Annotated in this window: 53 protein-coding genes, 1 tRNA gene and 1 pseudogene (2 of these 55 only partly in view); 23 read left to right on the forward strand and 32 right to left on the reverse strand. The window is 65.5% G+C overall.

Features of this window, described 5'->3' with window-relative positions; translation table 11 throughout:
- A protein-coding gene (locus ACQPYR_RS35450) for a hypothetical protein (RefSeq protein WP_433623371.1) crosses the window boundary here: on the forward strand, window positions 1-112 show its final stretch. Its footprint begins 5,468 nt before the window's first position; the window shows 112 of its 5,580 coding nt (coding positions 5,469-5,580); the start codon falls outside the window, past its left edge; the stop codon is at window positions 110-112.
- A gap of 24 nt (window positions 113-136) precedes the next feature.
- On the opposite strand, the gene ACQPYR_RS35455 is transcribed toward ACQPYR_RS35450, so the two are convergent.
- From ACQPYR_RS35455 to ACQPYR_RS35465, 3 genes are all read right to left on the reverse strand, one after another.
- Window positions 137-952 (reverse strand): Fpg/Nei family DNA glycosylase, encoded by an 816-nt coding sequence (locus ACQPYR_RS35455; protein WP_433623373.1) that lies wholly within the window; start codon window positions 950-952, stop codon window positions 137-139.
- A complete protein-coding gene (locus tag ACQPYR_RS35460) occupies window positions 945-1,097 on the reverse strand; it encodes a hypothetical protein (protein ID WP_433623375.1) in 153 nt (50 codons plus the stop codon). Before ACQPYR_RS35460 ends, ACQPYR_RS35455 begins: the two co-directional genes overlap by 8 nt.
- A 78-nt stretch (window positions 1,098-1,175) precedes the next feature.
- Complete coding sequence (locus tag ACQPYR_RS35465) at window positions 1,176-1,649, reverse strand: ribose-5-phosphate isomerase (protein ID WP_420770241.1); 474 nt, start codon at window positions 1,647-1,649, stop codon at window positions 1,176-1,178.
- Window positions 1,650-1,958: 309 nt separating this feature from the next.
- Here ACQPYR_RS35465 and ACQPYR_RS35470 point away from each other — a divergent pair, with 309 nt between their 5' ends.
- Window positions 1,959-3,101, forward strand: coding sequence for a M48 family metallopeptidase (locus ACQPYR_RS35470; RefSeq protein ID WP_433623377.1), 1,143 nt, complete (start codon window positions 1,959-1,961; stop codon window positions 3,099-3,101).
- An 8-nt stretch (window positions 3,102-3,109) separates the two neighbouring features.
- On the opposite strand, the gene ACQPYR_RS35475 is transcribed toward ACQPYR_RS35470, so the two are convergent.
- A complete protein-coding gene (locus ACQPYR_RS35475) occupies window positions 3,110-3,772 on the reverse strand; it encodes a mycothiol-dependent nitroreductase Rv2466c family protein (protein ID WP_433623379.1) in 663 nt (220 codons plus the stop codon).
- 163 nt (window positions 3,773-3,935) lie between these two features.
- Between ACQPYR_RS35475 and ACQPYR_RS35480 the strand changes: the two genes are divergently transcribed.
- From ACQPYR_RS35480 to ACQPYR_RS35490, 3 genes are all read left to right on the forward strand, one after another.
- On the forward strand, window positions 3,936-5,183 hold the full coding sequence (locus ACQPYR_RS35480; protein WP_433623381.1) for an NAD(P)/FAD-dependent oxidoreductase: 1,248 nt from the start codon (window positions 3,936-3,938) through the stop codon (window positions 5,181-5,183).
- 97 nt (window positions 5,184-5,280) lie between these two features.
- Entirely contained in the window at window positions 5,281-5,679 is a 399-nt protein-coding gene (locus ACQPYR_RS35485) for a YciI family protein (RefSeq protein WP_433623383.1), read from the forward strand.
- 9 nt (window positions 5,680-5,688) lie between these two features.
- A complete protein-coding gene (locus ACQPYR_RS35490; RefSeq protein WP_433623385.1) occupies window positions 5,689-6,906 on the forward strand; it encodes an RNA polymerase sigma factor in 1,218 nt (405 codons plus the stop codon).
- 302 nt (window positions 6,907-7,208) lie between these two features.
- On the opposite strand, the gene ACQPYR_RS35495 is transcribed toward ACQPYR_RS35490, so the two are convergent.
- On the reverse strand, window positions 7,209-7,769 hold the full coding sequence (locus ACQPYR_RS35495; protein WP_433623387.1) for a nuclear transport factor 2 family protein: 561 nt from the start codon (window positions 7,767-7,769) through the stop codon (window positions 7,209-7,211).
- A gap of 516 nt (window positions 7,770-8,285) precedes the next feature.
- Between ACQPYR_RS35495 and ACQPYR_RS35500 the strand changes: the two genes are divergently transcribed.
- Window positions 8,286-8,792 (forward strand): NUDIX domain-containing protein, encoded by a 507-nt coding sequence (locus tag ACQPYR_RS35500; RefSeq protein WP_433623389.1) that lies wholly within the window; start codon window positions 8,286-8,288, stop codon window positions 8,790-8,792.
- A gap of 77 nt (window positions 8,793-8,869) precedes the next feature.
- Here ACQPYR_RS35500 and ACQPYR_RS35505 read toward each other — a convergent pair.
- Window positions 8,870-9,061: pseudogene (locus tag ACQPYR_RS35505) on the reverse strand (dihydrofolate reductase family protein); the annotation flags it as partial.
- Between the two features lie 48 nt (window positions 9,062-9,109).
- Window positions 9,110-9,946: a phosphoribosylaminoimidazolesuccinocarboxamide synthase gene (locus tag ACQPYR_RS35510; protein ID WP_433623391.1), complete on the reverse strand. Its 837-nt coding sequence runs from the start codon at window positions 9,944-9,946 to the stop codon at window positions 9,110-9,112.
- Between the two features lie 140 nt (window positions 9,947-10,086).
- Between ACQPYR_RS35510 and pepN the strand changes: the two genes are divergently transcribed.
- Complete coding sequence (gene pepN, locus ACQPYR_RS35515) at window positions 10,087-12,669, forward strand: aminopeptidase N (RefSeq protein ID WP_433623393.1); 2,583 nt, start codon at window positions 10,087-10,089, stop codon at window positions 12,667-12,669.
- Window positions 12,670-12,807: 138 nt separating this feature from the next.
- On the opposite strand, the gene ACQPYR_RS35520 is transcribed toward pepN, so the two are convergent.
- The 4 genes from ACQPYR_RS35520 to ACQPYR_RS35535 all read right to left on the reverse strand — a co-directional run bounded on the left by ACQPYR_RS35520 (window position 12,808) and on the right by ACQPYR_RS35535 (window position 15,812).
- Complete coding sequence (locus ACQPYR_RS35520; RefSeq protein WP_433623395.1) at window positions 12,808-13,272, reverse strand: DUF5130 domain-containing protein; 465 nt, start codon at window positions 13,270-13,272, stop codon at window positions 12,808-12,810.
- Window positions 13,259-13,534, reverse strand: coding sequence for an aa3-type cytochrome oxidase subunit CtaJ (ctaJ, locus tag ACQPYR_RS35525; RefSeq protein ID WP_063044630.1), 276 nt, complete (start codon window positions 13,532-13,534; stop codon window positions 13,259-13,261). Before ctaJ ends, ACQPYR_RS35520 begins: the two co-directional genes overlap by 14 nt.
- Before the next feature lie 134 nt (window positions 13,535-13,668).
- Entirely contained in the window at window positions 13,669-15,273 is a 1,605-nt protein-coding gene (locus ACQPYR_RS35530) for a glycoside hydrolase family 13 protein (protein ID WP_433623397.1), read from the reverse strand.
- 134 nt (window positions 15,274-15,407) lie between these two features.
- The gene (locus ACQPYR_RS35535) at window positions 15,408-15,812 is read right to left on the reverse strand and encodes a globin (protein ID WP_040687594.1); all 405 of its coding nucleotides are present in this window, start codon (window positions 15,810-15,812) and stop codon (window positions 15,408-15,410) included.
- Between the two features lie 189 nt (window positions 15,813-16,001).
- Here ACQPYR_RS35535 and ACQPYR_RS35540 point away from each other — a divergent pair, with 189 nt between their 5' ends.
- Window positions 16,002-16,709 (forward strand): HNH endonuclease, encoded by a 708-nt coding sequence (locus ACQPYR_RS35540; protein WP_433635328.1) that lies wholly within the window; start codon window positions 16,002-16,004, stop codon window positions 16,707-16,709.
- A 189-nt stretch (window positions 16,710-16,898) separates the two neighbouring features.
- Here the strand turns inward: ACQPYR_RS35540 and ACQPYR_RS35545 are convergent, their stop codons facing one another.
- Window positions 16,899-17,459 (reverse strand): helix-turn-helix domain-containing protein, encoded by a 561-nt coding sequence (locus ACQPYR_RS35545; RefSeq protein ID WP_433623399.1) that lies wholly within the window; start codon window positions 17,457-17,459, stop codon window positions 16,899-16,901.
- 79 nt (window positions 17,460-17,538) lie between these two features.
- Between ACQPYR_RS35545 and ACQPYR_RS35550 the strand changes: the two genes are divergently transcribed.
- Both ACQPYR_RS35550 and ACQPYR_RS35555 read left to right on the forward strand, forming a co-directional pair.
- Window positions 17,539-18,237 carry an AzlC family ABC transporter permease gene (locus ACQPYR_RS35550; RefSeq protein ID WP_433623401.1) on the forward strand — a complete coding sequence of 233 codons (699 nt, stop codon included), beginning with the start codon at window positions 17,539-17,541 and terminating at the stop codon, window positions 18,235-18,237.
- Window positions 18,238-18,301: 64 nt separating this feature from the next.
- Window positions 18,302-18,622 (forward strand): AzlD domain-containing protein, encoded by a 321-nt coding sequence (locus tag ACQPYR_RS35555; protein ID WP_433623403.1) that lies wholly within the window; start codon window positions 18,302-18,304, stop codon window positions 18,620-18,622.
- 138 nt (window positions 18,623-18,760) lie between these two features.
- Here the strand turns inward: ACQPYR_RS35555 and ACQPYR_RS35560 are convergent, their stop codons facing one another.
- From ACQPYR_RS35560 to ACQPYR_RS35590, 7 genes are all read right to left on the reverse strand, one after another.
- Entirely contained in the window at window positions 18,761-19,426 is a 666-nt protein-coding gene (locus ACQPYR_RS35560; RefSeq protein WP_433623405.1) for a hypothetical protein, read from the reverse strand.
- Between the two features lie 183 nt (window positions 19,427-19,609).
- Window positions 19,610-20,032, reverse strand: a complete 423-nt coding sequence (locus ACQPYR_RS35565) for an acyl-CoA thioesterase (protein WP_433603585.1) — start codon at window positions 20,030-20,032, stop codon at window positions 19,610-19,612.
- A gap of 41 nt (window positions 20,033-20,073) precedes the next feature.
- Window positions 20,074-25,011: an NAD-glutamate dehydrogenase gene (locus tag ACQPYR_RS35570; protein WP_433623407.1), complete on the reverse strand. Its 4,938-nt coding sequence runs from the start codon at window positions 25,009-25,011 to the stop codon at window positions 20,074-20,076.
- Window positions 25,012-25,986: 975 nt separating this feature from the next.
- Window positions 25,987-27,663: an energy-dependent translational throttle protein EttA gene (ettA, locus tag ACQPYR_RS35575; protein ID WP_433623409.1), complete on the reverse strand. Its 1,677-nt coding sequence runs from the start codon at window positions 27,661-27,663 to the stop codon at window positions 25,987-25,989.
- Between the two features lie 77 nt (window positions 27,664-27,740).
- On the reverse strand, window positions 27,741-28,253 hold the full coding sequence (locus ACQPYR_RS35580) for a single-stranded DNA-binding protein (RefSeq protein WP_433623411.1): 513 nt from the start codon (window positions 28,251-28,253) through the stop codon (window positions 27,741-27,743).
- Window positions 28,254-28,425: 172 nt separating this feature from the next.
- Window positions 28,426-29,394 carry a threonine/serine dehydratase gene (locus tag ACQPYR_RS35585; RefSeq protein WP_433623413.1) on the reverse strand — a complete coding sequence of 323 codons (969 nt, stop codon included), beginning with the start codon at window positions 29,392-29,394 and terminating at the stop codon, window positions 28,426-28,428.
- Window positions 29,395-29,414: 20 nt separating this feature from the next.
- Window positions 29,415-31,454, reverse strand: coding sequence for a cytochrome c oxidase assembly protein (locus tag ACQPYR_RS35590; RefSeq protein WP_433623415.1), 2,040 nt, complete (start codon window positions 31,452-31,454; stop codon window positions 29,415-29,417).
- A 218-nt stretch (window positions 31,455-31,672) separates the two neighbouring features.
- Here ACQPYR_RS35590 and ACQPYR_RS35595 point away from each other — a divergent pair.
- A tRNA-Arg gene (locus tag ACQPYR_RS35595) sits at window positions 31,673-31,749 on the forward strand.
- 421 nt (window positions 31,750-32,170) lie between these two features.
- Here ACQPYR_RS35595 and ACQPYR_RS35600 read toward each other — a convergent pair.
- Together ACQPYR_RS35600 and ACQPYR_RS35605 are read right to left on the reverse strand one after the other, a co-directional pair.
- Window positions 32,171-33,367, reverse strand: a complete 1,197-nt coding sequence (locus tag ACQPYR_RS35600; protein ID WP_433623417.1) for a helix-turn-helix domain-containing protein — start codon at window positions 33,365-33,367, stop codon at window positions 32,171-32,173.
- 1,240 nt (window positions 33,368-34,607) lie between these two features.
- Window positions 34,608-36,035 (reverse strand): amino acid permease, encoded by a 1,428-nt coding sequence (locus ACQPYR_RS35605; RefSeq protein WP_433623419.1) that lies wholly within the window; start codon window positions 36,033-36,035, stop codon window positions 34,608-34,610.
- Window positions 36,036-36,120: 85 nt separating this feature from the next.
- On the opposite strand from ACQPYR_RS35605, the gene ACQPYR_RS35610 reads away from it, so the two are divergent.
- Together ACQPYR_RS35610 and ACQPYR_RS35615 are read left to right on the forward strand one after the other, a co-directional pair.
- Window positions 36,121-37,071 carry an FAD-dependent oxidoreductase gene (locus tag ACQPYR_RS35610; RefSeq protein WP_433623421.1) on the forward strand — a complete coding sequence of 317 codons (951 nt, stop codon included), beginning with the start codon at window positions 36,121-36,123 and terminating at the stop codon, window positions 37,069-37,071.
- A gap of 211 nt (window positions 37,072-37,282) precedes the next feature.
- A complete protein-coding gene (locus ACQPYR_RS35615; RefSeq protein WP_433623423.1) occupies window positions 37,283-37,876 on the forward strand; it encodes a hypothetical protein in 594 nt (197 codons plus the stop codon).
- Window positions 37,877-37,913: 37 nt separating this feature from the next.
- Here the strand turns inward: ACQPYR_RS35615 and ACQPYR_RS35620 are convergent, their stop codons facing one another.
- The 3 genes from ACQPYR_RS35620 to ACQPYR_RS35630 all read right to left on the reverse strand — a co-directional run bounded on the left by ACQPYR_RS35620 (window position 37,914) and on the right by ACQPYR_RS35630 (window position 39,677).
- The gene (locus tag ACQPYR_RS35620) at window positions 37,914-38,483 is read right to left on the reverse strand and encodes an Rv1733c family protein (protein WP_433623425.1); all 570 of its coding nucleotides are present in this window, start codon (window positions 38,481-38,483) and stop codon (window positions 37,914-37,916) included.
- 189 nt (window positions 38,484-38,672) lie between these two features.
- A complete protein-coding gene (locus ACQPYR_RS35625; protein ID WP_433599148.1) occupies window positions 38,673-39,152 on the reverse strand; it encodes a DUF4383 domain-containing protein in 480 nt (159 codons plus the stop codon).
- A gap of 150 nt (window positions 39,153-39,302) precedes the next feature.
- Window positions 39,303-39,677 (reverse strand): VOC family protein, encoded by a 375-nt coding sequence (locus ACQPYR_RS35630; RefSeq protein WP_433623427.1) that lies wholly within the window; start codon window positions 39,675-39,677, stop codon window positions 39,303-39,305.
- A gap of 113 nt (window positions 39,678-39,790) precedes the next feature.
- Between ACQPYR_RS35630 and ACQPYR_RS35635 the strand changes: the two genes are divergently transcribed.
- Entirely contained in the window at window positions 39,791-40,450 is a 660-nt protein-coding gene (locus ACQPYR_RS35635; protein WP_433623429.1) for a L,D-transpeptidase family protein, read from the forward strand.
- Here ACQPYR_RS35635 and ectB read toward each other — a convergent pair whose 3' ends face one another.
- On the reverse strand, window positions 40,451-41,692 hold the full coding sequence (gene ectB, locus ACQPYR_RS35640; protein ID WP_433623431.1) for a diaminobutyrate--2-oxoglutarate transaminase: 1,242 nt from the start codon (window positions 41,690-41,692) through the stop codon (window positions 40,451-40,453). It lies immediately after the preceding gene.
- Window positions 41,693-42,090: 398 nt separating this feature from the next.
- On the opposite strand from ectB, the gene ACQPYR_RS35645 reads away from it, so the two are divergent.
- From ACQPYR_RS35645 to ACQPYR_RS35655, 3 genes are all read left to right on the forward strand, one after another.
- Entirely contained in the window at window positions 42,091-42,822 is a 732-nt protein-coding gene (locus tag ACQPYR_RS35645) for an ABC transporter permease (protein WP_433623433.1), read from the forward strand.
- Window positions 42,815-43,648: an ABC transporter permease gene (locus ACQPYR_RS35650; RefSeq protein ID WP_433623435.1), complete on the forward strand. Its 834-nt coding sequence runs from the start codon at window positions 42,815-42,817 to the stop codon at window positions 43,646-43,648. Before ACQPYR_RS35645 ends, ACQPYR_RS35650 begins: the two co-directional genes overlap by 8 nt.
- A 128-nt stretch (window positions 43,649-43,776) precedes the next feature.
- Window positions 43,777-44,640 (forward strand): ABC transporter ATP-binding protein, encoded by an 864-nt coding sequence (locus ACQPYR_RS35655; protein WP_433635329.1) that lies wholly within the window; start codon window positions 43,777-43,779, stop codon window positions 44,638-44,640.
- A gap of 38 nt (window positions 44,641-44,678) precedes the next feature.
- Here ACQPYR_RS35655 and ACQPYR_RS35660 read toward each other — a convergent pair whose 3' ends face one another.
- Both ACQPYR_RS35660 and ACQPYR_RS35665 read right to left on the reverse strand, forming a co-directional pair.
- Complete coding sequence (locus ACQPYR_RS35660; RefSeq protein ID WP_433623438.1) at window positions 44,679-45,347, reverse strand: DUF4389 domain-containing protein; 669 nt, start codon at window positions 45,345-45,347, stop codon at window positions 44,679-44,681.
- A gap of 167 nt (window positions 45,348-45,514) precedes the next feature.
- The gene (locus ACQPYR_RS35665; protein WP_387291246.1) at window positions 45,515-45,901 is read right to left on the reverse strand and encodes a hypothetical protein; all 387 of its coding nucleotides are present in this window, start codon (window positions 45,899-45,901) and stop codon (window positions 45,515-45,517) included.
- Between the two features lie 332 nt (window positions 45,902-46,233).
- On the opposite strand from ACQPYR_RS35665, the gene ACQPYR_RS35670 reads away from it, so the two are divergent.
- A complete protein-coding gene (locus tag ACQPYR_RS35670) occupies window positions 46,234-46,770 on the forward strand; it encodes a DUF4254 domain-containing protein (RefSeq protein WP_433623440.1) in 537 nt (178 codons plus the stop codon).
- On the opposite strand, the gene ACQPYR_RS35675 is transcribed toward ACQPYR_RS35670, so the two are convergent.
- The 3 genes from ACQPYR_RS35675 to ACQPYR_RS35685 are packed head-to-tail and all read right to left on the reverse strand — an operon-like array spanning window position 46,771 to window position 49,309.
- On the reverse strand, window positions 46,771-47,037 hold the full coding sequence (locus ACQPYR_RS35675) for a hypothetical protein (protein WP_433623442.1): 267 nt from the start codon (window positions 47,035-47,037) through the stop codon (window positions 46,771-46,773).
- A 42-nt stretch (window positions 47,038-47,079) separates the two neighbouring features.
- Window positions 47,080-48,228, reverse strand: a complete 1,149-nt coding sequence (locus ACQPYR_RS35680; protein ID WP_433623444.1) for a fatty acid desaturase family protein — start codon at window positions 48,226-48,228, stop codon at window positions 47,080-47,082.
- Window positions 48,229-48,250: 22 nt separating this feature from the next.
- Window positions 48,251-49,309, reverse strand: a complete 1,059-nt coding sequence (locus ACQPYR_RS35685) for a ferredoxin reductase (protein WP_433623446.1) — start codon at window positions 49,307-49,309, stop codon at window positions 48,251-48,253.
- Between the two features lie 183 nt (window positions 49,310-49,492).
- Between ACQPYR_RS35685 and ACQPYR_RS35690 the strand changes: the two genes are divergently transcribed.
- Window positions 49,493-50,113: a TetR family transcriptional regulator gene (locus tag ACQPYR_RS35690; RefSeq protein WP_433623448.1), complete on the forward strand. Its 621-nt coding sequence runs from the start codon at window positions 49,493-49,495 to the stop codon at window positions 50,111-50,113.
- Between the two features lie 15 nt (window positions 50,114-50,128).
- Here ACQPYR_RS35690 and ACQPYR_RS35695 read toward each other — a convergent pair whose 3' ends face one another.
- The gene (locus tag ACQPYR_RS35695) at window positions 50,129-51,520 is read right to left on the reverse strand and encodes an MFS transporter (protein ID WP_433623450.1); all 1,392 of its coding nucleotides are present in this window, start codon (window positions 51,518-51,520) and stop codon (window positions 50,129-50,131) included.
- 105 nt (window positions 51,521-51,625) lie between these two features.
- On the opposite strand from ACQPYR_RS35695, the gene ACQPYR_RS35700 reads away from it, so the two are divergent.
- The 4 genes from ACQPYR_RS35700 (at window position 51,626) to lysA (ending at window position 56,766) form a co-directional block, all read left to right on the forward strand.
- Complete coding sequence (locus tag ACQPYR_RS35700) at window positions 51,626-52,207, forward strand: PadR family transcriptional regulator (RefSeq protein WP_433599161.1); 582 nt, start codon at window positions 51,626-51,628, stop codon at window positions 52,205-52,207.
- A complete protein-coding gene (locus ACQPYR_RS35705) occupies window positions 52,204-54,234 on the forward strand; it encodes an FAD-dependent oxidoreductase (RefSeq protein WP_433623451.1) in 2,031 nt (676 codons plus the stop codon). The genes ACQPYR_RS35700 and ACQPYR_RS35705 overlap by 4 nt, the downstream gene beginning before the upstream one ends.
- 201 nt (window positions 54,235-54,435) lie before the next feature.
- A complete protein-coding gene (cmrA, locus tag ACQPYR_RS35710; RefSeq protein WP_433623453.1) occupies window positions 54,436-55,239 on the forward strand; it encodes a mycolate reductase in 804 nt (267 codons plus the stop codon).
- Between the two features lie 183 nt (window positions 55,240-55,422).
- Entirely contained in the window at window positions 55,423-56,766 is a 1,344-nt protein-coding gene (lysA, locus tag ACQPYR_RS35715) for a diaminopimelate decarboxylase (protein WP_433635330.1), read from the forward strand.
- Between the two features lie 10 nt (window positions 56,767-56,776).
- On the opposite strand, the gene ACQPYR_RS35720 is transcribed toward lysA, so the two are convergent.
- On the reverse strand, window positions 56,777-56,843 hold the final stretch of the coding sequence (locus ACQPYR_RS35720) for a MarR family winged helix-turn-helix transcriptional regulator (protein WP_433623455.1). 314 nt of this gene lie beyond the right edge of the window; only the last 67 of its 381 coding nucleotides appear in the window; its start codon lies beyond the right edge, outside the window; it ends in the stop codon at window positions 56,777-56,779.

Genomic DNA, 56,843 nt, shown 5'->3' on the forward strand with positions numbered 1-56,843 from the left:
CTGGGTCGGAGATCTCCTCGCCGTCGGTATCGACGGGCTCGCTGTCCTACGCATTCATATCGGGCAAGTAGAACGTCCGGCACAACCCATTCCGCCCATCGAGGGCGGGTAGGCCGCCGATAGGATCCGCGATGGGTCAGCCGGCCTGACAGGTGGGGCACCAGAAGAGGTTTCGCCCCTCCAGCACACTGTGCGCGATGGGTGTGCCGCAGAGGCGGCAGGGTGAGCCGGGGCGGCGGTAGACGTAGGTGCGTGGGCGGTCGGCCGCGTAGGAGGGTTCGCCGTGGTCGTGTTCGGGGCGGACGACGACCATCTTGCCGACTCGAACGCCCACTCGCATCAGCGCGACCAGATCGGTCCACATCGCGTCCCACTCGTCGGCGGTGAGCGCGGTGCCTGGTCGGTGTGGCGAAATGCCGTGCCGGAAAAGCAGTTCCGCACGATACACATTGCCGACCCCGGCGAGTACCTGCTGATCCATCAGCAGTGCGCCGATGGGCCTGCGCGAGCGATGAATTCGACGCCAGGCACGTTCGGGGTCGGCGCCGCGCCGCAGCGGATCCGGGCCGAGCCGCTCGGTCAGCGCCGTCACCTCGGCGCGGGTGTACACCTCGCAGGCGGTCGGGCCGCGTAAATCGGTGCCGTACAGGCGATCGTCGGCCGAGGCGTCACCGACGAGCCGCATCCGCACCTGTCCGACCGGCTCACCCATCGGGAGCGGCACCTCGGTGAACACCCCGTACAACCCGAGGTGCACGTGCACGACCAGACCCGACTCGTAGTGGTGCAGAAGGTGTTTGCCCCAAGCCTCGGCCTTGATGAGCACCTGACCGTCGACACGCGCGGCCCCGGCGGCGAACTTCCCCTGCGGGCTGGAAACACGCACCATTCCCCCAGCGAAGCGCCGCTGATGTAGTCGCGCGAGCCGATGCAGCGTGTGCCCTTCAGGCATCGAAGCTCGAAATCCTCTCCGGTCCGCCGACGCGCGCGGCAGGGGCGGCGACCCCCTGCTGCGAGCTCGAAACGCACACCACACTGCCCGCGAAGCGCCATTGCCGCCGCCCCGCAAGCCGGTGCAGCGCATAGCCCTCAGGCATCGAAAGTAGAGATCCTCTCCGGTCCGGTCCGCCTCGCAGCGCCGCTCGACTTACCTTGCGCGACGTCGGATTACCCGCTCAGTAAGCCGGAACAGCCGGGGCCACACCGGTCTTCTCGTACTCGGCCAGGATGTCGATGCGGCGCTGGTGGCGCGGCTCCTCGGACCACTTGGTCGAGACGAACGCGTCCACGATGGCCAGCGCCTCCTCGGTGGAGTGCATGCGGCCGCCGATGCCGATCAACTGGGCATTGTTGTGCTCACGGGCCAGCTGGGCGGTCTCCACGCTCCAGGCCAGGGCGCAGCGGGCGCCGGGCACCTTGTTCGCGGCGATCTGCTCACCGTTGCCGCTGCCGCCGAAGACCAGCCCGAGGCTGCCCGGATCGGCGACGGTGCGGCGGGCCGCCTCGATGCAGAAGGCGGGGTAGTCGTCGAGTGCGTCGTATTCGAGGGCGCCGCAGTCGACGACCTCGTGGCCCGCCTGCTCCAGATGGGCCTTGACGTGATTCTTCAGTTCGAAACCGGCATGGTCGGCACCCAGGTATACGCGCATGGCTGCGATTGTGTCAGGCGTGCTTCGCGTGCCGCGCGGTGGGCGGCACCGCTGTCATGGTGCACCTGGCGACACCGTCGACTCGGGATTGCGCTCCCTCGTGGCAACGGACCCGCAACGCGATCTTTGACGGCAGAAGTTCCCCGCTGCCGGTGGCTCCGGGGCGCGACCGTCCACACCGCCGGGCATTAACACCACTGGCCGCCGCGGCGAATCGACAGGTATGTCAGCGGTGTTCGCGGCCACCGGTACCGACCGCACGCCGACGGCGCCGAACCTCGTCCCCGGCAAATGAATAGAGTTCTTCGCATGCAGCCGCACGACTCCCAGCCGCCCCAGCAGCCGGGCGGACCCGCCGATCCCTATCCCGCTCTCGGCGGATGGGCGCAGGCTCAGGACGCGACCGCCACTGCGCACAATTCGCCGCAGTACCCATCGTCGCCGCAACACCCCGCCGCGCCGTACCCCGGATTCCCCACACCCCACTACGGACCCGCGCCGTCCGGATACGGCGTGGCTCCGGTCCCGCCCGGTACGCCCCCGCAGCGGCAGCCGCGCGGCCTGTCCCCGTTCGGCATGCCCGCACGGCACCCGTGGGAGATTCCGCTGCTGGTCGTCGTCTGTGTGATCACCACGTTCGCGATGCTGATCGCGGTGGCGGTGTGCATCGATCTCGTACTGGATGGGAAGCAGCCGAATATCTATCTGATCATCCTGGTCTTCGCGCCGATCGTGGTGTGGTTCCTGCGCGGTATGGGCTACGCGGCCATGCGGGTCAACGGCGTCAAGATGTCGCCGACCCAGTTTCCGGAGGGCTATCAGCTGGTGGTCGAGGCGGCGGCCCGGTTCGGAATGGCCAAGGTGCCCGATGCCTATGTCGTGCTCGGCAACGGCCAGATCAATGCCTTCGCCTCCGGTCACGGGTTCCGCCGGTATGTCGCGGTCTACAGCGACCTGTTCGAAATCGGTGGCGCCGCACGCGAACCCGAGGCTCTCGCCTTCATCATCGGTCACGAGGTCGGGCATATCGCGGCCGGGCACACCTCGTACTGGCGTCAACTCGGCATGTTCGTGGCGCCGTCGCTGCCGATCATCGGCAGCTCATTGATCCGGTCCCAGGAGTACACCGCCGACAACCACGGCTATTGCAACCGGCACGTCGGCGCACCGGGCGCCATGGGCACCCTCGCGGCAGGCAAGTACCTGAACAAATTGGTCGGCTTCGATGAGATGGCCGATCGGGCCGCGGTCGAGAAGGGCTTCTTCGTCTGGATCAGCAATGCCATGTCCTCGCATCCGGTGCTGACCTGGCGCATGTGGGCACTGCGCGACCGCAGCAGGCACGGCAAGCTGTTCTGGCGACCGAACCGACCGGCCGGTGCGCCACCGGCCGGTCCGTACCCGAGCAGCTACGGCGAGGTTCCGGCGTTGCCGCCGAAACCCGTGCCGTAGGTCCGCGGTCAGTCGAAGGACGGATCCTCGGTCCTGGTCCGCTTCAACTCGAAGAAGTGCGGGTAGTCGGCCAGCGTGACCGCCGCATCCCACAGCTTCCCGGCCTCCTCGCCGCGCGGTATGCGCGACAGCACCGGACCGAAGAAGGCATTGCCGTTGATGTGGATGGTCGGGGTGCCGACATCCGGACCGACCTTGTCCATGCCCTCGTGATGGCTCTTGCGCAGCGCCTCGTCGAATTCGGTGCTCTCGGCGGCCGTGGCGAGTTCGGCGGGCAGGCCCGCCTCGGCGAGCGAATCCGCGATCACCGCGGCGAGGGATTCCTTGCGGGACTCGCGCGCGTACTCCTCGCGACGGTTGTGGATGCGGGTGCCCATCGCGGTGTAGAGCGGGGAGAGCACCTTGTCACCGTGGGCTTGCGCGGCGGCGATCGCGACCCGGACCGGACCCCAGCCGGTGGCGAGCAGCTCCTCGTACTGCGGCGGCAGCCCCTCCTTGCCCTCGTTCAGCACCGACAGGCTCATCACGTGGAAACGGGCCTCGATATCGCGGACCTGCTCGACCTCGAGAATCCAGCGGGAGGTGATCCAACACCAGGGGCACAGCGGGTCGAACCAGAAATCGGCAACGTTCTTGGTGGTCGTCTCGCTCACAGAGCTGTTCCTCTCCATCGCACGCTCGTAACGCGCGGATTCGCCGCGCCACTATCGGTGGCCAACCACGCGGGCGCGCGATTCGTTCCCGGACCGGACGCCCGATTTTCCGAAAAGGCGGCCCGGGGTCCCAGTAGGGTGACACGCAGGCGTCAGGTTCCCTCCCGAAAAGGAGTCCGTAATGACCTCTGATCAGCATTTCGTCATCGTCGGCGGCGGGCTGGCCGCGGCCAAACTCGCGGAAGCACTGCGCGCCAACGATTTCGCCGGAACCGTGACGCTGATCAGCGCCGAAGAGTACCTGCCCTATGAGCGACCACCGCTGTCCAAGGAACATCTGGCCGGCAAGAAACCGCTCGAGGAATTCACCGTCGATCCGGGCCAGTGGTACCGCGATCACCATATCGACGTCCAGCTCGGCACCGAGGTCGGCGCAATCGATCCGAGTGCGAAAACCGTGACGCTGCCGGATGGTTCGACACTCGGCTACGACAAGCTCGCACTCGCGACCGGCTCGACACCGCGCCGCCTGCCGATTCCGGGCATGGATGCGCGCGAGGTGTACACGCTGCGCACCATCGGCGATTCCGACAGCCTGATCGAGCTGTTCGGCTCGGCCCGGCGGCTGGTCGTCATCGGGGCGGGCTGGATCGGGCTCGAGGTCGCCTCGGCCGCGCGGGCCGCCCAGGTCGAGGTCACCATTGTCGAATCCGCCGAACTGCCGCTACTGGCGGCGCTCGGCCCCGAGATGGGTGAGGTCTTCGCGGATCTGCACCGCGACCACGGCGTCGACCTGCGATTCGGCGCGCAGGTCGAGGCGATCACCACTCGTCAGGCCGGGGCAATCACAGCTAGTCAGGGAGGGGTGGAGCTGGCGAGCGGCGTCCGACTCACCGACGGCACCGTGATCGAGGGCGATGCGGTACTCGTCGCGGTCGGCGCACGGCCGAATATCGAACTGGCCGCGAACGCGGGGCTGGCGACCGATGGCGGCGTACTCGTCGACGCGAGCCTGGCCACCAGCGACCCGGACATCGTGGCGGTCGGCGATATCGCCGACGCACAGCATCCGGTGCTCGGGCGTCGAATTCGGGTGGAGCACTGGGCGAATGCGCTCAATCAGCCCGCCGTCGCAGCGCAGACCATGCTCGGCAAGTCGGCTTCCTACGAGCGCCTGCCGTACTTCTTCACCGACCAATACGACCTGGGCATGGAGTACATCGGATACGCCGCGACCAGTGAGTACGCACGGGTGGTCGTGCGCGGTGATGTGGCGAAGCGCGAGTTCGTCGCATTCTGGCTCGATGCCGAGAACCGGGTGCTGGCGGGGATGAATGTGAACATCTGGGATGTGACCGACCGGATCAAGGAGTTGATCGGTCAGCAGGTCGATCCGGAACGGCTTGCCGATACCGCCGCGCCCCTGTGATGCGGATCACTATCGAGGACGCGTCGAATCGGCGCGCCCAGCTCCGACCTCATCGCGAGCGCGCCGCAGGGGCGCACCGCAGGCTAGGAGACCGGAAATGAAATACATGCTGCTCAAGACCTATGGGCCCGCCGCCAGCTGCGACGTCCCGATCACCGAGTGGACGCCGGAGGAGATCAAGGCGCATATGGACTTCCAGCGGGCGCTCGGCGCGGAGCTGGCCAAGACCGGTGAACTGGTCGACGCACAGGGCCTGGCCGGGCCGGACGAGGCACGACTGGTCAGTTCGGACGGGCGCTCGGCACCGGTCGTCACCGATGGGCCGTTCCCGGAGACCAAAGAGTTCCTGGCCGGATATTGGATCGTCGATGTGGAAAGTCCGAAGCGTGCACTGGAAATCGCCGCACAGGCGTCGGCGGCCCCCGGACCGGGCGGTAAGCCGATCGGCGAGTACATCGAGGTGCGTGCGGTGATGGGTGCCCCGGCGACCGAGTAATAGTTGTTCATGCACGGAGCACCGCCCATCGAGGACCTGTTGCGCGAACTCGCGCCGCAGGTCCTCGGCACGTTGGTACGCCGATTCGGCGATTTCGACACCGCCGAGGACACGCTGCAGGAGGCGATGCTCGCGGCGGCGACCCAATGGCCCGCCGATGGACTGCCGGATAATCCGCGCGCGTGGTTGATCCAGGTCGCGCAGCGGCGGATGGCCGATACGGTGCGCGCCGAGGTGGCCCGGCGACGCAGGGAGACAACGGTTTTCGAGCGCGATGTGCCCGATGCCGAGGCCGTCGATCGTGACGATACGCTCGCCATGTTCTTCCTCTGCTGCCATCCCGCGCTGTCGTCCGCGAGTGCCATCGCGCTGACATTGCGTGCGGTCGGCGGGCTCGGCACGGCGGAGATCGCCAATGCCTTCCTGCTGCCGGAAGCGACCATGGCGCAACGGATTACGCGTGCGAAGAAGAAGCTGGCCACGCTCGAACGACCGTTCGCCCGGCCCGGTGACGCGCAATGGCACGAGCGGCTCGGTGCGGTGCTGCATGTGCTGTACCTGATCTTCAACGAGGGGCACACCAGCACCGCGGGACCCGACCTACAACGGACCGACCTCTCGAACGAGGCGATCCGGTTGACCAGGTCGATCCATCGGCTGCTCCCCGGCGACACCGAGGTCACCGGGCTGCTGGCGCTTATGCTGCTCACCGATTCCCGGCGCGCCGCGCGCACCGGGGCGCACGGCGAATTGATTCCGCTCGCCGAACAGAACCGCGCGCTGTGGGATCGCACGTTGATCGTCGAGGGCATCACGTTGACCACCAGCACACTCGCCTCGGGTCTCACCGGTCCCTACCAGATCCAGGCCGCGATCGCCGTGCTACACGCTCAGGCGCTGCGTGCCGAGGACACCGACTGGCGTCGAATCCTGGCTCTCTACAACATAATCGAGCGCATCTCGAAGAACCCGATGATCACCCTCAACCGCGCGGTCGCCACCGCCATGGTGCACGGCCCCGCCGCCGGCCTCGAACTCGCCGACACCCTCGAAGACCAGCTGGCAGGCAATCACCGCCTCGACGCCGTCCGCGGCCACTTACACGAAATGGCAGGCGATTTCGGCGCAGCCATCACCTGCTACACCGCCGCCGCCAATCACACCACCAGCACCCCCGAACGCGACTACCTGACCCTGCGCGCCGCCCACCTCCGCCACCAACCCTGACCACAGAGTGTCAGGATTTGGACAATCCAGTGTCCTGCCATGCGCGACGTTCCCCGGGAACCGGTCGGCTACGTGTCCCACGGCGGCAACGTCCAAGCACTCTCGGCGCCAACAGGATTGCCGCTGTGGGTCGGTGACGTCGAGCCCGGCTCTCGAGCACCCGCAATGTCCGGCTCCGCAGACGGCGCTGCCTCGCCGAACGAGGCTGCGCCGTCCTGATCGGCCTAGCGCACTTCACCTGCAGCCCCGAAAAATCGGGACCATCGTCAAAGCCGCACTCGACCTCATCGAATACCGCCGAACTAGAGTCCGGTAGCTTCGTGGAATTTCTGAACGACCACATCGAGCGGAGCGTCGGCCTGGATTACCGTGCCGTCGGGGTTGATCAGATCTATGCGGGTACGGGTGAGCTTCGAATATTGTTCCACCCACTGGCCGTTGAGGTTTGTATAGCACTCCCAGTAGTGGCCGTAACCGTGCACCCCGAACGTATCGCCGAAGATGAGTACGTCTTCCATGGTCCACACACCAGCGGCCGTCGTCGTGGACGTCATCTTGAGCTGCGGGTCGTAGCCCGAGTGGTGCGTCTCAGCGCCACCGAGCGTGAGCTGCAGGAAGGAGACGAACGATTCCCTGTCGGGGAAGATGGGGCCGGCGCTACCGGTGGTGTCCACGATCACGTTGGGCGCGAGGTGGGTCTTCAGGTCGGACCAGTTCTTGGTGTCGATGGAATGGAAATAGTCTTGCTTGAGCTGCTTGACGGCGTCGATTCCGGGCGCAGAGACGGCAGGTTGCGAATAGCACGAGGGAAGCGGGCCCGATGACTCTGCGTTGGCGGTCGGGATACCGATGGTACCGAGCATTGTCGCCGCGCCGAACGCCAGAGCGGCGCACAGTATGCCGGACCGCTTCCGACCCGCTCCGGCCCGGAACCGACCGCGATTTTCTACGGACATTTCTTCTCCTCTTCTAGCAGGACGCGCAAGCCCCGATTAGTTGCGACGGCGACCTAGCCAAAGGCTTCGGCTAGAGCGCCACCAGTGACGTTGCGCGCGTTGGGGAATGTAATGCTGGAAATTGCGAGCGAAGGCGGTGGTCCGGAAAATGGAAGAGGTCGAGCGAATCCCGATCCCCGAAGAGAATTCGCGCGTGTCGTCCCGCTCATCGGAAGGCGATTTGACAGTGCCGCAGCGACATCACGAAGCGGACAGGATTCACCCTTGCGCTGAGGATGATCTCAACAGGTAGCAACAGGTTCGCTCGCGTACCGGAAGCCCCTGGGTGACACACCGATTGGGTGCTGGATATGGCCGAGATCTCAGCGTGCATCGACGCAATGCCGCACCCGCCCGCTGGATCCGCCGTGTCGTGTGCGCGCCATGGCGGCGCGAGACGGCAGACTGCTCTGTGTGGCAGGCAAATTCAGTGCTGGGATTCTGTTGTTCCGGCGGAAGTCCGGTGAGACCGAGGTGTTGATCGGGCATATGGGTGGGCCGTTCTGGGCGCGGAAGGATGCTGGGGCCTGGTCGATTCCGAAGGGGGAGTACGAGCCGGAGTACGAGAGTGCCGAGGTGGCCGCGGCGCGTGAGTTCCTCGAGGAACTCGGGTTGCCGGTGCCCGAGGGCGAGCGGGTGCCGTTGGGCGAAGTTCGCTACGGCAGTGGCAAATCCGCCAAGAACCTCAGCGTTTGGGCCGTCGAGGGCGATCTGAACCCATCCGCCGTTGTCCCCGGCACCTTCGAAATGGAGTGGCCGCCCAAATCCGGCCGCCTCGCCGCCTTCCCGGAAATCGACCGCGTCGGATGGTTCGATCTCGCCACCGCGCACGACAAACTGGGCGCAGGCCAGCGGCCCTACCTCGACCGGCTGGCCGAACTTCTCGCCTGAGCGACCCCTGCCCACCGAACACCGGCACGTGGGTCAGGTCCGGCTGCTCGACGGGGGCATGGATGGACTCGGCCACGCAGGGCGGGCCGGTAGATGAGCTCTTGGACGTTGCCGTCGAGCGTGCGGCTCTCGATCAGCTCGAGGTCGGAGTCGGCCGCACCCCGGAAGATCGGGTCATCACCGGTCTGACCGATGAACACCCAGATCGGCGTCACCTGGACACGGTCGACCAGCCCGGCGGCCATCAGCGCCCGGTTCATCGACAGGCTGAGACGGAGTGCCGGGTAGCCGGCGAGCCGCCCCGGTCGCCCTGATGATCAGCGGGACGCTCCGCCCCAGCTCTGCCCCGTGATGAGTTCGTACGCCTCCATGTACTTCTGCCGAGTCGCATCGACGATCTCCGCGGGAATCTCCGGCCCGGGGTACTCCTTATTCCAGCCCGTGGAGGTGGACCAGTCGCGGACGAACTGTTTGTCGAAGGACCGCTGGGGGCGGCCGGGTTCCCATTCGGCGCCCGGCCAGAAGCGGGAGGAGTCGGAGGTCAGTACTTCATCACCGAGGGTGAGAATGTCGCCGTCCCAACCGAATTCGACCTTGGTGTCGGCGACTATGACGCCACGCACGGCGGCGTGCGCGGCACCGCGGGCGTAGATCCGCAGAGTCAGGTCACGCAATTGCTCGGCTACCTCGCGGCCCTCCTGATTCACCACATCAGCGAAGGTGATGGGCTCGTCGTGGCCCTCGGAGGCCTTACTGGTCGGGGTGAAGATCGGCTCGGGCAGTATGTCGCCATCGCGCAGACCGCGCGGCAGTGCGACGCCGGAAACCGTCCCGGTGCGCTGGTATTCCTTCAGCCCCGACCCGGTCAGATAGCCGCGCGCGATGCATTCGACCTGCACCATCTTCAGCGGCTTGACCCGGATGCCGCGCCCGGCGAATTCCGCGGGCACATCGGTCGCGGAGACCACATGGTTGGGCACATCGGTGAAGAATTCGAACCACCAGTTGGACAGCTGGGTCAGCAACGCTCCCTTTTCCGGGATCGGCGTCGGCAGCACCACGTCGTAGACCGAAACCCGGTCCGACGCCACCAGCAGCAGGGTCTCGCCGTCCTCGTAGAGGTCGCGCACCTTTCCGGCGTGGATGTGCTTCACGTCGCAGCTCCGATCCTGGTCGCTAGGGTTCAGGGGAAAAAGTCCCGCGCGGGCAACCTTACCGAGGTGGCATTGTGGTGAGTGCTGTGCCCGCCGGGGGCCGCCGCCCGTGCATGTTCTTCGAACCACGAAGGAGTCCAATGTCCGCACCGAACCTGACTCGCGACCAGGCGATCGAACGCGCCTCGACAGTGCAGGTCGAGAACTATCGCATCGAGCTCGACCTGACCGACGGGGCGGGGCAGCCGGGCGAGCAGACCTTCTTCTCCCGCAGCACGGTCACTTTCACCGCGACCGCGGGCGCGGGCACGTTCATCGATATCGTCGCCCGCGGGGTCCGCTCCGCCGTGCTCAACGGCACGCCGATCGACGTCACCGACTACGACGAAGCCAAGGGCATCACCCTCAACGGTCTGGCCGAGCGCAACGAACTCGTCGTCGAGGCCGACTGCGAATACTCCAATACCGGTGAGGGCCTGCACCGCTTCGTCGACCCCACCGATGACGCGGTCTACCTGTACTCGCAATTCGAAACCGCCGATGCCAAGCGCATGTTCGCCTGCTTCGATCAGCCGGATCTGAAGGCCAGCTTCGATATCAGCGTCACCGCCGCACCGAGTTGGAAGGTCATCTCCAACGCCGCCGCGGTCGATACGCTCATCGCCGATCCCGGCAAACACCTGTTCCGCACCACCCCGCGGATGAGCACCTATCTGGTCGCACTCATCGCGGGCCCGTACGCGGAATGGACCGACGCCTACACCGACGATCACGGCACCATCCCGCTTGGCATCTACTGCCGCTCCTCGCTCGCCGAACATATGGACGCCGAGCGCCTCTTCACCGAGACCAAGCAGGGATTCGGGTTCTACCACGACAACTTCGGTGTGCCGTACGCCTTCGGCAAGTACGACCAGCTGTTCGTCCCGGAGTTCAATGCGGGCGCGATGGAGAACGCCGGCGCCGTTACGTTCCTGGAGGACTACGTCTTCCGGTCCAAGGTGACCCGTGCCTCCTACGAGCGCCGCGCCGAGACCGTGCTGCACGAGATGGCGCATATGTGGTTCGGCGATCTGGTCACCATGAAGTGGTGGGACGACCTGTGGTTGAACGAATCGTTCGCGACCTTCGCCTCGGTGCTGTGCCAGTCCGAGGCGACCGAATACACAAGTGCCTGGACCACTTTCGCCAATGTGGAGAAGTCCTGGGCCTACCGCCAGGACCAGCTGCCCTCCACGCACCCCATTGCCGCGGACATCCCGGACCTGCATGCGGTGGAGGTCAACTTCGACGGAATCACCTATGCCAAGGGCGCTTCCGTGCTCAAGCAGCTCGTCGCGTATGTCGGTCTGGATCCGTTCCTCTCGGGTCTGCGCGCCTACTTCACCGAACATGCCTACGGCAATGCCACTTTCGACGATCTGCTGTCGGCGCTGGAGCAGTCCTCGGGCCGTGACCTGTCCGGGTGGGGCGCGCAGTGGCTCAAGACCACCGGCTTGAATATCCTGCGGCCGGACTTCGAGGTCGACGCCGAGGGCAAGTTCACCTCGTTCGCCGTGGTGCAGGAGGGTGCGGCACCCGGAGCGGGCGAACGTCGCGTCCACCGCCTCGCCGTCGGCGTCTACGACGACCAGGACGGAAAGCTGGTGCGCACCAAGCGCGTCGAGCTCGATCTCGATGCCGACGAGCGCACCGACGTCCCCGCGTTGGCCGGCGTGCCACGTGGCAAGTTCGTGCTGGTCAACGATGACGACCTCACCTACTGCTCGGTGCGCCTGGACGCCGATTCGCTCGACGTGCTGGTCAGCCGCATCGCCGATATCGCCGAACCGCTCCCCCGCACGCTGGCCTGGTCGGCCGCCTGGGAGATGACCAGGCAGGCCGAATTCCGGGCCCGCGATTTCGTCGCCCTGGTCCAGCGCGGCATCGGCGCCGAATCCGAAATCGGTGTGGTGCAACGACTCCTGATGCAAGCCAACACCGCGATCGGCAGCTACGCGGATCCGGAATGGGCCGCCACCACCGGCTGGCCCGAATACGCCAACCGGCTGCTGGAGCTCGCTCGCGAGGCCGAGGCGGGTTCGGACCACCAACTCGCCTTCGTCAACGCACTCACCGGCGCCAAGCTGTCGGACTGGCACACCGAGGTGCTGGGTGAACTGCTCGACGGCGATCCCGCGAAGGTCGGCCTCCCGGGTCTGATCGTCGACACCGATCTGCGGTGGCGGCTGGTGACCGCGCTCGCCGCCGCCGGTGAGATCGACGCCGAAGGGCTCGCCACCCCCACGATCGATACGGAGCTGTCCAACGATCCGACCGCGGCGGGTAAGCGGCACGCCGCGGCCGCGGCGACCGCCCGTCCGATCGCCGAGGTGAAGGAACAGGCCTGGACGACGGTGATGTCCGACGATTCGGTCCCGAATATCACCGCCCGTTCGATTGTCGGCGGCTTCGCTCCCAACGGCCAGGGTGAGCTGCTGACGCCGTACGTGGAGCGCTATTTCGCCGAGGTACCCGGCGTCTGGGAGCGCCGCTCCAGCGAGGTCGCGCAGACCGTGGTCATCGGGCTCTATCCCGCCTGGGCGATCAGCGAGGAAGCCGTCGCGACGGCGGACAAGTTCCTCGCCGACGACCATCCGCCTGCGCTGCGCCGCCTGGTGATCGAGGGCAAGGCGGGCATCGAACGCTCATTGCGCGCCCGTGCCTTCGACGCCCAGGACTGAAGTTCCTCGCCACGCTGAGACGGGGCGCGCCATCCATTGTGATGCGCACGCCCCGTTCGCATTTCGACAGCCGAAACGTAAACCGGCGCGTCCACCTCAGCGGTGAACGCGCCGGAGCACGCGCAGTGCACTACTGGATCAGCGACCGATGGCCGCGGCCATCACGCGAACCGCGGAGACCAAGCCGTCGATGAGCTGGCCCTGTCGGAACGAGCTCAGTGCGGCGGTGACGCCGAGCTGGCCGACGCGGTCGTTGGCGCGATCGGCGACCTCGTGGCCGGAGCGCACCTCGATGGCCTTGTCATTGGGCGAAACCGCGATGAGCACCGAACGCGCGGCCTCGGGGGTCGCGGGGAAGACCGCGTCCGCACCGGCGGCCGGATCCGCGCCGAGATCGCCGATGTAGATGTTGAAGCGCACCTTGGTCGCGCGGGTCGCCTCGGTGAGCACATTGTCGATGGTGAGCCGCTCGTCATCGCTGAACGGGGCTTCCTTGAACACCGCGCCGGCCTCGTGCACACCCGAGACGCGGCCGCTGCTGGTGACCACCGAGCCGTGCGGCAGTTCGGATTCGACTACCGCGGGCCAATTAGAACTTGCCACTTGCCCGGCCTCCGATCAGCTCCACGTCGGTGGATTCGATTGCCGCATGGTGCCCATGCGACGACTCAGCGTGGTGACCCGATCCGGTCACCTCGTCGGTAGCACTCCACAGCACGGGAGGCTGGGTCCACTTCTGACCGAGATCGAAGTGGACCGGCTTCTCCCCGGGCAGTGGCTTGCCGAGAAACGACAATCCGGCGATCGCGCCGTAGATCACCAGCGGGATGCCGAGGAAGATCAGCACTGTCTCGAGAATGCTCATGACTGCGCCTCGCTGGCGCTCGGCTCCGTCATGCGCATGGCGCACTGGCACATGGTTCGCTCGCTTCGCTCACTCACGAGAAACACGGTAGACGATCGTGTGTAGTAGTTCGCGCTCTGGTCGAACTCGTCCGCTCACACCAACCAGGCGGCGGCATTCGCGGGCAACTGTCCGTTCACCGGTGCGGCGCTCGTGAGCAGTACGTCACCGGGTGGCAGGGAGATCGGCATGGACGAGGCGTTCAGCACACAGACCAGCCCACCGGGACGCCGGAAGGCCAGGCAACCCGACGGACTGCCGTACCACTCGATCCGCGGACCCGCGAATTCCGGTCGGACACCGCGTAATTCGATCGCCAAGCGGTACAGCGACAGCGTGGAGCCCAGCGCCTCCAACTGCGCCTCGACCGATGACGACGCCCATTCCGGCGGCATCGGCAGCCAGGACTGCCCGGCCGTGGTGAAGCCGAACGGCGGCGTCACGCCCTCCCACGGAATCGGCACCCGGCAGCCGTCACGTCCGCGCTCGGAATGTCCGGAGCGTTCCCAGACCGGATCTTGCAGCACCGACTCGGGCAGATCGTCCACATTCGGCAATCCGAGTTCGGCACCGTTGTAGATGAACACAGCACCGGGTAGCGCCAACTCCACCATGATCATCGCGCGCGCCCGCGCCACCCCGACCGGACCGCCGCCATAGCGGGTCACCTCGCGCTCGATGTCGTGGTTGGACAGGGTCCAGGTGGGAGAGGCGCCCACCGGCGCGACGGCCGCGAGCGAATTGTCGATGGCGGCCCGCACCGGATCGGCGGCGAATTCCGCCTCGGCGAGACGGAAATTGAAGGCCAGGTGCAGTTCGTCTGGTCGGACGTACTCGCCGAATCGGGTGTTGTCGTCGACCCATACCTCGCCGATCGAGACGGCGCCCGGATACTCGTCGAGCACCTTGCGGATGCGGCGGTGGATCTCGTGCACATTGGGATTGTTGAAGCGCGGGTCGCTGTCGTCGTGCACGAGCATCTTGGTATCGACGCGCGCCATATCGGGCAGTCCGTCAGGTTTGGCCATACCGTGCGCGACATCGAGGCGGAAGCCGTCGACACCGCGGTCGAGCCAGAATCGCAGCGTCTGCTCGAAATCGGCGGCGACCTCGGGATTCTGCCAGTTCAGATCGGGTTGCTCGCGCGCGAAGATGTGCAGGTACCACTGGCCGGGGGTGCCGTCTGCCTCGGTGATCCGGGTCCAGGCCGGCCCGCCGAAGATGCTCGGCCAGTTGTTCGGCGGCGTGGCGCCGTCGGGTCCGCGGCCGTCGCGGAAGATGTAGCGCTCGCGTTCATGGCTGCCGGGTGCGGCGGCCAGCGCCGCGGCGAACCACGGATGTTGGTCACTGGTGTGGTTCGGCACCAGGTCCATGGTGACCTTGAGATTGCGGTCGTGCGCCTCGGCGATCAACTCGTCCATCGCCGCCATACCGCCGAACAGCGCGTCGATATCGCGCGGATCGGCGACGTCGTAGCCGCCGTCGGCCATCGGTGAACGCATCACCGGACAGATCCAGAGCGCGTCGACCCCGAGTAGTTCGAGGTAGCCGAGCTTCTCACGAACTCCACCGAGATCGCCGATCCCGTCACCGTCGGAGTCCGCGAAGGATCTCGGATAGACCTGGTAGAACACGGCCGACCGCCACCAAGGTTGGTCGGTGCGATCCACCGATGCCGGCACGGCTGGTGTATCAGTCACACCCGCAATAGTGCCAAAGATTTTCGGTGAATTCGCCCAGGCTCAACTGTGTTCTGCGACATCCGGCAAATTGTCAGCGTTGCATAGCCCGAGCCGAAACCCCGGCGCTGACCCGGGAACTCGACGCAACTATCTCACCAAGCCGCATTCATCAGCGAATTTGCCGCCATCTCCAAATAGTCGAGCAATGCCTTGCGATGTTCATCATCCAGAATTTCCGGTTCGATTTCCGCCACGCCGATGTGCATGCAGCGCAGCCACGCGTCGCGCTCCACCGGACCGATTTTGAACGGCATATGCCGCATCCGCAGCCGCGGGTGCCCACGTTCGTCGGAGTAGGTGCGCGGCCCGCCCCAGTACTGCTCCAGGAACATGCGCAGGCGCCGCTCGGCCGGTCCGAGGTCCTGCTCCGGATACAGCGGGCGCAGCACCTCATCGGCCGCCACCTCGCGATAGAACGCCGCGACGATCCGCTGGAACGTCTCCGCACCACCGATCGCCTCGTAGAACGACGTGGCTGTCTGCTCGCCGGAACTCATCAGGTCCTCTCGATCGGGGCAATGTGCCGCCGTCCATTGTGCCCGCGTTACGAACGGGCGGCCCTTCAACCACAGTTCATCCGACATTGTGCGAAATCACCGTGCAATAGCAGGCGTTCCATGGTCAACTGGGTGGCAGTCTCTGCCGAGATACCACATGATCTTGATTACGACGAAACCGGGGTCACCATGAAGCAGCGGCACGGCCGATCACATGAGGCCAGGACGCACCGACAACTCCAGCCCGCCGACGTCCACAATCGTGGGTCGGGGGCTACTCCGCTGCACATCTTGTCCGACCACCATCCGGGTGCCCATCGCACCGGTGAGCCTGCTCACCACATTCCACACCTCACGCCCGTCCAGAACGAGGCCGCCAGCTGGTTGAAGCGCCGGGTGCTGCTTCTGAATGCCACCTACGAGCCGCTCACCGCACTGTCCGCGCGCCGCGCCGTCGTACTTCTCATCTGCGATAAAGCCGACACCGTCCACCACGACCCCGAGGGTTCGGTGGTGCATTCCGCCGAATCCGCAGTCACGATTCCCTCCGTCATCCGGCTGCGCAGCTATGTGCATGTGCCCTATCGCGCGCGCGTCCCGATGACCCGTGCCGCCCTCATGCATCGCGACCGCTACCGCTGCGGCTATTGCGGTGGGAAGGCAGAGACCATCGACCACGTCATCCCGCGCAGCCGCGGCGGCGAACATTCCTGGGAGAACTGCGTCGCCAGCTGCGCGCCGTGCAACCACCGCAAGGCCGACAAGCTGCTCAGCGAGCTGGGGTGGACGTTGCGTTCGCCGCTGGTTTCGCCGAAGGGCCCGCATTGGCGGCTGTTGTCCACGACCGCCGAGCTGGATCCGGTGTGGTTGCAGTATCTGGGCGAGGGCGCTGCCTGAAGCCTCGAGGAATCCGTGGCCTGAGCGGATTTCGCATGGCCTCAGGCGAGATGTGCCGCGGCCGGAGGTCGTGACGACCAGGATGTCGCCGTCGATCCTCCCGGCCGGGGCGGCAGCGATGTGTTCGGCGGGGTCCTCGCCGGGCCGGAATTCGGCAGCCCGATGATCGTCAGGATTCGGACGAGCCGGTCATGTGTATTCGACGACCAGCGTTGCCCAAGTGTCGGGTTCGAGGGCCTCGAAGACGTGTGGTGCGTCGCCCGGGTAGGCGATGTAGTCGCCGGGCGCTAGCTCGACGGGTGCGTCGATCGGGCCGACAAGCGCGCGTCCACTGGCGAGCAGCACGTGCTCGACCACGCCCGGGATATGCGGCTCCGATTTGCGCGCATGCCCGGGTTCGGACGTGATGCGGAACAGATCGCGGCGGGAGTTGGCCGGACCGGCCGCCAGCAGCGTTGCGCGGTACTCGGACTCGGCGGCGGCGACCACCGGCCCCTCCCCCGCGCGGATGACGTGAACAGTGGGCCGCGGCGGGTCGAGCAACCGCGAGAAGGGCATATCCAGGGCGACGCACAGCGCCCACAAGGTCTCCAGGCTCGGATTGCCAGTACCGGATTCCAGTTGGGACAGTGTGGATTTCGCCACACCCGCACGGTTGGCGACCTCGGTGAGCGATAGCCCGGCGCGGGTGCGTTCGCGGCGCAGGGCAGCGGCGATCACCGCCTGCGGCGTCGTCGAACTCTGCTCCATTTCCGCTCCCGTCAAGTAACCGGCCGCCCAACAGAGAACCATATTGACGAATCGTCCCGCCACGTTCACTATAAGCTACATGCGTTCGATATGGCGAACACTCGATCGGGACACCCTCTCCGGGATCGCGGCGGTACTGCTCGCGGTCGGGCTGATCGGTGTTTCCTACGGCGCGACCGCTGTCACCTCCGGATTTCCGCTCTGGGTACCGATCGTGCTCGGGGTCGTGGTGCTCGCGGGCGGTGCGGAGTTCCTGTTCATCGGGATCATGGCCGCCGGTGGCAGCCCGATCGCGGCGGTGCTGGCCGGATTGCTGGTCAATGCCCGGCATCTGCCATACGGGCTGTCGGTGCCCGATGTGGTCGGCACCGGATGGCGGCGGCGGATCGGGGTGCACGTGATGAACGACGAATCCGTCGCGCTGGCACTGGCCCAGCCCGATGTGGCGCGACGGCGGGCCGCGTATTGGTTGAGCGGGTTGGGCGTGCTCATCGCGTGGCCGGGTGGTGCGGCGATCGGTGCGCTGATCGGGACGGTGGTGCCCGATACCGGTGCGATCGGGTTGGACGCGGTGTTCCCCGCGGTGCTGTTGTCGCTGATCATGCCCGCCTTGCGAGCACGCGGCACGCTGCGCGCGGCCCTGATCGGGGCGATCGCGGCTGTGGCCAGTGCACCGTTTCTGCCTGCGGGAATGCCTGTGCTGGTGGCGCTTTCGGGACTGTTCTTCGCGATCTCGAAGCGGGGTAGCGAAACGCCAGGCGAGGCACAGGCATCATGAGCGAGCGCGACGACAACGCAGCCGCGAGCGACATGCTGCAGCCGCGCACCGACGAGGGGCAGGTATGAGCACACCGATCTTGCTGGCGGCCATGGGTGCCTTGTCGGCCGGAACCTATGCCTTCCGTTCGTCGGGTCCCGCTCTGCGCAACCGCATCCGGTTCCCGGAGCGAGCGACAAGACTCCTGGAGATCGGCGCGGTCGTGCTGTTGGCCGCGATGGTCGCCGTCACCACCCTGCCCACCGGCTCCGACCACCTCGGATTCGCCTTGCCCGCAGGAGTTTTGGTCGGTGGCCTGCTGGCATGGCGCAACCAACCGATGCTGGTGGTCATCCTGGCCGCGGCCGGTACCACCGCCCTGCTGCGCCTGGCAGGCGTCGCCTGACCCCTCCGCATGCTCCTCGCGGAGTACACCCGGTACTCAGGGTGCGCTCTTACGGCAAAGGGCGTGTCGGAGTTTGCGCTGGGTGCGAATCCCACAGGCGACGGCGACGTTCGCGCGACCGGCACCGACGACTCGGAGTCAGCTGGGGGTCAGTGGGATTCCACCACCTTGACGGCGGGCGACGGATCCGTAACGGGCGTCGAGACGCAGCCAGGTCTTGGTGGCGCGGACGCGAACGACTTCGGTGGGCGGAATGCGGCGCGGGTCGGCCTTATCGCCGGAGTGTGGGATGAAATCCATTGCGGTAAGGGCGAATACGACGCGCATCGGGACCTGCACCTGAGCCTCGGCCGCGGATACCGTGAGTACCGTCTGGTCGAGCAGGGAGGCGGGTGGGCCATGGTTGCTGCCGTGCTCCTTTGCCAGCGCCGCACCCTGTTCGGCGAGTTCGACGAGAGTGCGGGCGGGCACATCGTCGACATGTTCGAAGCCGACATCCGGCGGCAGCGCACCGCGCCAGGCCGAATCCATCGAGTAGCCGAGATCGATCGGACTGCCGGACGGTAAACCGGCAAGCACCAGATCGGCACCGACGGTGACATCGTCGACGCCGAGCTCGGCGACCACGGTGCGCACCGCGAGCGCCTCGAAACCCGTTGCCACCCACGCGGATACGTACCGCTCCCCGCGACGGCGCATACGCACTATCGCCGCGGGGTCCAGCCGAATGGCCCGGCTCAGAAAAGTCGCCAGATTCTCCCGCTCAGCCGGATCGGAAACCTCCAGGACGCGCTGTCCCGACATCACTGCTCCCCATCACCACATCGCGGCCGCCGACGCACGACGACCGCAGTCCGCCACCACCGCTACGCAACCGGATTCAGCCATCACCACGCGAGCCGACGCCGATGACCGCTGCTCGACGACCGAAGCCAGCCGATACCGCCCAGCGATCCGACTCCGCCGTCCGAACCACGCGGCAATCGCTCACTCTTTCCACTCGGCGAGGTAATCCCGTTCGGAATCGGTGAGCCGACGCAGGCGCTGCGTACGCATATCGAAGGCCGCGATCTGAGTGGAGGCGATCACCGCGGCCGGCGAGTCCGGGGCCGCGCCATTGGCCCGGACCTCGTAACCGATGGTGAAGTCGACCGCACGCAGCTGCTCGATCCACATGGCGATATCGAGCGGGGTGTCCTCGTGGCGCAGCTGGCCGCGGTAGCGGACCCGAAGGTCCGCCAGCACACAGCCCTCGCGCAACGGCGCGGTCGGGCGTCCGTCCTCGAACAGCCACGGAATCCGCGCCTCCTCCAGCAGCGTCACCATGCGGGCATGGTTGACGTGCTGGAACACGTCCATGTCCGACCACCTGACGTCTACCTTGGCGTGGAAGCGCTTGGGCAGCAGCAAGCTGCCACCGAGCGCGCTCCCACTACCGTTGAGCGAACTGGTCAACGCGGTACCTCCGATTGAGCGCCCACCCCGCTCACCATGCTTCGCACTTGCCGCGCTGCAACCGACAGCGTGGCGAGATCGTGGGTTCCGGACTCGAACAACTCTGACAGTGCGGCCCGAGCGCGCCCGAGCCGGGACTGGTTCTTCGACTCCCAGTATGCAATCTTCTCGTCCGCTGTCTCCTCCGGGTCGCCCCCGGAGAGCACGTCGAGGGTCAGCGAGCGCAGCGATCCGTACATATCGTCGCGCAGTGCGAGCCGGGCCAGCGCGTGCCAGCGATCGCCGCGCTCCAGGTGGCTGACCGCCTGCAACAGCCAATCGATCTTGAGGTGATCGTTGAGCGCGTAGTACAGCGAGCCGACCTCCTCACCGCTGCGGTCGGTGATATCTGCGATATCCAACACATCGAGCAGCGGGAACAGATTCAGCAGTCCGAAGACCTCGGTGGCGAGGTCGGTCGGCGCGCCGCGGGCGATCACTTCGGCGGACTGATCGGTCAGCGTCGAGACGTGATGTCCGCGCAGCCAGCCGGGCACCTTCGGCGCCAATTCCCGCACGCCTCGGCTGTACCGGTTGATCTCCGCGCCGACCGCGATCGGCTGCGGACGGTTGCTCAGCAACCAGCGCGAGGCGCGATCCAGCGTCCGCTTGGTCTCCAGCTCGAGTTCGTCGCGCACCGACACCGCGGCATCGGTGGCCCGGATCCGCGCCCACATATCGTGCAGATCGAAGATCTCGCTGGCCGCCGCGAATGCGCGCACGGCGTCGGACGAGCTGGCACCGATCTCCTCGTTCAACCGATGGGCATAGGAGATGCCGCCGTAGTCGACCATCTCGTTCACCACCATGGTGGTGGTGATCTCGCGACGCAGCCGGTGCCGTTTGATGGCGGTGCCGAAACGCTCGCGCAGCGGTGTCGGGAAGTACTCCGGCAGCCGGGTGGCGAAGTACGCGATATCCGGCAGATCGGTTTCGAGCAGATCGGCCTTGAGCGAAAGCTTCACGTGCGCCATGAGATTGGACAATTCCGGCGACGCCAGACCCGTGCCCTCTTCGATCCTGCGCTTGATCTCCACCTCCGAGGGCAGCGCCTCCAGCTCGCGATCCACCCCGCGACGCGCTTCCAGATCTTCGATGAGCCGCTGGTGCACGTTCAGCATCCCGGCCGCCTCGGCCCGGGAAATGCCCATCAGGAAATTCTGGGAGACGTTGTCCTGCAACACCATCTGGGCGACCTCATCGGTCATCGAGGCGAGCAGCGGGTTGCGTTCGGCCTCGGGCAGTGCGCCCGCGCTGACCACGCCGTCGAGCAGCACCTTGATATTGACCTCGTGGTCGGAGCAGTCGACACCGGCCGAGTTGTCCAGTGCGTCGGTGTTCATCTTGCCGCCGTTGCGGCAGAACTCGATTCGACCCAGCGCCGTCGCACCCAGATTGCCGCCCTCACCGATTACCTTGACCCGCAGCTTATTTCCATTGACGCGCACCGCGTCATTGGACTTGTCGCCGACCTCGGCATTGGTCTCGGTACTCGCCTTGATGTAGGTGCCGATGCCGCCGTTCCACAGCAGCTGAACCGGCGCGAGCAGAATCGCCCGCACCAGTTCCGGCGGCGACAGCGCGACCACGTCATCGGCCAGCCCCAGCGCCTTGCGGGCCTGCGGGCTGATCGGCACCGACTTCACGGTGCGATCCCAGACGCCACCGCCGGTGCTGATCAGCGAGGTGTCGTAATCGGCCCACGACGAGCGCGGCAGTGCGAACATCCGCTGCCGCTCCCGGAACGAGGTGTCCGCAACGGGCTCCGGGTCCAGGAAGATGTGCCGGTGGTCGAAGGCCGCGACCAACCGGATGTGCTCGGACAGCAGCATGCCGTTACCGAAGACATCGCCGCTCATATCGCCGACCCCGACCACGGTGAAATCGGTTGTCTGCGTGTCGATATCCATCTCTTGGAAGTGGCGCTTCACGCTCTCCCAGGCGCCCTTGGCGGTGATGCCCATCGCCTTGTGGTCGTAACCCGCCGAACCACCGGAGGCGAAGGCGTCACCGAGCCAGAACCCGTAGCGCTGGGCCACATCGTTGGCGATATCGGAGAAGGTCGCGGTCCCCTTGTCTGCGGCCACCACCAGGTAGGTGTCATCGCCGTCGCGGCGGATCACCCGCTCGGGCGGCAGTACCGCACCGGTCGCACGGTCGACGTTATCGGTGACATCGAGCAGACCGGAGATGAAGGTCCGATAGCATTCGACGCCCTCTGCGCCGAGCGCCTGCCGATCCGCGGTCGGATCACCGGTGGCGGCGGGCGGCTGCTTCACCACGAATCCGCCCTTGGCACCCACCGGCACGATGACCGCGTTCTTCACCGCCTGCGCCTTCACCAGACCCAGGATCTCGGTGCGGAAATCCTCCAGACGATCCGACCAGCGCAACCCGCCACGCGCCACCGGACCGAAGCGCAGATGCACGCCCTCGACCCGAGGTGAGTACACGAAGATCTCGAATTGCGGCCTCGGCTTGGGCAATTCGGCGATCTCACGCGGTTCCACCTTCACCGAGATGTATCCGCGCGAATTGCCCTTGGCATCGGTTACGTAGTAGTTCGTCCGTAACGTCGCCTTGACCAGCGACAGGATCGCACGCAGGATCCGGTCGGCGTCCAGGCTGACGACCTCATCGATGCGGCCGCGGACCCGGGTCTCCAATTCGGCGGCGTGCTCGGCCGATTCGGTATCCGGATCGAACCGCGCCGCGAACAGCTCGACGAACAGCCGCGCGATATCCGGGTAGGCGAGCAGCACCCTGGTGATGTTCGCCTGGCTGTATGGGAAGTCCGCCTGCTGTAGGTACTTCGCGTACATCCGCAGGATCGATGCGGTACGCCACGTCAGCCGAGCGCGCAACACGAGTTCATTGAGCCCGTCGGCTTCGCCACGTCCGAACCAGACCGCTTCGAAGGCCTCGGTGAACCGGTCGTGCAGCCCACGCTCCTCCGATTCGAGCGCATCGGCTCTCGCCGAAGACTCCAACAGTTCCGCGTCAAGATCCCGGTCCAGAGAACTGCGCAGCAATTCCGGCCTGGCCAGCAAGCCGAAGTCATAGATCCAGCGTTCCCCGCCGTCATCGCCGAGTACCGGATCCAAGAGAATCTGATACGGCCGCTCGTCGACCACCTCGACACCGAGGCTCTGCAGCACCGGCAGCACCTGGCTCAGCGAGATGCCGCTGCCGCCGATGTAGAGCGTGAACCGCCAGGAACCAGGCACCGAATCCGCACGGCGATACAGGTATTGGTCGATGGAACCCGAGGCGAGGCCCTCCAACCGGACCACGTCGGCAAGTGCGCGCTCGGCGGCGAAATCCTGTTTGTACGCCTCCGGGAATGCCTCGGCGTAGCGCTGCACCACGCCGGGATCAAGCACGGTCGAGGTGCTCACCGCATCGTTGAGGCGGTCGTCCCAGGTGTGCGTCGCCTCGGCGAGCAGGTTCTGGATGCGCAGCCGATTGGCCTCGGAGGTATCGGTCTGGGCCATCGATTCGCGCAGCACCCCGAGCTCGGACTCCGGCATGCGCACCGTGAAATACACACTGGCCAGCTCGCTTTCGCTGACCCGCGCGGAGTAGTCGATGGAGACGCCGCCCAGTTCGCGCACCAGGATTTCCTGCATCTCCAACCGCACCCGCGTGGTGTAACGATCCCGAGGCAGATAAACCAGGCACGCGACGAACCGGCCGTAGCCGTCCGAGCGCAGGAACAGCCGAACCTGTCGGCGCAGACCGACACTCAGCACCGCGGTCGCGGTGCGACGCATGGTCTCGACATCGGAGGAGAACAGCTCGGTGCGCGGGAACGACTGGATGACCTCGAGCATGGCCTGTCCGGAGAACGAATCCAGATCGAAGCCGCTCTCCTCGATCACCGAACGCACCCGGCGCGCGATCACCGGGATATCCAGGACGTTCTCGTGCACCGCGGTCACCGTGAAGACACCGATGAACAGGTGTTCGCCGACGATCGTGCCGGACTCGTCGAAGTCGGCGACGCCGATGAAGTACGGGTACACCGAGCGGTGCACGGTGGCGGGTACCAGCCCCTGGGTGAGCATGAGCAGTGTGCGGTCGCCGGCATTGAGCGGCACCCGGAAGTCGGTGCCGACATCGGGGCGCAGCACGCCGAGGCAGGTACCCGGCAGCGGGTTCGAGATCGCCTGTCCCTGATCCGGGCTGAGTTGATACCGGGCATAACCGAGCACGGTGAAATTGCCACTGTCCAACCAGCGCAACAGATTCGCGGTATCGACCAGATCGGTATCGGGGAACGGCGCGTGGCCGGATTTCGCCGCGACCTCCAGTTCATCGGCCAGATTGCTCTGCACCTGTTTGATGGCCTCGGTATCGCCGATGACCTGACGCACGTCCGCGACGACATCCGGCATGGACTGCGCGATCCGGTCCAGCAGGGCCGCACTGGTCGACGGGTGCAGTTGCAGATGCATCCACGATTCGCGCAGGCCCTCGGTGCCGTTGCTGTCGACTTCGTGCGGCGCGGCGCTGATCAGCCGTCCGTCCTGATCGCGCGTCACCTCGAAGATCGGGTGGATCACCTCGCTCACGCTGACGCCCATCCGGCTCAGCGACGAGGTGATCGACTCGACTAGCAGCGACATATCGTCGGTGACCAATTGCACCGCGGCGCCGAGGCCGGAGCCGTCGTCGGGGTGGTAGACCCGCACCAGTGCCCGACCGACGGGGCGGGTCATCGCGAGTTCCATATGCCGCCGGAAGATCTGAGTGATCCCGGTGATCGCACAGTCCACATCGCCCGCGTCGACGTGGCGGAAATACGCCTCCTCGAGGGTTGCGAGTTCGCCGCGCAGCGACTGCGGCAAACTCGCGGCCCACGCCGCACTGGACAATTCGGACGAGACCGTCATTTTTTCGCCAACTCCTCGGATTCGGTTCCGCAACAAAGTGACGCCGGTCCGAGAGTAGCTGTGCCGTGCTGACGAGTGGGTGAATTCCCTTCTAAATGCAGGGTGTTCACCAATACCGCAACGTTCGCCGCTTGATAGCCGAGGTCGATTGTCCCGGCACAGCTCCCGATCGGACCGGCAACGTCAGGTAGACGCAATCGCGGTGGTAGCGACCCAATGCCCGGACTGCGCCTGCGCATGCACGTTCCCCACCATAGTCAGATCTTTGGAAGGGCGTGTGCCGACCGTATTTCCTTCGATGGAGACACCGCGCGGTGCGTGTTCGCCGCAATTCCTTCGGCAGAACGACCGTTCGACATCGTCATGCACAGATTCGATTCCTCCTCCGCCTGGAGCCGGGGATCCCTGGCTCAACCGCCTGAACGCTCAGCGAGCCCCCCGGTCTTCTGTTGTCGACACCAGCAGGGTTGAAACCAGCCCTGTGCATTACTACGTGTGCAGGGTTCTTATCCCGCGCGGATGTGTGTCCGCAGTTCTCACACACAAAGGCGCGTTCGGACAGCCGGAGACGGTGCTTGGCTCTCGCATCGCAGGCCTGGTCGAAATTCTTGATACCCGGTATCCCGCCCGACGGTGCCGCGGGACACGGTTTTGATGTCGCTCAACGCTTTCGCGCGAGACTTCCGAGGTCGCGGATGATCTGCTGCTGCCGAACCGACGGCCCGCCCCGGAACCAATCGAGTTCGGCCCGCCAGCCGGTGAGTTTCTTATCGAGCCCAGCAGGGCCGATCCTCCCCCATCCCCTCGCATCTGCCGCTTTGCCGGGTTGAAATATGGTTGTTTCGGCTCGACTCAGCGGCACTGCGGATGCGATGGAGGCGGCCTAGAGCCACGCACGGATGGGCGTCAGGCCACGGCAAAGCCGGTCCGGCGAGGCAGTGCACACAACAGCAACCGCCCCGCCGGACGCCAGACTCAGTCGCGGGTGAGCTTGCGGTGCGTCACCCGGTGCGGGCGGGCCGCCTCCGGGCCGAGGCGCTCGATCTTGTTGGCCTCGTATGCCTCGAAGTTGCCCTCGAACCAGAACCACTTGGCCTCGTTGTCGGTGTCACCCTCCCACGCCAGGATGTGGGTGCAGGTGCGGTCGAGGAACCAGCGGTCGTGGGAGATGACCACGGCGCAGCCCGGGAACTGCTCGAGCGCGTTCTCCAGTGAACCCAGCGTTTCCACGTCGAGGTCGTTGGTCGGCTCGTCGAGCAGGATCAGGTTGCCACCCTGCTTGAGGGTGAGCGCCAGGTTCAGGCGGTTGCGCTCACCACCGGAGAGCACCCCGGCCGGCTTCTGCTGATCCGGCCCCTTGAAGCCGAACGCGCTGACGTAGGCGCGCGAGGGCATCTCCTGGTTGCCGACCTCGATGAAGTCCAGCCCCTCGGAAACGACCTGCCAGACATTCTTCTTCGGGTCGATGCCCGCGCGGTTCTGGTCGACGTAGCTCAGCTTGACGGTCTCGCCGACCTTCACCTCACCGCTGTCGGGCGATTCGAGCCCGACGATCGTCTTGAACAGAGTGGTCTTACCGACACCGTTGGGACCGATGACACCGACAATGCCGTTGCGCGGCAAGGTGAACGACAGATCCTTGATGAGCTGACGATCGCCGAAGCCCTTGTCCAGATGCTCGACCTCGACGACCACACTGCCCAGGCGCGGACCCGCCGGGATCTGGATCTCCTCGAAGTCCAACTTCCTGTGCTTCTCGGCCTCGGCAGCCATCTCCTCGTAGCGACCGAGGCGGGCCTTGTTCTTGGCCTGGCGGGCCTTGGCACCGGAACGCACCCAGGCCAGCTCCTCCTTGAGCCGCTTCTGCAGCTTCTGATCCTTCTTGCCCTGGACCTCGAGACGCTGGGCCTTCTTCTCCAGGTAGGTGGAGTAGTTGCCCTCGTAGGGGTAGGCGCGGCCGCGGTCGAGTTCGAGGATCCACTCGGCGACATTGTCGAGGAAGTACCGGTCGTGCGTGACGGCGAGGACGGCGCCCTGGTAGGAGGCCAGGTGCTGCTCGAGCCACAGCACACTCTCGGCGTCGAGGTGGTTGGTCGGTTCGTCGAGCAGCAGCAGGTCGGGCTTGCTGAGCAGCAGCTTGCACAGTGCGACGCGGCGGCGCTCACCACCGGAGAGGTTGGTGACCGGCTCGTCCGGCGGCGGGCAGCGCAGTGCGTCCATGGCCTGCTCGAGCTGGGAGTCGACATCCCAGGCATCGGCGTGATCGAGGTACTCCTGCAGCTTGCCCATTTCGTCCATGAGCTCATCGGAGTAGTCGGTGGCCATGAGTTCGGCGATCTCGTTGAAGCGATCCAGCTTCACCTTGACCTCGCCGAGGCCCTCCTCGACATTGCCGCGGACCGTCTTCTCCTCGTTCAGCGGCGGCTCCTGCTGCAGGATGCCCACCGTGGCACCCGGTGAAAGGAAGGCGTCTCCGTTGTTCGGCTGGTCCAGTCCGGCCATGATCTTCAGCACGCTGGATTTACCCGCGCCATTGGGGCCGACGACGCCGATCTTCGCGCCGGGAAGGAAGTTCAAGGTGACATCGTCGAGCACGACCTTGTCGCCGTGCGCCTTGCGAACCTTCTTCATTTGGTAGATGAACTCAGCCATACAGGGAAGCCTATCGGTGTGGGTATGGATGGAATGCAGCAGAGCCACCACTGTCGCCGGGGGTATCCGGCCTGCGGTCAAGCGTCGACGGGCTCGGTATCTGCGAGCCGGGGCGGTGCCGAAGTCACGGACGTCGCGTCCTCCCCCGGTTCCTCCCCATCGACACGTGCACGGTCATCAGCGCTGGATCGGTCACAACTATTCCGTGCCAGGGTACTGGGTCCCGACGCCGCGCCCGAAACCGCGCGCCGGACCACCGGCGCGGTGCAGCGGGACAGGTCCGGCCCGATCGAGGTGGCGCGCATCTCGACATCGCGCCGCTCGACGCCATCTCTGGCCCGGTACTCGTGGGTGCGCAGCTGACCGTAGGCGATGACCGGATCGCCGCGCCGCAACGAGGCGTCGACACCGACCACCAGACGACGCCAGCAGCTGACGGTGAGGTAGAGGGTCCCGCTGTCGACCCATTCACTCGTCTCCGGATTGAACCGCCGGGAATTACTCGCCATCCGGAAGCTCACCACCTGCTCACCATTGGTGAGATCGCGCTTGACCGGATGGGTCACCACGGTACCGATCACGGTAACCATCGATTCATACATCATTCCGCCCCTTACATTTCGATCCGTCCGGGCTCCCGGGTCCCTCACCGAGATGCCCTTTCAGCCTGACGGCTCCCCGCCCCCTCCGGCCGACCCGATTCCCGAATGTGGACAACCTCGCCACATGTGGACAGTCGCCGCTTCAAAATCCCCGAGTGAGTTAAAGCGCCGCCAGATCGGTATTGGCGCCACACAGCACGATCACCGGCCGCTCACCCTCGGCAGGCACATACGCACCGCTCTGCACGGCGGCCAAGGCCGTTGCCCCGGCAAGTTCGACCACGACACGGAACTCGCGCCACAGATATTCGCGGGCGGTCGAGATGGCGTCGTCGGTCACCAGCAGCGATCGGACTTCATAGCGTCGCGCGACATCCAGCGCGATATCCCCGATTCGATTGGCGCCCAAGGAATCCGCCGCGATGCTGCGGACGTTCACATCCACCGGACGGTCCGCTTGCAGCGCGGCGTTCAGCGTCGGAATGCCCTCCGGTTCGACCCCGACCACCTGCTGGCGCCGCCCCAACGCCGCCGCGATCCCGGCGACCAACCCGCCGCCACCGACCGCGACCAGCACCGGCGGCCGCCCGCGCACCTGCTCCTCCAATTCCAGCCCGACGACACCCGCGCCGGCGACCACGGCAGGCAGGTCGTATGCGTGCAGCTGCAGCGCCCCCCGCTCTTCGGCGAGTTCGGTCGCGTAACTGTAGGCCTCCGCGTAAGTCGTTCCGTGCCACAGCACTTCGGCGCCGTAGGACCACATCGCGGCCACCTTGGTATGCGGCGCCGACTCCGGAACCACCACCGTGCACGTCTTGCTGAGACGAGCCGCGGCCAGCGCGGCCGCGATCCCGGCGTTCCCACCGGAGGCGATGACCACGTGATCGACCTGAGCCGAGGACTCCAGCAGTGCGTTGAAGCTGCCGCGCACCTTGAATGTCCCACCGTGCTGTAGGTACTCGAGTTTCAGTGTGACCGGAACCGGCCCGGTCGGTCCGATGATCGAGGTATGGAATACCGGCGTCTTGCGCACCTGGCCGGCCAGCCGTCTGCGGGCCGCCCGCACGTCGGATCGATATACCCGTCGGGCGTGCCTGTTCTCGACCACCGCGGTACTCCGCTCACTCACGCTTGCACCTCGATGGGAGCTCAATGACGTATTCCTCGATCACGTTTGGCCAGTTCGGCGAACATGGCATTGTGGGCGGCCAGCTCCGCGTCGTGATCGCGATCGGCGGCCCGGTCGGTCCGTTTCGCGAGTTTCGCATCGCTGCGCGACCACTGGATGAGCAGCGCCAACATCACCACGACCAACGGCACCTCACCGCTGGCCCACGCCAGGCTACCGCCGGTGCGCTGATCACCGAGCAGGTCACTGTTCCAGCCGAGGGCAAGGCTGCGGAAGAACCATCCGCCCATCACGGTGGTCATGCTCATCAGCGCGATGCCGAAGAAGGCGTGGAAGGGCAGGGACCCGAATACCATGCCCAGCTTGGTCAGCGGCTGTACTTGGCGCGGCTTGGGGTCGATGCCGATGACCACCCAATAGAACAGATAGCCGCTGAGCAGGAAATGCAGATTCATCATCAGATGCGCCGCGTGCGAGTCGACGAACGAGTCGTAGATACCGCCCATGTACAGGGCGTAGAACCCGCCGACGAAGATCACCGACGCGACGATCGGATGGGTCAGAAAACGCGAGACCGGATTGTGCACCGCGGCCAGAATCCACTCCCGCGGCCCGGGAACGCCGCCGCGCCCCGCCGCGGGCAACGCCCGCAGCGCCAGGGTGACCGCACCGCCGAGCGCGAACAGAATCGGCGCAAGCATCGATAGCGCCATGTGCTGTCCCATGTGCACGCTGAAGACTGCGGGCGAGTACCGCCCGACCCCCGACGAGGTGGCGAAAAGCAGGATGGCGCAGGCCGACAACCACGCGATGGTCCGCCCGACCGGCCAGGCATCGCCGCGCGCGCGCAACCGCCGCACCCCCAGCAGATACAGCACGGCAAGCACGATGGCCAGCGTGCCGAAGATCAAATCGAAGCGCCAGTCGAACAGTATTCGCGAGGCCGTCGGCGGACCGTCGAGGTTGTAGCCGAGTTCCACCTCGGCCGGTGTCGGCACACTGGTCGGCGGCGGTGGCGGCGTCCGCCCCAACCCGACGGCAAGGCCCATCGTGGCCGCGAAGATCAGCACCTCCAGCCCACCGAATCGGATGAGCGCGGCGCGGTCACGCGGATTCGCCGCGAGCGCGGGGAGGCTGGCGCGGCGCTGCAGATATCCGAACACGCCGAGCACTGCGAGTGCGCAGGCCTTGGCGATCACGAGTCGGCCATAGGTGGTGGTGAACAGGTCACTCCACGGCACGCGCACCCAGGAATTGATCACACCGCTGATGCCGATCACGACGAAGGCGATGGTGGCGGTGAGCGAGAACCGCCTGGCCGCGACATCGGTGTGTGCGCCGCCGCGCAGCGCATGCGCGAGCACCGCGAACAATCCGCCGACCCATACCGCGGCCGAAACCAGGTGCAGGATCAGACTGTTCGTGGCCAAATCGTGCGCGCCGCCCGCGGAGGAATGCCCGGTCAGGGCCAGCGGCATCATGGTCACGATCGCGCCGCCGAACAGCACCGGGGTCCAGCCCCAACGCAGTGCGAGCCGGCAACCCACCGCGACGATCAGCGCGAACACCACCGTCGTACGCCAGGCCTGCGCCAGCTCCACTTGGTCGATCGCGCGCCACAGCTGTTCCGGCCGCCAGATCTGCCCGACCGGCTGCCCGGTGGTGTCCGACACCGTCAGCGGTATGAGGAGTGCTGCACAACACGCCCAGGTCAACGCGAAGTTCGAGGCGCGCCGCACCGCCCGATATCCGCCGATATCGAGCAGCCCATCGGCCTGCGGCGGCACCAGGAATGCGGCGAGCAGCAGCGAGCCGACGGTCAGCGCGGCGGACAGATCGGCGAGTGCGCGCACGGCGGGCAAGCCGTAGGTTGTCAGCGGTCCCGGATCGGGAATGCCGAGCAGACTCAGCGCCTGCGCCGCCGACAGTCCGACGATCATCGCGGCGACCACCGCAGCGATGGCACCGGCCAGCACCGTCAATGTCGCGAAGGTCGCCCCGGAGCCCGGCTTACCCGTTTCGAGCTCGGGTGTGACGGACAGGTCCTGCGGTGACGACATGGCACTGAGCGTAGTCGGCCCTTAATGCGTGGCCCGGCGGGGTTTGGGCCGATAGGGTGGCTATCGGATCGGAGGTGCGAGATCATGCCGCGACTCGCTTGGCCCGCACACCGTAGGTGGCTGAAATGTTGCTGAGACTAAGAACCTAGCCATCTGGACGGTCGCTATACTTGGCGCGCTGGACAGCACGGCCAATGTCGGCCATGGTGGAACCCACTGCCTCCGTAGCTCAGTTGGATAGAGCAAGGGCCTTCTAATCCCTAGGTCGCAGGTTCGATTCCTGCCGGGGGCGCCACGCGGCCCGTCCGTTCGCGTTTATGCGGGCAGACGGGTGCCGCGCACGTCGTCTCAACCTCTGTCGACCGTCCGCGGATCCAAGTTCGAGGGGTCGTCCCTCAGTCACACCAAGGAACTCACCGATTCAGTTGTCACGTCTGTGACCCGTTTTCCCGTCCGAATAGCCCGAAGTATGCAGAGGTCACGGCCTGCCGTGGGATAGGTACCACGCCAGAGCACTCCCTAAACGGGGTGAACCAGACTTCTTCAGCGACTCGCCGAGCCTCGGCCGGTGTGTCCAATGAGACGGTTCGGAGTCCGCCGCAATCTGGATGGCCTCCGGCACGTTTCGGCGGCGCCTGCGGAACCAGCTCCCGACCAGTCCTTCCGGTCATACAACTGACCGATCCATCGCGCGGGCCGACTCGCGATCGAGCCGACTAAGCTCTCGTTTCTTTCGAGCGGATCTGACGTAGCTCGTCACCCAAGGCTGCGACGGCGTCGTTGGTCGGCCACTTCGCCGACATCTCGTGGTGGAGGACTCGAATGAATTTGGTCAGCCTGGACCCCGGCGTCGCAACCCCGACTCGCAGTGCATCCGCGGCCCGTTGGGCAGCAGCTTCGGGTTCCCCGACACCGGCCAGCGCGCATGCCAACTCTGCGACATACCAGGTCGCCCACTCGGATGTGAGTATGTCGGAATCGAAGGCCGCCAAGCCTCGACTAAGCGAAACGACTGCCTTGTCCCACTGTCGAGCCAGGCGATAGGCCAAGCCGCGCTGCATTTCGATGAATGCGTCGGAGTAGAAGTACTGGGCATCAGGCTTTTCGGAATCACCCTGCGTTACCAACTCGGCGGCCTGCTCGAGTTTGGCCTCCAACTCGTCGAGGTCACCTTCGATCGCATGTCCACGCCCCTCCTGCTGGACCGCGAGTGCGAGAACCGTTGGGCTCAGTGCATCGCCATCACGCTGCGCGGCCCGCGACAAACGGATCATCGGACCGACCTCGCCCGCCATCCAGGCGACATGGCCGCGCATGGACAGCGCTGTGGAAATCATGTCGCGGTTGCCGCTCTCGGTGGCCAGTTCGAGCGCGGTGCGATAGTGCTGAACCGCGGCGGGATGGTGGCCGAGGCTGGCGTAAAGCCAGCCGGTGAACTGCTGCCATCCAGCGGCGACGTCGACCATATCGACGCGGGCCGACCGCCGAGCCTCCACGGCCAGCGCAGAGGCCACCCGCGTTTGCCGAACTCCCAGCGGCAGAACGAGTTCGGAACCAACTTGGTCCTCCAGCCGCCGAGTCTCCGACAGCAATTCCGCCAGGTCCCTGGCCAACGTGCGGTCGATATAGCGCCGTTCCGTCAGGGCGGCCGACTCACGTAAGAGCAGTGGAGACTGCGCGGCGTCGGCCGCCACGACGATCAGATTCTCGTAGATGCTTGTGAGGACTCCATCGGATTCGAGAACGCGATCAAGCCTCTGAACGATATCCGGAGGGGGTTTGCGGCGGCCGTTCTCGAAGCGAGAGAGTGCGCCTGCGTCGTATCGCAGCATGCGCGCCAACTCTCGGACCGACAGCCTCGCCTGCAGCCGAAGCCGCCGCAGTTCGGCTCCGAAAGCTTTCCAATCCTCCATCCAGCCCCCTCTCACGACCGCCCTGAGCAGCGTTGCAACGTTGCCAGATCATTCGGCAACGCTTTGGCCACAGTGCAACGCTAGCGCGAATCCACTGGTCCCAGGACGCTTCTGGTAGCCCCGCCGCCGGGTCGATGCCGCACCCTCGGCACCTCGGCGGCGGGAGCCAACCAACCGGAGGACGTAAAGGGGGCACGCAATGAAAGAACCAGCGCGACTCGATGACGAGGACGCCCGGAAACTGGCGATTGCACCGGAGGACAGTCCGCGATATCTCGAACGCGCCGATGGGGCATGGTCCCTCGTCGATGACGAGGGATGGGAAGTCGAACCGGAAATCGTCGCCGACCGCAATGACATCGGCCGCGAGGCAGATATTCGTTGCGCCGCAACCGTTGTGCGATTTCGCGGACGTGGAGCTGGCGCATGCGCTGTCGCAACAGCATCGCGCGTGCCGTATCCATCAGTGCGTGTGGAAAGCGGCTGCACAGCACACACTCGTCATGGCCGGTCGACTGCTCCCGCAGTCGATGAGCCCGCGCGAACGCGCCGCCGTACGAGGTATCGACTACCCACCGACACCGGGGACCGGCAAACCGCGACATGGCGGCCCCGCACTGGGGACATTACGAGAGGTACTGGAACGGCTCGAGTCCCTGGCGCATAACCCCGACGATGCGCGCACCCGATAGCCCACATCCGCGAACGGACATGTACCGCACCGAGGTGGACGGCTGGCTGGCCGAATGGCGAATCGACCGCTCTCGGATTCGAATGATTTTGGTATGCAACGGGTCCAGGAATCCCTTGGTTTCGTTCACCCCAGCATCCGCCCCCGACCTCGTGCAGATGCGCGAGCAATTCCCCGAACTATCACGGTTGTGGGATGCGATTCGACACGCGTATTGGACGGAAGTTGTTCGCCTCCCGAGACATCCGCGATGACGGTACTAACTCGAGCCGAAGAATTCATGGAGATCGGCGGGGATTGCGGTGCGATCGGGTTGGAGTATCTCGATCAGCAATCTGGCGGGTCCTTCGGCTATCGCGTAGGAGGTGGTCGGCTCGCGTCGGATGCTCGTGACCCGTCCCCGCGCACCGTACCGACAAGGTACGCGTTTTGCGCCAGAACCGGTGTAGTCCAGTCGATATCGAATCCGCTCTCGCGGGTACGCGCGAGGAATCAGCGCTGGGGCAGCGATGACCGACTGTGACGACATCTACAACACAGACGGCGTTCCTAATGCGACCGTTCGGAGTCCGCCGCTGCCTGGACCTCCTCGGTGGTGCTTCGACGGCGCCTGAGGAACCAACCTCCGACCAGCACCGGAACCATGATCAGCGGTACGGCGACGATCGCGCTGCGCTGTTCGGTGCTCCCGCTGCTCGCCATCAGCGCCACTACACCGGCAAGGAATACCAAGGTGGCGATGCTGGTGTACGGGGTGCCGATCAGGCGGAATGCGGGGCGGGCCACGCGGCCGTCGCGCCACCAACGCCACAGCTGCAATTGGCACAGCACGATTGCCGCCCACGCGGTGATCACGCCGAGGGCCGACATATTCAGCACGATCTCGTATGCCTGCTCGGGGACCACCGCATTGAGTCCGACGCCGGTCAGAGCGATCGCACCGGTGGCCAGAATGCCAACGTACGGAACACCATTCGATGACAGCTTGGCGGCGCGGGCGGGGGCGCTGCCGTTCATCGACATCGAGCGCAGGATTCGGCCCGTCGAGTACAGGCCCGCATTGAGGCTGGAGAACGCAGCAGTCAGCACGACCAGGTTCATGACGGAATCCGCACCCGCCACGCCGATTTTGCCGAAGAACGTGACGAACGGACTCTGCCCCGCACGGAAGGCGGTGTAGGGCAGCAGCAGACTGAGCAGCACCAGCGACCCGACGTAGAACACGGCGATGCGTGCGATCACCGAATTGATGGCGCGAGGCATGATTTTCTCCGGGTTTTCCGCCTCGCCGGCCGCGGTGCCAACCAATTCCACTGCGGAGTAGGCGAATACGACACCGGTCGTGACGACGACCAACGGCAGCAACCCGGTCGGGAACAGCCCACCGTGATCGCGCAGCACTCCGGGCCCGGTACTTTCGCCCGCGATCCGGAAGCGGCCGACGAGGAAGACCGTGCCGATCACCAGAAAGCTCACCAGCGCAACAACTTTGATCAGTGCGGCCCAGAATTCCAGCTCACCGAACCAGCGCACCGACACCAGATTGACGGCCACCACCACCGCCAGCGCGATCAGCGCGATGACCCACTGCGGAATCGCGCCGAAGGCGGACCAATAGTGGACATAGGTCGCGATGGCGGTGATGTCCACGATGCCGCTCATGCACCAGTGGAAGAAATACATCCAACCGACCGCGTACGCGAGTTTCTCGCCGTAGAACTCACGTGCGTAGGAGACGAACGAGCCCGACGACGGACGGTGCAGTACCAACTCGCCCAGTGCGCGGAGCACGAAGAAGACAAAGACCCCGCACACGGCGTACACCAGAACCAACCCGGGACCGGCGCTGGCCAATCGTCCGCCCGCACCGAGGAACAGTCCGGTGCCGATGGCGCCGCCGATCGCGATCATCTGTAGCTGACGTGGGCGAAGACTCTTCTGGTACCCGGCGTCCTCGTCACGCAATACGTCAGTCACCGTGGCCTCCAGCGCTCCCCGAATCGTATCGCTGAATAATGTATCGTCAAATAACGGCACACTCAATAGTGTTAAAATTTTCGTTGTGCGAGCGGTGGTAGTCGGATCCGGAATCGTCGGCCTGTCAACGGCATACGAACTGCTGCGCGGCGGGCATCACGTCGTGGTGGTGAGCGCGGAGCCCATCGACTCGACGACATCATTTCTCGCCGCCGCGGTGTGGTTCCCCACCGCGGCCGGGCCGACCGATCGCGTGGCCGCCTGGAGCGTCGAGACGTTCACCCATCTGGAGCGACTGGCACACGAGGACGTACCTGGCGCCCGCATGTGTGAGTCGCTGGCCGTCTATCGGGACGAACCAGCGACACCGTCTTGGTCCGCGGCGGTACGTGCGTTCCGGCGGGCCCGGCGAGACGAACTCCCGCCGTACTACCGATTCGGGTTCCGGTTCGCGGTTCCACTGCTCGAGATGCCGATCTTCCTGCCGTGGCTGGAATCCCAGGTTCGCCGGGCCGGCGCGTACTGGGTTCGGCGGACGGTCCGGAGCCTGGACGAACTCGATGACCTTGCGCCCGATGTCATCGTCAATTGTGCGGGCCTGCGCGCCGGTTCGCTGGCCGACGACGCCGAGGTCTACCCGATCCGCGGCCAGATCGTGCGCATTGCCAACCCGGGCATCTCGGTGTCGGTGCGCGACGAAGCGCACCCACTGGGACGCGCCTACGTCCACCCCCGTACCCACGACTGCATCCTCGGTGGCTCACTGGAGACCGGGGCATGGGATCAGACCCCCGATCCGCAATTGACACAGTCGATCCTGCGCCGCTGCCGAGATCTCGTACCGCAGTTGACCGGCGCCGAGGTCATCGAAACACTCGTCGGACTGCGGCCGGGCCGCGCCGAAGTCCGCCTCGAGATCGCCCAGGCCGACTCGTCATCGATTCCGGTGATCCACAACTACGGCCACGGCGGCTCCGGCATCACGATCGCCCACGGTTGCGCCCGCGAGGTGTCGGCGCTCATCGACACACTGTGAGCCGAGCGGAGGTAAGCGCGGAACCCACACATCGGCGGACCCGAACCTGCTGTCATATCAGAGCGCCGAGCATCGTTAACGAACCTCTGCTGTGAGATAGCGAACACCGCGACGGTGGCGTATCCGGTGAACCAAATGGTTGCGGTCGCTCGTGGTACGGGGGACGAGATGCGCTGTGCACCTTGTCGAATTGCGACGAAGGGTTCGAAAGATGCGTTCAGCCAACCGTTTTCAGCGTGCCGCCGTGCCGGTCGCGGCCGCCGCTGTCGTGCTCGCGAGTCTGCTCAGTGCCTGTGGCGACGAGAAAGGCGCCCAAGCGGTCGCCCGAACGTCCACTGCCGCGAGCGTGGTGCCCGTCGCGGGACAGGCGCCCACGGTAGCGAAAACGCAAGGCTGGTTGAAGATCTACGACGGCACGGCCCCAGCCGGAACCGCCAATGCGGTGCAACTCCGGGTGACCAGCAATCCTGCTGTCGGACAGTATGTTTCGGATGGAACCGGCCGATCGCTGTACCGCTTCGACAAGGATACGGCGAATCCGTCGGTATCCAACTGCGCCGGGCAGTGCGCCGTCACCTGGCCGCCGCTGACCGTGACCCGCGATCAAGTGCTCTATGCCGCTGGCGTCGATCCCCAACTCGTCGGATTCATCGAACGTGCCGACGGATCCTGCCAGATCACCATCGGCGGCTGGCCGGTTTACTACTTCTCGAAAGACACCAAGCCGGGTGATCTGCTCGGCCAAGGTGTCGGCGGAACCTGGTTCGCGGTGGCGCCGAACGGCGGCAAGGCTCTGGGCAAGTGAGCATAGCGGCCCCGGAGGCCGGGGCCGTTATGTGGTTTCAGCTGCTGCCCTGCCCGGTGGGGTGGCTGAACTGACGCCACTCCCGATCCAAGCGGAGATGGCGGCGATGGTTCAGGGCCCAGGCGTTGCACCAGACGACTGCTGCTGCGCCGCACCAGATTTCGAGTAGAACGGCGACCCCGACACCGATACCGTGCACGGCGGCGGCACTGGACCGTTCGGGAGGGGTGGTCGGTGTTCCGTCCGGCCCCAGCCAGACGGGGGCGGGCTGGCCCGCTCCGGCGGCATGGGGAACACCGACGGTCGCGGTGCCGGACTTGCCGTCGTGGGTCCAGGAAACCTGTGCCTCGAAGTGATCGCGCACCGTTCCGTTGCGGTCCGCCACGGGTGCGGCGACCCGGGCGGGGGTTCCGATAATGGTCCCTGTCACAACGATTTTCGTCGCGTTTTCGGTGTGGATCCGTTCGGATGCCGAGCTATAGGCCGCGGTACCGGCCGCCGCGGCGGCGGGCACGGCGATCAGCAGCACCAGGACGGCCAGAATGCGGACGAACCCCTCCACCCGATCGGAGACCCGCATCAGCGGACTGGGGTTCCAGGGCTGCATCCGCCAGCTCCGCACCGGCCACGTCGGCGACTCCGACACCTCCATCACCTCCTACGACGGAGCCCGCGAGCAACCGCGACTCCTATCCCGGGCATTCCCCCGCGCCGCCAATTGATGCACCGGCGGGAATCCCGGAACATGGACAAACCCCGCTCGGCGCACACCCGAGCGGGCTTCATCGGCTCATACCTATTGAATCGACGGACGCGGCGACCCGGTTACGCCTCGGCTGCCCGACCACCCGAGCGCCGCCCCGACGGCGACCATGCCGACGCCGAGGGCGAAGTGCAGCCAGTTGTCGGCGGTGTTCACCGGGACGAAGTTCGCATCGCTGTGCTGGTCGATGACCAGCCCGTACAACCACAGCACCAGGTAGATGATGCCGCCGCCGAGCAGGAACGCCCGGGACGCGAGCGCTGTGCGCGATGCCAGCAAGCCGGCTACGCCGAACACAAGGTGGACGATGTTGTGCAGGATCGAGACGTTGAACAACCCGAGGAGTTGGGCGTCGGAGCTGTGTCCGGCCCATTCCATGCTGTCGTAATTCGTGGTGATGCCCGGTATGAAGCCGAGCACGCCGACCACCAGGAACACCGCGCCGACCGCCGCCGCCGCGATGCGCAGCGACGTCCAATGCGCGGCTGAGGTTTGCGCGTGATGCGCGGCCATGGTGACCGCCTCTCCCGAATCAGGCGTCCGAACAGACGCCCGTTTCGTGCGACTGATTTCCATGACTGCCGGTTTGTGCAGTCACCTGCGTCATACCCGTGCGCTGTGTGGACAAACGAAGAAACCCGCAGGTCCAACGCACGGACCGCCCTACAGCCAAATGAGACAGAAGGTGTGTCCGACGGGATCGGCATAGACACGGAACTGCTTGTCGTCGTTTGCTTGCACCAAGCGCGCACCGAGTGCGAGCGCTTTCGGCTCGGCCGCTTCGATCTCGTCCACCAGCACATCGAAATGCACCTGCTGGGACGCTTCCGGATCCGGGAAACGCGGTGGTCGATACTGCGGCGCGTATTGGAATGCCAAGCGCCTGCCGCCGGGTTCCTCGATGACGACCCAGGTGTCATCCGACGCATCGGTCGGTTCGGCGCCGAGCAGCCGGGCATAGAACTCGGCCAGCTTCGGCGGATTCGGGCAATCCAGCACGACAGTGCGCAGACTTCCGACATTGCCTTCGGTCATCATTCGACCTCCTGTATGTCGCGGAAATGCTCATCGCGTACCCGCGCGCGGACACTCGAATCCGCCTGCAGTGGTAAGGGCGGAATCTGCATTAGGGTCCCGTCGGGAGGTTTCAGTTGTCGAAACGCATGACGATGCTCATCGTGCTGCTGGCCGGTGTCGCCGCGTGCACCAGCACACCCAGGTCCGAGCTACCCCTGCCGTACCACGGCGAGGCCGACCAGGTCGTCACCGTCGTCGCCGAGCGCGCCGCCGATAGCACCGCGACACTGACTGCGTGGCAACGCATTTCAGGTGGCTGGCGCGCCGCTGTCGGTCCGCTGCGGGCGTATGTCGGGCGCGACGGCATCGGCCGTGCCAGCGAGGACTCGGCACATACTCCAGCCGGTGTGTGGACGCTGAGCGAGGCGTTCGGGATCGCACCGAACAACGGGACCCGCCTCCCCTATCGCCAGGTCGGCGCACAGGACTGGTGGGTCTCCGATACCGGCTCGCCGAGTTACAACCACTACATGCAATGTGCCACCGGCACTTGCGAATTCGATGAGCATGCCAGCGAGAACCTGGGCCAGGCCGGTCCGGCGTACGAACATGCCGTGGTGATCGATTACAACCGTCAGCCCGTCGTCGCGGGCGCGGGTTCGGCCTTCTTCCTCCATGTCGAGACCGGACGCCCGACCGCCGGGTGCGTATCGATCCCGGCTGCCGACCTCGATGTCGTAATGCGCTGGCTCGATCCGAGCGCGCACCCGGTGATCAATATCGGCAGCAAGTGACTATCCGCAGATCTCCTCCACCGCACCGGCGAGCAACGACAACCCGCGATCCAATTCGTCGTCGCTGATTGTCAACGGCGGCAACAGCTTTACCACCTCGTCGGCCGAACCGGAGGTCTCCACGAGCAGCCCGCGCTCGAAGGCGAGTCGGGACACCTTGCCCGCGTGCGACGCTTCCTCGAACACGATGCCGTGCACCAGTCCGCGCCCGCGCGTCGAGACACCGGGGAACGCCGCCGCGATTTCGGCGAGCGCGCGTGCCGTGCGCTCCCCTTTGGCCATCGTCGAAATCTCCAGCGCGCTATCGGACCAGTAGTGCTCGAGCGCAACCCGCGCGGTGACGAATGCCGCGTTGTTGCCGCGGAAGGTGCCGTTGTGCTCACCGGGCGCCCACTGATCGAGTTCGGGCTTGAAAAGCACCAGCGCCATGGGCAACCCGTACCCGCCGATGGATTTCGACAGCGTCACGATGTCGGGAGTGATGTCCGCGAACTCGAATGAGAAAAACCCACCGGTCCGTCCGCAACCCATCTGCACATCGTCGACGATCAGCAGAATTCCGCGCGCTCGGCACAATTCGGCCAGCTGCCGCAGCCATTGCGAGCGTGCGACATTCACCCCGCCCTCGCCCTGCACCGTCTCCACTATCACCGCGGCGGGCTTGTCCAACCCCGAGGACGAGTCGTCCAGGGCCCGCCGCATCCAGCGCAGGTCATCGGCCGCGTCGAGGAAGCCGTCGTAGGGCATGGGCATCGCATGCGGCAGTGGCACACCGGCAGCCGCGCGTTTGGCGGCATTTCCGGTCACCGACAACGCGCCGAGCGACATCCCGTGGAAGGCGTTGGTGAAGTTGAGAACGGTGTGGCGTCCGGTGACCTTGCGCGCCAGCTTCAACGCGGCCTCGACCGCATTAGCGCCGGTCGGACCGGGAAACTGCACCTTGTAGTCCAGTCCGCGTGGCTCGAAGATCGTGTCGCGCAAGGCCTCCAGCAGCCGTCGCTTGGCGACGGTCGACATGTCCAGGCTGTGCGTGATCCCGTCGCCGACGATGTAGTCCAGCAGCGCCCGCTTCAGCACCGGGTTGTTGTGGCCGTAGTTGAGCGCGCCCGCGCCCGCGAAGAAGTCCAGGTAGTCCTTGCCGTTCTCGTCACGCAGCCAGACCCCGCTGCCGGTGTCGAAGACGGTCGGCCAGGCCCGGCAGTACCCGCGCACATTCGACTCGAGCGTCTCGAAAACGGTCAACGCAGTGTTATTTCGAGCGACCTGCGAGCTGTCGCTGGCGGTGTTGTTTCGAGCGACCTGCGAGCAGTCGCTAGCGGTGTTGTTTCGAGCGACCTGCGAGCAGTCGCTAGCGGCGACAGTCATTCGACGATCCTTCCTGTCGTGCGCGAGCGCCCACGGGGCAAATCTGAAGTGACTGTGTTTCTAACATTGGCGCAGCGGGTTTGTCGCACTTTTCCAAAAATCGCGCGCTTACCTACCGCGCGTCCCCCGACGCACCGTAGAGTTAACCGTTTGTGCGCGGCAGTGTGGAGGGCAACAGATCGCAGCTAGCCGCACTGCACGCACTCCGGACCGCGCGGCTGTACCTCTACCTCGTCCGAGCCGGTTTCCGGCGCCAATCCCAGTACAAACTAGCGATGTTCGCCGGTCTGTTCACCAACTGCGTCTTCGGATTCGTGCGCGCGGCGGTGATGATGGCCGCGGTACGCGCATCCGGCGGCTTCAGCGGTTACGACGCGGGATCGATCGGCGCCTACGTCTGGCTGTCCCAGGCCCTGCTCGGCGCGACCCAATTCATGGGACCACCACTGGAATTGGTGGATCGGGTCAAAAACGGCGATATCGCGATCGACTTCCTGCGTCCGGTCGATGTCCAATTCAGTTATCTCGCCATCGATCTCGGCCGCGCGTCGTGCACGATCCTGCCGCGCGGCGTGCCGAGCGTACTGGTCGGCGTGTTTACCTTCGGGCTCGTCATGCCCGGTACACCAGGGCCCTACATACTCGGGCTGGTCAGCGTGGTAATGGCCGTCTCGTTGTCATTTCTATGCCTTTTCGCCGTCGGATTGATCGGGTTCTGGGTAGTGGAAACCCGCGGGCTCCGAGTGCTATACCAGATTTGCGGCACGTTCCTGGCCGGGCTGTTCGTGCCGGTCCACATGTTCCCGGCATGGCTGCGCACCATCGCGCATGCCACCCCGTTCCCGTCGATCCTGCAGTCGCCGATCGACATCCTGTCGGGCCGGGTCGTGGGGGAGGATGCCGTGACGGTCGTTGCCGTACAAGTGTTCTGGGTGCTCGCGGTCGGCGCGGTGGGCCGGGTGATGCTGGCGGCCGGGCGCCGCAGGCTGGAGGTGCAGGGTGGCTGAGCCCCCGTATACGCCCGTACCCGCCGGTACCTGGTTCACCCCCTACGCGGCGGTGCTGCGGTCGCGGATGCGAGCCCAGCGCGCGTACCGGTTGTCCTTCGCCAGTGAAGTATTCAGTGCATTCCTGATCGGCATCGTCGAATTCGCCGAGGTGTGGGTCATCTACCACAATGTCCGGGTGCTCGGCGGGCTCGATCTGGACGGCGCACTGCTGCTGTTCGGCCTGAGCAATTCCGGATTCGCGCTGGCCCAGGTGCTATTCGGGCACCTGGATTCACTGCCGACACTCATCCGCCTCGGCGTGCTCGACGCCTATCACCTGCGACCCCAGCCACTCCTGTTGCAGCTCATCACCAGTGACATCTCGCTGCGCCGATTCGCCCGCGCCTCGGTGGCGATCATCGTGCTCGGACTCGGTCTCGTTCGCAACGATCTCGATTGGGGTCCGCAAACTCTCGCACTGCTGGTCATGACCCTGCTCAGCGGCATCGCCGTGTTCGGCGGCGTGTTCGTCTGCGCCGCCGGCGCGCAGTTCTACCTGATCGACGGTGCCGAACTGACCAACAGCTTCACCTACGGCGGCTCCTTCGCCGCCATGCAACCGGCTTCGGTATTTCCGACATCGCTGAAACTGGTATTCGGCTTCGCCATTCCGGTCGCCTTCACGGCGTATCTACCGACCATCGCACTGCTGCACCTACCCGGCCCACCGCTGCTGCCGTCCTGGCTGGCCTGGTGCGCACCGTTGGCGGCGCTGTGGGTGTGGCTGCTCGCGTTGGGTTTGTGGCGACTAGGCGCTCGGCACTATCAGGGAGGCGGCGGATAAGCGTGGCGGACAGCGAGCTATCGGACTCGATCATCGAAATCGAGAACCTGACAAGGCAATTCACTCTGTATCGGAAGAACGGGCAGCGCTGGCGACGCAGCCGCGAAACGCTCACCGCGGTGGACCGGATGACGTTTCGCATCGAACGCGGTTCGGCGGTGGGCTATATCGGCGCGAACGGGGCGGGCAAGTCGACCACTATCAAAATGCTGACCGGCATCCTGGTCCCCACCTCGGGCACCGTGCGCACCTGCGGCCTGGATCCGGTGCGACAGCGGCGCGAACTCGCCGCCCGGATCGGGGTGGTGTTCGGGCAGCGCTCCCAGCTGTGGTGGGATCTGCCGCTGCGCGAATCGTTTTCGATTCTAGCCGCGATCCACCGGCTGGAATCCGATGTCGCGCAAAAACGTACCTACGAGTTGGTCGAACAACTGGAGATGGCCGAGACACTCGACACTCCGGTGCGCCAGCTCTCGCTCGGCCAGCGCATGCGGGCCGAGGTCGCCGCGGCCCTGCTGCACTCCCCCGAATTGGTCATCCTGGACGAACCGACCATCGGCCTCGACGTGCTGTCGAAACAGCGACTACGTGAGTTCCTGCGCGCCGAACGCACCGAGCGCGGCACCACGCTATTGCTGACCACGCACGATATGGGCGATATCGAACGACTCTGTGACCGGGTGCTCGTCGTCGACCGCGGCAGTCTGGTGTACGACGGTTCACTGACCGGCCTGGCGGTGCGGGTGGGCGCGCGGCGGGTGCTGGTCGTCGATCTGGCCGAACCGACCCGCAATCTCGACGATCTGCCGAGCGCCGAACTGTTGACCAGCGAGGGCGGGGGCATGCGCCAGCGACTGGCTTTCGACGCCGAATCCACAACCGCCGCACAGGTTCTCGCCGCCGTCTCCGATCGCGCCGAGGTGCGCGACCTGTCCATAGAGGAGCCGGACATCGAGGACGTGGTCCGGCGGATCTATGAATCCGCCTGGTGACCGACGCCGCGTGTCCGGCTCGGCGATTCGGTTGATATTCAGTTGTTCTCGGGTTCGCGAGCGCCCTGGTCGAGTCGGAACGGCGGGTATTCGTCACGCATCAGCGAGGCGTAGGCGCCCACCCGGATGGACCACCGGTGCAGGCCGAGCAGGAAATCGAACACGGCCTTGGGATATACCGCCGTGCACAGCAGTCCCACCACCGCGACCAGCACCAGCACATTGGCCAGCGTGAATCCGCCCCAGCCGTACTTGCCGCCCATACCCGCACTGAATATCGCACCGACGATCAGATAGTGCGGAATGGCCAGCAGCCACCATTTCACCAGCACCAGGCCACGACTCAGCTGCTCGGGATAGTCGATTTCCAGATCCGCCGGATAATCCGGATCCGACTGCAGACTGAACGGCGGATACCTATCTGTGCCGAGCACCGAGTAGGCGTAGAAGCCGACCCGCCATCCCCATCGCATGACGCCGACATTGAAGTCGAACAGTGCGCGCGGATAGTTACCGGTGATCAGAATCGCGAAGAATGCGACCACCGAGACGATCACGTACGCGATGTACAGGAATACCAGAATAATGGCGTGCGGGATGGCCAGGATCCATTTGACCAGCCACATCCAGCGCGATAGCGCGGGATCGAGATCTCCTCGGACTCGAACCGGATTGGCCGCGACGGCGACGGTTTTCTCGGGCTCCATGATCGATGCTCCTTCCAGGTGCTTCGATGCCTCGACAACGAGTGGAATGTCCCGATTGTCCCGTATCGCACATCCGGGCGGACCACGTTCCGATACCGACTCGCCAACGAAAAGGTGGCCGGCGTCGTGGCGAATCGCGCAGTGCCGCAACGGTCCTGCCGCAGGCCTCAGCTCGGCGCCTGCCCCTGGGCCGAGTACAGACTGACCTCACCCTCCTCACCGAGGAAGGCGTTCACCAGCATGATCTGCCCGGCCTCCAGCTCGTCCGGGTCGGGGGCGCTGGTGGTGATCGAGATCTGCGGAATCACCGCCCAGTTCACGACATAGCGTTCGGGCGGTCCGTCGTCGTCGGACAGACGCGCGAGCCGAAACACCGACACCGTCTTGCGGAGGATGAGCGTGCGCACGACCTCGGCGATTCGCTCCGGATCTTCCAGCGCGAACATGAACCCGAACGTCAACTCGGGCGAAGACACATAGGCGGGCACAAACACCGAGGCTAGTCGATCGAACGGCGTCGTGCGCGCACCTCGCCGGAAGTGGTTGCTGCCCATGCGCTCAGCGATTTCACGAAGGTAGGAAAGTCCGCAGTTATGTGACCGATCCGTAACGGATCATAACGATTTCCCGGCAGCTCATCTGTTTCTACACCATTCTATTGCGCCGATTCGACTATCGCGCTTTCCTGAAAAGGTCCCGATTTTCTCGGGCCGTCTTCCTCATCGCATCGTCGCGGATTTCCCGGTTTCTTTGCCGTGCTGGTGGACTGTGTGGAGGGCGATCCGGCTGCGGGGCTGCGCCGGAGCCGAGGGGTGCCCCTCCCCGAAATCCTCCTCGGCCCTGGCGCATCCAAATCACACCCATCGCCACCGCAGGGGCGTGCACCATGCCTACCGAATATGCAGCAGGTCGTATCGAAGCCGACGAGCTGCCATCACCATCGGCGCTACTGCGTGCATTTCGCGAACCCGACGATCCGAATCGACACCGCCACCGTGTCCTGGCCGCGGGACGCGCACTGGTCGAATGTCATGAACGCAGGCGCAATGCTCTGCAGGCTGCGCATGCGCCGGACGCGCCGAGCGGCCGCGTAGCACAGTGCCTGCAACTCGTGGACGACCTCGATGCACACCGAACCGAACTGGTCGGCCACATCGATAATTGGGTCGCCGGCAATGTGGAACACCGCACCGGTGCCTCGCTGCACACCGAGACGCTGGGCGCAGTCATCGATCGAATGGCGGCGAAATGGGTTGCGGCACAACATGCACTGGGTATGTCGGCACCGATCGGACCACCGCATCCACTGCAGCTGGACGATGACGCCCAGCTGCAGTGGAGCCGATTGGCCGAACTGGCCGACGGGTACAAGGACCTGATCACCGATGTGACCGAGCACCGGCGCAGGCTGCCGGTGTGGTGATCACCGGGGGTTTTCTGCCTCCGGCTCGACCACCTCTGCCTCGACGAACGGCGCGCTCGGCTCGACCTCCGCGTCATAGGACACGTCGGCCTCGTCGACGAGATCGTTCCCGTGCGGCGCCGCGGCATCCTTGCGCGCGGCGGCCGCGGCCTCGTTCATCTCGATCGCGTCGGTGATCCACTCACCGATCTCCCGGGTGACTTCCGCGACGGTGCCGGTGATGATGTTCGCAATATTTCCGACATGTCGTGCACCAGAGGAAGTCAATTCTTGAATTAGATCCTTGTTGCTTTCGAATTTCCCGATCATTCACACGCCCACTTCGGTTGTTTTCCGCTGTCGCATCACGATAACACCGGGCGTGGACTCCTTCCCGACCAAGAACGGCGGCAGTGCCAGCTTGAAAATCTTCAGCCAGACCGATCCGACTTGCTTACCGAGCGAACCGGTGTTGTACGGCAATCCATACTTCTCGCACAGTTCCCGAACTTCCGGCGCGATCTGCGGATAGCGATTCGCCGGCAGATCCGGGAAGAGGTGGTGCTCGATCTGATGCGACAAATTCCCGGACATGATGTGGAACAGCTTGCTGCCGGCGATGTTGGCCGAGCCGAGCATCTGCCGGACGTACCACTCACCGCGCGTCTCTTCGGCGGTCTCCTCTTCGGTGAACGTCTGTACGCCCGTGGGAAAGTGGCCGCAGAAGATGATGGAGAAGGCCCAGAGGTTGCGCACCAGATTGGCTGCGGCATTTCCGGCGAGTGTGCTGACGAACAGCGGACCGGTCAGCGCCGGGAACAGAAGGTAGTCCTTGAGCACCTGTCGACCGGCCTTGTGCCACTGGCCCTTCAGCAATCGCTTGATATCCGACCAGCTCTTCTTGCCCCGGATGATGTTCTCCACCTCCAGGTCATGGCCCATCACACCCCATTCGAACAGCACCATCAGCGCGAAGGCGTAGAGCGGCTGGCCGAGTCGCAGCGGATTCCACTGCTGCCCCTCGTCCATGCGCAGGATGCCGTAGCCGATGTCGCGGTCCATGCCGTGGATATTGGTGAAGGTGTGGTGCATGTAGTTGTGCGAATGCTTCCACTGGTCCGCCGGGCAGACCGTATCCCATTCGAACTCACGGGAATTCAGGCCGCGCTCACGCATCCAGTCGTACTGGCCGTGCATGACATTGTGGCCGATCTCCATATTGTCCAGGATCTTCGACACACTCAGCGCGGCCACCGCGGCCAGCCAGAACGGCGGCAGGAAGCCGAGATACATCAGGCCGCGCCCGGCGATCTCGAAACCGCGCTGCGCCTTGATGATCGAGTAGATGTATTCGCGGTCGGCGTCGCCGAGATCGGCGACGACGCGGGCGCGCAGGTCGTCGAGGGCCCGGCCGAGTTCTTCGACCTGGTCCGGGCTCAGTACCAGCGGGCCGTCTTTCGTTTCGGTCAGAATCGTCATTGCTTTTGGTCCCCTTGCTTTGTCAGATGTCGATGTCGACGTCGCCGACGGGCGCGTTGATGCAGAGCTGGATGGGCTGATCCGGATCGCTGTCGGTTTCGCCGGTGCGCACATTGCGGGTGCAGCCGCTGCGCCGAACCGCGGTGCAGGAGAAGCAGATACCCATCCGGCAGCCGTACTCCGGTGTCAATCCCGCGGCCTCGGCCTGCTCCAGCAGGACCGCGCCGTTGTTCTCGGCGCTGCGTCCGCTGGCCGAGAAGCTGACCGTGCCGACGGCCTCGTCGGCGTCGACGGGGGTGCGGGACAGGGTGAATTCCTCGGTGTGCAGCCGCGCGTCCAACTGCTCCGCCTCGAAGATCTTGCGCACCGCGTCCATCAGGCCCTGGGGCCCGCAGACGTAGGTCTCGCCGTCGGCGAACCATGGTGCGACGGATTCGAGTTGGTCGTAGTCGAAATGGCCGGAGCCGTCGCCGGGATAGCGCAGTTCGATGCGGAAGTTCTGGTGCGCCTGTGCAATCGCCTCCAGCTCCGCCCGATGCGGCACCGTCTCCGGCGATTTCGCATAGTGCAGGAAGGCGAGTTCGCCCGGATAGCCCTCATCGGCCAGCGTGCGCAGCATGGACAGCACCGGGGTGATGCCGCTGCCGCCGCTGATCAGCAGCACCCGCTCGGGACGCGGTTCGGGCAGTTGGAAGGCACCGGCGGCCGGTTCCAGGCTGACCACCATGCCGGGTACGGCGTTGCGGTAGAGGTATTGCGATACCAGGCCGTCCGGATGCGCCTTGACCGTCAGTTGCAGGTGCCGGTCGCGCCGACCCGCCGGATTGACCGGTGAATAGCACCTGGTGTGCCGGATGCCGTCGATGACGACGCCGATCTGCACGTATTGCCCCGCGACGTGGCCGCGCCACTGCCGGCTGGGACGCAGCGTCAGCGTCACCGAACCCGGCACCGAGCGGCGGACGTGGGTGATCTCCGCCCGCAACTCCCGAACCGTCAGCGTGGGGCGGACGAGTTCCAGGTAGCGGTCGAGCGGGTGCGGTGTGGTCAGGGTTTGCACCAGGTCGATGAGTCCCACCATGCGGTTGCCTCTGCTTTCGGGCCGCGGCGTACTCCTGAACCCTCATCGACGAAGATTTCAGTGCACGCCTGTACACTCAACTAGTGTGACCGATGGACCGGGTCCAGTGTCAACCAGGAACTGATGTGACCCGAACTACATCCTAGGAATAGACGAATGGTGAACGGCTGTATGCTCACTGTGATGACCGAGACCGCAGCTACCCGGGGCGAGCGCAAGGAGCGCACCAGGCAGGCCCTGCTCGACGGCACGCTCGGGCTGGCCGCCGAACGCGGCTTCGGCGCGCTGAGCCTGCGCGAGATCGCCCGCTCCGCGGGCATTGTGCCGACCGCGTTCTACCGGCACTTCGCCTCACTCGACGATCTCGGCGCGGCACTGGTCGACGAGGGTATCCGGGCGCTACGCCTGGCCCTGCGGCAACTGCGGCGCACGCCCGATGCCCGACTCTCGGAGACCGTGCGGTTTGTTTTCGGTCAGGTCGCCACCAAGCGCGAACTCTTCGGCTTCATCACCCGCGAACGCCGCGGCGGCTCGGCCGCCCTGCAACAGGCCATCGCACTCGAACTGCAATTGATCGTGCGCGAACTGGTCGTCGACCTGTCGCGCATTCCGGACCTGGACTCCTGGTCCCCCGACGACCTCGAATTGGCCGCCGACCTGATCGTCTCCACGGTCGCCGACTGCATTGCCGACTACGTCGCGGCCACCCCGCGCGACCAAGCCGCGATCATCGACCGCACCATCCGTCAAGTCCGTCTCATCGCACTCGGCATGGCCGCCTGGCGGCCCGCCAAGCAGCGCTAGGCAATCGATCTCGCCCTACGCGGCGGGCTCAACCGCGGGATCGGGCTTACGGACCGGCAGCAAGGCCGCCAAACCGATGGCGAGCACTACCAGAATGCCGACAATGCCCGCGCGGTCGGCGTCGAAAGCCCAGACGAAGAAACCGAAAAGTGCTGGAGCCAGGAAGGATACGGCGCGACCCGTGGTGGTGTAGAGGCCGAACATCTGGCCCTCGCGGCCGGGTGGGGCCAAGCGGGTGAGGAAGGAGCGGGCGGCGGATTGGGCGGGGCCGACGAAGATGGTGAGCAGTAGACCGAAGACCCAGAACATGGCCGGTCCGGACACGATCAACAGCGCGATGCCACAGATCACCATGGCGATCAACGAGACCACGATCACGATCTTCGGGCCGACGCGGTCGTCGAAACGACCGGCGGTGACCGCGCCGAGTGCCGCAACCACATTCGCGGCAATGCCGAACAGCAGCACATCGGAGTCGGCGATGCCGTAGACCCGCACGGCCAGGATCGCACCGAAGGTGAACACACCGGCCAGACCGTCGCGGAAGATCGCGCTGGCGATCAGGAAGCCGACGGTGCGTCGATCCACCGCCCACAGCTCGCGCAGATCCCGCCACAGCACCCGGTACGAGCCGAAGAACCCGGCCTTCGCCGCACCGGGATCGGCATTGGTGGGCGGTAATTCGGGTACGGCGAACAGCACCGGCAGCGCGAAGGCGGCGAACCAGACCGCGGCCAGCATCGCGACCAATCGGATATTCGTACCGTCATCGACGGGCACACCGAGTAGACCGCGGTTGTCACCGTGGCCGGAGATGAAGCCGAAGTAGCTGATCAGCAGGATGAAGATGCCACCGAAATAGCCCATGGCCCAACCGAATCCGGAGACCCGGCCGACATCGGCCGGGGTGGAGACCTGGCGCAGCATGGCGTTGTAGGGCACGCCTGCCAATTCGAAGAATGCGGAACCGAAGCCGAGCAGGACCAGGCCGAACCAGAAGTCGTGGTAGTCGTCGTGGACGAAGAACATCAGCGCCATCGTCAGGATGGTCAGTGCGGTCAAAACGCCAAGTGAGCGTTTACGTTTCGCACTCGCATCGAAGCGCTGGCCGCTGATCGGCGCGGTGAGTGCGACCAAGAAGCCCGCGATGCCGAGGGCCCAGCCGAGCCATGCGCTCGGTTCCACCCCGCCTGGCAGATCGTCGCCGACCTTATCGGTGAGGTACACCGAGAATACGAAGGTCAGGATCACGGCATTGAATGCCGAGGACCCCCAGTCCCACAACCCCCACGCAACCACCTGCCCGCGTCCGGCGGCCTGCCCGACAGTCGCCCGCGCATCAACCTCCGGCTCATCCGTCACCCGGCCACCACCCTCATCGAATCCGCTCCGCGATGCGGCGCTCATGGGCGCAGCCTAGTTCGGATTTCGCCGTCGGGCGGGCCAACACTCGATACCGACGCCCCTATGCACTCAGTTGCATAGTACCGGGTGTAACGATAACCTGGCGTCATGGCACTCGAACATGCGCTGCTGGTATCGCTGACCGAGCGCGCCGGTTCGGGTTATGAGCTGGCGCGCCGCTTCGACAAGTCCATCGGCTTCTTCTGGCGCGCCACCCATCAGCAGATCTATCGCGTACTCAAGCGCATGGAGGAATCCGGCTGGCTCACCAGCGAGGCAGTGACGCAGGAGGGCAGGCCGGATAAGAAGGTCTATTCGGTGAACGAGGCGGGCCGGGCCGAGCTGGCGCGCTGGATCGCCGCACCGTCCGATACCTCGATACCGCGCAATGAGCTCGGCGTGAAGATTCGCGCCGCCGCACACGGCGATATAGGCGCGCTCTGCGATGAGGTCGTCCGCCATCGCGAGCAGCACAATCAGCGCCTCGAGCTGTTCGAACTCATCGAGAAACGCGACTTCCCCGCTCCGGATCAGCTCTCCGGCACCCCGCTGCACCAGTACCTCGTGCTGCGCGCGGGCATCCGCGTGGAGTCCGGCTTCGTCGAATGGTGCGACGAAGTACTGCAAGCCCTGCGACCGCGTGCAACAGCCCCGCACGCGGACCCGAAGAAAGGTGAGACTCAGCGATGAGTTCGTTCCCCCATCTTTTCGAGCCCCTCGACCTCGGCCACACCACGCTGCGCAATCGCGTGATCATGGGATCGATGCATACCGGCCTGGAGGATCGCGCCTGGGACACCAACCGGCTCGCCGCCTATTTCGCCGAGCGCGCCCGCGGCGGTGTCGGTCTCATCATCACCGGCGGCTACGCCCCCAACCGCACCGGCTGGCTGCTGCCGTTCGGCGCCAAACTCACCAACAAGTCCGAGGCCTACCGGCACCGGGTGATCACCAAGGCCGTGCACGAAGCGGGCGGCAAGATCGCCATCCAGATCCTGCACGCGGGCCGCTATTCCTATATGCCGGGCAGTGTTTCGGCATCCGCTATCAAGGCTCCGATCAACCCCTTCCGGCCGCGCAAGCTCTCCGCGCGCGGGGTCGAGCAGACCATCGACGACTACGCCCGCTGTGCGAAGCTGGCCAAGTTCGCGGGCTACGACGGTTGCGAAATCATGGGTGGTGAAGGCTATTTCATCAACCAGTTCCTCGCGCCACGCACGAATAAGCGCACCGACAAGTGGGGCGGTTCGCCGGAGAACCGGCGCAGGCTCGCGGTGGAGATCGTGCGCCGCACCCGCGCGGCGGTCGGGCCCGACTTCATCATCGTATTCCGTTTGTCCATGGCCGAATTGGTCGACAACGGCCAGACCTTCGACGAAATAGTCGCGCTGGCAAAGGAACTCGAAGCGGCGGGCGCAAGCATTCTGAATACCGATATCGGCTGGCACGAGGCGCGTGTGCCGACCATCGTCACCTCGGTGCCGCGCGCGGCCTTCGTCGAATTCACCGCGAAGATCACCGAGCAGGTGAACATTCCGGTGTGCGCGTCCAATCGGATCAATATGCCCGAGATCGCCGAGGAGATCCTCACTCGCGGTGACGCGCAACTGGTTTCGCTGGCACGGCCGTTCCTCACCGATCCGGAATGGGTGAACAAGGCGGCCGCCGACCGGGTCGACGAGATCAACACCTGCATCGCCTGCAACCAGGCCTGCCTGGACCACGCGTTCCAGCACAAGACCGTGTCCTGCCTGCTGAACCCGCGGGCCGGTCACGAAACCGAGCTGAAGCTGCTCCCGACTCGGCGCACCAAGCGCGTCGCGGTCGTCGGCGCAGGTCCGGCCGGACTTTCGGCGGCGGTCAATCTCGCCGAACGCGGGCACCGGGTGGACCTTTTCGAGGCCGACGACAAGATCGGCGGGCAGTTCGATATCGCCCGCCGCATTCCGGGCAAGGAAGAGTTCAACGAGTCGATCCGCTACTACACCAGGATGCTGGAGGTCACCGGTGTGACCGTGCACCTGAACAAGCGTGTTACCGCGGCGGAACTGCTCGAGGCCCGCTACGACGAGATCGTGCTTGCCACCGGTGTGCGCCCACGCATTCCGAATATCCCCGGCATCGACCACCCGATGGTGCTGTCCTATGCCGAACTGGTCCGGGAGGAGCGACCCGTCGGCAAGCGCGTCGCCGTCATCGGTGCGGGCGGCATCGGCTACGACGTGAGCGAATTCCTCACCGTCGAAGGACATCCCGCCCTCAAACTCGACGAGTGGAAGCAAGAGTGGGGCGTCGACTCCGCCGACGAACAGGCCCGTGGCCAGCTCACCGAGCCCAAGCCCGCCCCCGCCGCCCGCGAAGTCGTTCTGCTGCAACGCAAGTCGACCCCGTTCGGTAAGGATCTCGGCAAGACCTCCGGCTGGGTGCACCGCGCGGCGCTGAAGGCGAAAGGCGTCGAGCACGTCGGCGGCGTCAACTACGAACGCATCGACGACAACGGCCTGCACATCAGTTTTGGCGAGAAACGCCAACGCCCCCAACTGATCCCGGTCGACAACGTCATCATCTGCGCAGGCCAGGAATCCGTCCGCGAACTCGAAGAGCCCTTGCGCGCCGCCGGTGCCAACGTCCACCTGATCGGCGGCGCCGACCTGGCCGCCGAACTAGACGCCAAACGCGCCATCGACCAAGGCACCCGCCTCGCGGCCCGCCTATAGCGACTCCACTCGCCGGGCCACGGGCGAAGGCGCGCTCCCCTCGCCCAAGTCCGCCACACCCTTCGGTGCGGTCCTGAACCGTTGATCACCATGTGTTGGTGGCGGCAAATGTCGAGAACGCCTCTCCAAGGTCGCATTCTCGACGAACTGGCTGGGGGATGTCATCGATGGTGGGGTGGGCGGATCGCTTAGGCTCCTGTCGTGAGTTTGCCCTCTGCTACCTCTGAGAATCGTGCGGTCGTTACTGGTGCCTCTTCTGGTATCGGGACGGCGCTTGCTGCTGAGCTTGCTGCTCGCGGGTATTCGTTGATCCTGGTTGCGCGGCGCGGGGAGGTGTTGACCGAGCTTGCGCAGCGGTTGACGTTGGCGCACGGAATTACCGCGGAGGTGCGGGCAGTCGATCTGGCCGATCGGACGGCGCGGGCGGCGCTGGTCGAGGAGTTGGCGGCCCGCGATATCTCGATCCTGTGCAACAACGCGGGCATCGCGACCTTCGGTGCGGTCGCCGAATTGGATCCGGCGTATGAGCGCGACCAGATGGAACTCAATGCCGTTGCGGTGCACGATCTCACCTTGGCCGTGCTGCCCGGCATGATCGCCAGGGGTGGCGGTGGCATCCTGATCAGCGGTTCGGCGGCGGGCAATATGCCGATTCCGAATAATGCCACCTATGCGGCGAGCAAGGCGTTCGCCAATACCTTCTCCGAATCGCTGCGCGGCGAATTGAAGGGCTCCGGCGTGCACGTCACCCTGCTCGCTCCGGGTCCGGTCCGCACCGAAACCCCCGATCCGGCCCAGGCCTCCATCGTCGACCGCATGGTGCCCGACTTCATGTGGGTCACCTCCGAATACACGGCCAAGATCTCCATCGACGCCCTGGCCCGCAACAAGATGCGCGTGGTCCCCGGCCTGATCAGCAAGGGCATGAGCGTCGCAGGCCAATACGGCCCCCGCGCCCTTACCGCCCCGGTCGCCGGTGCGTTCTACAAGAAGCTCGGCGGCTGAGCAGCAGGTCCGCCGTCATCGGCCCAGCTCAGCGCGAGCGCGGGGTGCCGATCAGCAACCCGTCAGGAATTGTTTCAGGTGCGTCAAGGATCCGTCAGCATCGCCCCTGAGCAGTACGAACCGGCGTAGTCCTGATATCGGCCCCGCATGCCGAGAAAGCGGGGGCACACCCAGGAGAACTACGTGACGCTGCTCGAGATCTTCCCGTCGCTGCGGTCGGGAATGCCTTCGCGCCTCGACTCCGCGGTCTGGCCGCAAGACACCCACTACGACGACGACGGCCGAATCACCCTCGGCGGGGTCGCCCTCGCCGATATCGCCGACCAGTACGGCACCGCCACCTATGTGCTCGACGAGCACGAGGTCCGCACCCGCTGCCGCGCCTACAAGAAGGCCTTCCCTGAGGCCGAGATCATCTATGCGGGCAAGGCGTTGATGATCCGCGCGGTCGCGGAATGGGTTACCCAGGAAGGACTTTCGGTCGACGTATGCTCAGCGGGCGAGCTCGCCATCGCCATCGCGGCAGGTGTCGACCCGAAGCGAATCGTGTTGCACGGCAATGGCAAATCCTTCGACGAACTCGACGCCGCGGTGCAAAGCGGTGTCGGCCGGATCGTGATCGATTCGATGACCGAGATCACCCTGCTCTCCGCACTGGCCACCCGACCACAGCAGGTCCTGCTCCGACTGTCGCCCAGCATCGATGTGCACGGGCATCCGGCCGTGAAAACCGGTGTGCTGGACCAGAAATTCGGCTTCCCGATCGGCAGCGATATGGCCGCCGAGGCGGTCGAACGCATTGTGCGCCAGCCGAACCTCGAGCTGATCGGCTTGCACTGCCACCTCGGTTCGCAGATCTACGATCCGGACCACTACGGCGAGGCGGTGCGCCGGATGATCGGCGAAATGGCAAGGGTCCGTGCGGATCACGACCGCATCCTCACCGATCTCGACCTCGGCGGCGGACATGCGGTCGCCTACCGCAGCGGGGACGCCGAGATGAGTCTGGCCGAACTCGCCGACATCATCGACGACGCCCTGGACGCGGCCTGCGCGCGGAACCACTTCCCGCGCCCGAATATCGCCATGGAGCCGGGTCGCGCCATCGTCGCGCGCGCAGGCGTGACGCTGTACCGCGTACTGTCGGTCAAGCATATCGATGGCGGACGGACCTACGTCACCGTCGACGGTGGCATGGGCGATAACGCCCGCGTCACGCTGTACGGCGCGAATTACGAAGTGGTCGTTGCCAATCGCCATCCCTGCGGCCCACAGATGACCGCAACGGTGGCCGGTCGCTACTGCGAGGCGGGCGATGTGCTGGCCACCGATATCCGGCTCCCGGCCGACCTGCGCCCCGGCGAGGTGCTCGCGGTGCCGTGCACCGGCGCCTACCACCACAGCCTCGCCTCGTCCTACAACAGCGTCGGTCGGCCACCGGTCATCGCGGTACGCGACGGACGCGCCCGCCAGCTGATCCGCCGCGAAACCACCGCCGATCTACTCGCCCGCGATATCGGCAACTGACGGGCCGATCTCAGGCCTGTCCAGCAGCGTGCTCGATGAACCGGCAGAGCAGTTCGTGCAACTGTCGGCGTTCGACC

Source organism: Nocardia sp. CA-120079 (assembly GCF_050955745.1).
In the GTDB taxonomy this organism is placed as follows: domain Bacteria; phylum Actinomycetota; class Actinomycetes; order Mycobacteriales; family Mycobacteriaceae; genus Nocardia.

Bases quoted from the DNA above. Each gene is read 5' to 3' on its own strand.
- ACQPYR_RS35630 (WP_433623427.1), bottom strand. From the start codon at position 39,677: ATGATGACCGAAGGCAATGTCGGAAGTCTGCGCACTGTCGTGCTGGAT.
- ACQPYR_RS35685 (WP_433623446.1), bottom strand. From the start codon at position 49,309: ATGGTGGGACTCATCGACCTGGTGCAAACCCTGACCACACCGCACCCG.
- ACQPYR_RS35555 (WP_433623403.1), top strand. From the start codon at position 18,302: ATGAGCACACCGATCTTGCTGGCGGCCATGGGTGCCTTGTCGGCCGGA.
- ACQPYR_RS35655 (WP_433635329.1), top strand. From the start codon at position 43,777: ATGACGTTTCGCATCGAACGCGGTTCGGCGGTGGGCTATATCGGCGCG.
- ACQPYR_RS35615 (WP_433623423.1), top strand. From the start codon at position 37,283: ATGCGTTCAGCCAACCGTTTTCAGCGTGCCGCCGTGCCGGTCGCGGCC.
- ACQPYR_RS35665 (WP_387291246.1), bottom strand. From the start codon at position 45,901: ATGGGCAGCAACCACTTCCGGCGAGGTGCGCGCACGACGCCGTTCGAT.
- ACQPYR_RS35460 (WP_433623375.1), bottom strand. From the start codon at position 1,097: ATGCCTGAGGGCTATGCGCTGCACCGGCTTGCGGGGCGGCGGCAATGG.
- ACQPYR_RS35620 (WP_433623425.1), bottom strand. From the start codon at position 38,483: ATGCAGCCCTGGAACCCCAGTCCGCTGATGCGGGTCTCCGATCGGGTG.
- ACQPYR_RS35455 (WP_433623373.1), bottom strand. From the start codon at position 952: ATGCCTGAAGGGCACACGCTGCATCGGCTCGCGCGACTACATCAGCGG.
- ctaJ (WP_063044630.1), bottom strand. From the start codon at position 13,534: ATGAGCATTCTCGAGACAGTGCTGATCTTCCTCGGCATCCCGCTGGTG.
- ACQPYR_RS35570 (WP_433623407.1), bottom strand. From the start codon at position 25,011: ATGACGGTCTCGTCCGAATTGTCCAGTGCGGCGTGGGCCGCGAGTTTG.
- ACQPYR_RS35485 (WP_433623383.1), top strand. From the start codon at position 5,281: ATGAAATACATGCTGCTCAAGACCTATGGGCCCGCCGCCAGCTGCGAC.
- pepN (WP_433623393.1), top strand. From the start codon at position 10,087: ATGTCCGCACCGAACCTGACTCGCGACCAGGCGATCGAACGCGCCTCG.
- ACQPYR_RS35705 (WP_433623451.1), top strand. From the start codon at position 52,204: ATGAGTTCGTTCCCCCATCTTTTCGAGCCCCTCGACCTCGGCCACACC.
- ACQPYR_RS35465 (WP_420770241.1), bottom strand. From the start codon at position 1,649: ATGCGCGTATACCTGGGTGCCGACCATGCCGGTTTCGAACTGAAGAAT.
- ACQPYR_RS35535 (WP_040687594.1), bottom strand. From the start codon at position 15,812: ATGAGTTCCGGCGAGCAGACAGCCACGTCGTTCTACGAGGCGATCGGT.
- ACQPYR_RS35590 (WP_433623415.1), bottom strand. From the start codon at position 31,454: ATGTCGTCACCGCAGGACCTGTCCGTCACACCCGAGCTCGAAACGGGT.
- ACQPYR_RS35490 (WP_433623385.1), top strand. From the start codon at position 5,689: ATGCACGGAGCACCGCCCATCGAGGACCTGTTGCGCGAACTCGCGCCG.
- ACQPYR_RS35700 (WP_433599161.1), top strand. From the start codon at position 51,626: ATGGCACTCGAACATGCGCTGCTGGTATCGCTGACCGAGCGCGCCGGT.
- ACQPYR_RS35645 (WP_433623433.1), top strand. From the start codon at position 42,091: ATGTTCGCCGGTCTGTTCACCAACTGCGTCTTCGGATTCGTGCGCGCG.
- ACQPYR_RS35470 (WP_433623377.1), top strand. From the start codon at position 1,959: ATGCAGCCGCACGACTCCCAGCCGCCCCAGCAGCCGGGCGGACCCGCC.
- ACQPYR_RS35545 (WP_433623399.1), bottom strand. From the start codon at position 17,459: ATGGAGCAGAGTTCGACGACGCCGCAGGCGGTGATCGCCGCTGCCCTG.
- ACQPYR_RS35690 (WP_433623448.1), top strand. From the start codon at position 49,493: ATGACCGAGACCGCAGCTACCCGGGGCGAGCGCAAGGAGCGCACCAGG.
- ettA (WP_433623409.1), bottom strand. From the start codon at position 27,663: ATGGCTGAGTTCATCTACCAAATGAAGAAGGTTCGCAAGGCGCACGGC.
- ACQPYR_RS35670 (WP_433623440.1), top strand. From the start codon at position 46,234: ATGCCTACCGAATATGCAGCAGGTCGTATCGAAGCCGACGAGCTGCCA.
- ACQPYR_RS35550 (WP_433623401.1), top strand. From the start codon at position 17,539: ATGCGTTCGATATGGCGAACACTCGATCGGGACACCCTCTCCGGGATC.
- ACQPYR_RS35680 (WP_433623444.1), bottom strand. From the start codon at position 48,228: ATGACGATTCTGACCGAAACGAAAGACGGCCCGCTGGTACTGAGCCCG.
- ACQPYR_RS35495 (WP_433623387.1), bottom strand. From the start codon at position 7,769: ATGCTCGGTACCATCGGTATCCCGACCGCCAACGCAGAGTCATCGGGC.
- ACQPYR_RS35560 (WP_433623405.1), bottom strand. From the start codon at position 19,426: ATGTCGGGACAGCGCGTCCTGGAGGTTTCCGATCCGGCTGAGCGGGAG.
- ACQPYR_RS35695 (WP_433623450.1), bottom strand. From the start codon at position 51,520: ATGAGCGCCGCATCGCGGAGCGGATTCGATGAGGGTGGTGGCCGGGTG.
- ACQPYR_RS35480 (WP_433623381.1), top strand. From the start codon at position 3,936: ATGACCTCTGATCAGCATTTCGTCATCGTCGGCGGCGGGCTGGCCGCG.
- ACQPYR_RS35500 (WP_433623389.1), top strand. From the start codon at position 8,286: ATGGCGGCGCGAGACGGCAGACTGCTCTGTGTGGCAGGCAAATTCAGT.
- ACQPYR_RS35660 (WP_433623438.1), bottom strand. From the start codon at position 45,347: ATGGAGCCCGAGAAAACCGTCGCCGTCGCGGCCAATCCGGTTCGAGTC.
- ACQPYR_RS35540 (WP_433635328.1), top strand. From the start codon at position 16,002: ATGAAGCAGCGGCACGGCCGATCACATGAGGCCAGGACGCACCGACAA.
- ACQPYR_RS35580 (WP_433623411.1), bottom strand. From the start codon at position 28,253: ATGGTTACCGTGATCGGTACCGTGGTGACCCATCCGGTCAAGCGCGAT.
- ACQPYR_RS35600 (WP_433623417.1), bottom strand. From the start codon at position 33,367: ATGGAGGATTGGAAAGCTTTCGGAGCCGAACTGCGGCGGCTTCGGCTG.
- ACQPYR_RS35625 (WP_433599148.1), bottom strand. From the start codon at position 39,152: ATGGCCGCGCATCACGCGCAAACCTCAGCCGCGCATTGGACGTCGCTG.
- ACQPYR_RS35475 (WP_433623379.1), bottom strand. From the start codon at position 3,772: ATGGAGAGGAACAGCTCTGTGAGCGAGACGACCACCAAGAACGTTGCC.